Origin of the sequence: Streptomyces canus, assembly GCF_030816965.1 — a bacterium.
In the GTDB taxonomy this organism is placed as follows: Bacteria; Actinomycetota; Actinomycetes; order Streptomycetales; family Streptomycetaceae; genus Streptomyces; species Streptomyces canus_E.
In genome coordinates this window covers 7,190,738-7,246,436 of the sequence record NZ_JAUSYQ010000002.1, presented here as the reverse complement: position 1 = coordinate 7,246,436, position 55,699 = coordinate 7,190,738, and the positions used below count along the sequence as shown (strand labels likewise).

The 55,699-nt window shown below is 69.8% G+C and carries 57 protein-coding genes and 4 pseudogenes (2 of these 61 cut by a window edge); 19 read left to right on the top strand and 42 right to left on the bottom strand.

Annotated elements, in window-relative coordinates; genetic code table 11:
* The 6 genes in view from QF027_RS34460 to QF027_RS34435 are tightly spaced (at most 56 nt apart) and all read right to left on the bottom strand, a layout consistent with a single transcriptional unit that may run on beyond the window.
* Positions 1–254: the beginning of an NAD(P)/FAD-dependent oxidoreductase gene (locus QF027_RS34460; protein ID WP_307079003.1), read on the bottom strand. Its footprint begins 1,165 nt before the window's first position; only the first 254 of its 1,419 coding nucleotides appear in the window; it begins with the start codon at positions 252–254; its stop codon lies off the left edge, out of view.
* A gap of 12 nt (positions 255–266) precedes the next feature.
* Positions 267–1,070, bottom strand: a complete 804-nt coding sequence (locus QF027_RS34455; protein WP_306975775.1) for an ABC transporter permease — start codon at positions 1,068–1,070, stop codon at positions 267–269.
* Positions 1,071–2,000, bottom strand: coding sequence for an ABC transporter permease (locus QF027_RS34450; protein ID WP_306975777.1), 930 nt, complete (start codon positions 1,998–2,000; stop codon positions 1,071–1,073). It abuts the gene before it with no gap.
* Complete coding sequence (locus QF027_RS34445) at positions 2,000–3,157, bottom strand: ABC transporter ATP-binding protein (protein WP_307082602.1); 1,158 nt, start codon at positions 3,155–3,157, stop codon at positions 2,000–2,002. Before QF027_RS34445 ends, QF027_RS34450 begins: the two co-directional genes overlap by 1 nt.
* Before the next feature lie 5 nt (positions 3,158–3,162).
* On the bottom strand, positions 3,163–4,410 hold the full coding sequence (locus QF027_RS34440; protein ID WP_062045858.1) for an ABC transporter substrate-binding protein: 1,248 nt from the start codon (positions 4,408–4,410) through the stop codon (positions 3,163–3,165).
* A gap of 56 nt (positions 4,411–4,466) precedes the next feature.
* Complete coding sequence (locus QF027_RS34435) at positions 4,467–6,002, bottom strand: gamma-aminobutyraldehyde dehydrogenase (protein WP_307079000.1); 1,536 nt, start codon at positions 6,000–6,002, stop codon at positions 4,467–4,469.
* Between the two features lie 211 nt (positions 6,003–6,213).
* Between QF027_RS34435 and QF027_RS34430 the strand changes: the two genes are divergently transcribed.
* Positions 6,214–6,783 (top strand): NADAR family protein, encoded by a 570-nt coding sequence (locus QF027_RS34430; protein ID WP_307078998.1) that lies wholly within the window; start codon positions 6,214–6,216, stop codon positions 6,781–6,783.
* A 52-nt stretch (positions 6,784–6,835) separates the two neighbouring features.
* On the opposite strand, the gene QF027_RS34425 is transcribed toward QF027_RS34430, so the two are convergent.
* On the bottom strand, positions 6,836–7,525 hold the full coding sequence (locus QF027_RS34425) for a DUF4190 domain-containing protein (RefSeq protein ID WP_306975788.1): 690 nt from the start codon (positions 7,523–7,525) through the stop codon (positions 6,836–6,838).
* Positions 7,526–8,153: 628 nt separating this feature from the next.
* Here QF027_RS34425 and QF027_RS34420 point away from each other — a divergent pair.
* Together QF027_RS34420 and QF027_RS34415 are read left to right on the top strand one after the other, a co-directional pair.
* Positions 8,154–9,273, top strand: a pseudogene (locus QF027_RS34420) (adenosine deaminase).
* An 18-nt stretch (positions 9,274–9,291) separates the two neighbouring features.
* Positions 9,292–9,987, top strand: coding sequence for a glycerophosphodiester phosphodiesterase (locus tag QF027_RS34415; RefSeq protein ID WP_306975792.1), 696 nt, complete (start codon positions 9,292–9,294; stop codon positions 9,985–9,987).
* Here the strand turns inward: QF027_RS34415 and QF027_RS34410 are convergent.
* Positions 9,984–10,577: an NADPH-dependent F420 reductase gene (locus QF027_RS34410; protein ID WP_307078995.1), complete on the bottom strand. Its 594-nt coding sequence runs from the start codon at positions 10,575–10,577 to the stop codon at positions 9,984–9,986. The two genes, QF027_RS34415 and QF027_RS34410, sit on opposite strands and share 4 nt — an antisense overlap.
* An 80-nt stretch (positions 10,578–10,657) precedes the next feature.
* On the opposite strand from QF027_RS34410, the gene QF027_RS34405 reads away from it, so the two are divergent.
* Entirely contained in the window at positions 10,658–11,026 is a 369-nt protein-coding gene (locus tag QF027_RS34405; protein ID WP_306975795.1) for a winged helix-turn-helix transcriptional regulator, read from the top strand.
* On the opposite strand, the gene QF027_RS34400 is transcribed toward QF027_RS34405, so the two are convergent.
* The gene (locus QF027_RS34400; RefSeq protein WP_307078993.1) at positions 10,999–12,675 is read right to left on the bottom strand and encodes an RNA polymerase sigma factor; all 1,677 of its coding nucleotides are present in this window, start codon (positions 12,673–12,675) and stop codon (positions 10,999–11,001) included. The genes QF027_RS34405 and QF027_RS34400 overlap by 28 nt on opposite strands.
* 222 nt (positions 12,676–12,897) lie before the next feature.
* On the opposite strand from QF027_RS34400, the gene QF027_RS34395 reads away from it, so the two are divergent.
* On the top strand, positions 12,898–13,407 hold the full coding sequence (locus tag QF027_RS34395) for a serine hydrolase domain-containing protein (RefSeq protein ID WP_373432026.1): 510 nt from the start codon (positions 12,898–12,900) through the stop codon (positions 13,405–13,407).
* 481 nt (positions 13,408–13,888) lie between these two features.
* Positions 13,889–14,389, top strand: a pseudogene (locus QF027_RS34390) (serine hydrolase); the annotation flags it as partial.
* On the opposite strand, the gene QF027_RS34385 reads toward QF027_RS34390, so the two are convergent.
* Positions 14,382–14,909: a hypothetical protein gene (locus tag QF027_RS34385; RefSeq protein WP_306975798.1), complete on the bottom strand. Its 528-nt coding sequence runs from the start codon at positions 14,907–14,909 to the stop codon at positions 14,382–14,384. The pseudogene QF027_RS34390 and the gene QF027_RS34385 sit on opposite strands and share 8 nt — an antisense overlap.
* 59 nt (positions 14,910–14,968) lie before the next feature.
* Positions 14,969–15,394: an SRPBCC family protein gene (locus QF027_RS34380; protein ID WP_307078991.1), complete on the bottom strand. Its 426-nt coding sequence runs from the start codon at positions 15,392–15,394 to the stop codon at positions 14,969–14,971.
* 546 nt (positions 15,395–15,940) lie between these two features.
* On the opposite strand from QF027_RS34380, the gene QF027_RS34375 reads away from it, so the two are divergent.
* From QF027_RS34375 to QF027_RS34370, 4 genes and pseudogenes are all read left to right on the top strand, one after another.
* A complete protein-coding gene (locus tag QF027_RS34375; protein WP_306975802.1) occupies positions 15,941–16,465 on the top strand; it encodes a hypothetical protein in 525 nt (174 codons plus the stop codon).
* Between the two features lie 66 nt (positions 16,466–16,531).
* Positions 16,532–16,987, top strand: a pseudogene (locus QF027_RS49735) (hypothetical protein); the annotation flags it as partial.
* Positions 16,897–17,145: a hypothetical protein gene (locus QF027_RS49730; protein ID WP_373432448.1), complete on the top strand. Its 249-nt coding sequence runs from the start codon at positions 16,897–16,899 to the stop codon at positions 17,143–17,145. The pseudogene QF027_RS49735 and the gene QF027_RS49730, both read left to right, overlap by 91 nt.
* A 250-nt stretch (positions 17,146–17,395) precedes the next feature.
* Positions 17,396–17,710: a hypothetical protein gene (locus QF027_RS34370; protein ID WP_307078989.1), complete on the top strand. Its 315-nt coding sequence runs from the start codon at positions 17,396–17,398 to the stop codon at positions 17,708–17,710.
* An 80-nt stretch (positions 17,711–17,790) separates the two neighbouring features.
* On the opposite strand, the pseudogene QF027_RS34365 reads toward QF027_RS34370, so the two are convergent.
* Positions 17,791–18,417: pseudogene (locus QF027_RS34365) on the bottom strand (extracellular solute-binding protein); the annotation flags it as partial.
* A gap of 237 nt (positions 18,418–18,654) precedes the next feature.
* Entirely contained in the window at positions 18,655–20,094 is a 1,440-nt protein-coding gene (locus QF027_RS34360; RefSeq protein WP_306975808.1) for a gamma-aminobutyraldehyde dehydrogenase, read from the bottom strand.
* A 170-nt stretch (positions 20,095–20,264) separates the two neighbouring features.
* Between QF027_RS34360 and QF027_RS34355 the strand changes: the two genes are divergently transcribed.
* The 7 genes from QF027_RS34355 (at position 20,265) to QF027_RS34325 (ending at position 27,005) form a co-directional block, all read left to right on the top strand.
* Positions 20,265–20,795 carry an Lrp/AsnC family transcriptional regulator gene (locus QF027_RS34355; RefSeq protein ID WP_306975810.1) on the top strand — a complete coding sequence of 177 codons (531 nt, stop codon included), beginning with the start codon at positions 20,265–20,267 and terminating at the stop codon, positions 20,793–20,795.
* 19 nt (positions 20,796–20,814) lie between these two features.
* Positions 20,815–22,179, top strand: a complete 1,365-nt coding sequence (locus tag QF027_RS34350) for an aspartate aminotransferase family protein (protein WP_306975812.1) — start codon at positions 20,815–20,817, stop codon at positions 22,177–22,179.
* A 190-nt stretch (positions 22,180–22,369) separates the two neighbouring features.
* Entirely contained in the window at positions 22,370–23,110 is a 741-nt protein-coding gene (locus QF027_RS34345; RefSeq protein ID WP_307078987.1) for an ABC transporter ATP-binding protein, read from the top strand.
* Positions 23,092–24,468 carry a hypothetical protein gene (locus QF027_RS34340; RefSeq protein WP_307078985.1) on the top strand — a complete coding sequence of 459 codons (1,377 nt, stop codon included), beginning with the start codon at positions 23,092–23,094 and terminating at the stop codon, positions 24,466–24,468. Before QF027_RS34345 ends, QF027_RS34340 begins: the two co-directional genes overlap by 19 nt.
* Positions 24,469–24,587: 119 nt before the next feature.
* Positions 24,588–25,007: a VOC family protein gene (locus QF027_RS34335; RefSeq protein ID WP_307078982.1), complete on the top strand. Its 420-nt coding sequence runs from the start codon at positions 24,588–24,590 to the stop codon at positions 25,005–25,007.
* Between the two features lie 36 nt (positions 25,008–25,043).
* Positions 25,044–26,165 carry an LOG family protein gene (locus tag QF027_RS34330; RefSeq protein WP_306975820.1) on the top strand — a complete coding sequence of 374 codons (1,122 nt, stop codon included), beginning with the start codon at positions 25,044–25,046 and terminating at the stop codon, positions 26,163–26,165.
* 147 nt (positions 26,166–26,312) lie between these two features.
* Positions 26,313–27,005: an LAETG motif-containing sortase-dependent surface protein gene (locus QF027_RS34325; RefSeq protein WP_306975821.1), complete on the top strand. Its 693-nt coding sequence runs from the start codon at positions 26,313–26,315 to the stop codon at positions 27,003–27,005.
* A gap of 46 nt (positions 27,006–27,051) precedes the next feature.
* Here QF027_RS34325 and QF027_RS34320 read toward each other — a convergent pair whose 3' ends face one another.
* The 10 genes from QF027_RS34320 to rpsB all read right to left on the bottom strand — a co-directional run bounded on the left by QF027_RS34320 (position 27,052) and on the right by rpsB (position 37,739).
* Positions 27,052–27,837 (bottom strand): maleylpyruvate isomerase family mycothiol-dependent enzyme, encoded by a 786-nt coding sequence (locus QF027_RS34320; protein WP_306975824.1) that lies wholly within the window; start codon positions 27,835–27,837, stop codon positions 27,052–27,054.
* A gap of 24 nt (positions 27,838–27,861) precedes the next feature.
* Complete coding sequence (locus QF027_RS34315; RefSeq protein ID WP_307078980.1) at positions 27,862–28,884, bottom strand: ABC transporter ATP-binding protein; 1,023 nt, start codon at positions 28,882–28,884, stop codon at positions 27,862–27,864.
* Positions 28,884–30,485, bottom strand: coding sequence for an ABC transporter permease (locus tag QF027_RS34310; RefSeq protein WP_307082600.1), 1,602 nt, complete (start codon positions 30,483–30,485; stop codon positions 28,884–28,886). Before QF027_RS34310 ends, QF027_RS34315 begins: the two co-directional genes overlap by 1 nt.
* 44 nt (positions 30,486–30,529) lie before the next feature.
* A complete protein-coding gene (locus tag QF027_RS34305) occupies positions 30,530–31,600 on the bottom strand; it encodes a thiamine ABC transporter substrate-binding protein (RefSeq protein WP_307078978.1) in 1,071 nt (356 codons plus the stop codon).
* 127 nt (positions 31,601–31,727) lie between these two features.
* A complete protein-coding gene (rlmN, locus tag QF027_RS34300; RefSeq protein WP_057616579.1) occupies positions 31,728–32,834 on the bottom strand; it encodes a 23S rRNA (adenine(2503)-C(2))-methyltransferase RlmN in 1,107 nt (368 codons plus the stop codon).
* 133 nt (positions 32,835–32,967) lie between these two features.
* Positions 32,968–34,152 (bottom strand): phosphatidate cytidylyltransferase, encoded by a 1,185-nt coding sequence (locus tag QF027_RS34295; RefSeq protein WP_306975832.1) that lies wholly within the window; start codon positions 34,150–34,152, stop codon positions 32,968–32,970.
* Positions 34,152–34,709 carry a ribosome recycling factor gene (gene frr, locus QF027_RS34290; protein ID WP_057616820.1) on the bottom strand — a complete coding sequence of 186 codons (558 nt, stop codon included), beginning with the start codon at positions 34,707–34,709 and terminating at the stop codon, positions 34,152–34,154. The genes QF027_RS34295 and frr overlap by 1 nt, the downstream gene beginning before the upstream one ends.
* A 147-nt stretch (positions 34,710–34,856) precedes the next feature.
* Positions 34,857–35,615, bottom strand: a complete 759-nt coding sequence (gene pyrH / locus QF027_RS34285; RefSeq protein WP_020138770.1) for a UMP kinase — start codon at positions 35,613–35,615, stop codon at positions 34,857–34,859.
* Between the two features lie 188 nt (positions 35,616–35,803).
* The gene (gene tsf, locus QF027_RS34280) at positions 35,804–36,640 is read right to left on the bottom strand and encodes a translation elongation factor Ts (protein ID WP_307078976.1); all 837 of its coding nucleotides are present in this window, start codon (positions 36,638–36,640) and stop codon (positions 35,804–35,806) included.
* Between the two features lie 157 nt (positions 36,641–36,797).
* The gene (gene rpsB / locus QF027_RS34275) at positions 36,798–37,739 is read right to left on the bottom strand and encodes a 30S ribosomal protein S2 (RefSeq protein WP_307078973.1); all 942 of its coding nucleotides are present in this window, start codon (positions 37,737–37,739) and stop codon (positions 36,798–36,800) included.
* Positions 37,740–38,010: 271 nt separating this feature from the next.
* Between rpsB and QF027_RS34270 the strand changes: the two genes are divergently transcribed.
* Positions 38,011–38,583 carry a murein hydrolase activator EnvC family protein gene (locus QF027_RS34270; protein ID WP_307078971.1) on the top strand — a complete coding sequence of 191 codons (573 nt, stop codon included), beginning with the start codon at positions 38,011–38,013 and terminating at the stop codon, positions 38,581–38,583.
* Positions 38,584–38,672: 89 nt separating this feature from the next.
* On the opposite strand, the gene QF027_RS34265 is transcribed toward QF027_RS34270, so the two are convergent.
* The 18 genes from QF027_RS34265 to proS form a co-directional block, all read right to left on the bottom strand.
* Positions 38,673–39,230 carry a TetR/AcrR family transcriptional regulator gene (locus QF027_RS34265; protein ID WP_306986517.1) on the bottom strand — a complete coding sequence of 186 codons (558 nt, stop codon included), beginning with the start codon at positions 39,228–39,230 and terminating at the stop codon, positions 38,673–38,675.
* Positions 39,231–39,335: 105 nt separating this feature from the next.
* Positions 39,336–40,178, bottom strand: a complete 843-nt coding sequence (gene whiG, locus QF027_RS34260) for an RNA polymerase sigma factor WhiG (protein WP_306975842.1) — start codon at positions 40,176–40,178, stop codon at positions 39,336–39,338.
* Positions 40,179–40,421: 243 nt separating this feature from the next.
* The gene (gene dprA, locus QF027_RS34255) at positions 40,422–41,579 is read right to left on the bottom strand and encodes a DNA-processing protein DprA (RefSeq protein WP_307078969.1); all 1,158 of its coding nucleotides are present in this window, start codon (positions 41,577–41,579) and stop codon (positions 40,422–40,424) included.
* The gene (locus QF027_RS34250; RefSeq protein ID WP_306975847.1) at positions 41,576–43,201 is read right to left on the bottom strand and encodes a YifB family Mg chelatase-like AAA ATPase; all 1,626 of its coding nucleotides are present in this window, start codon (positions 43,199–43,201) and stop codon (positions 41,576–41,578) included. Before QF027_RS34250 ends, dprA begins: the two co-directional genes overlap by 4 nt.
* A gap of 1 nt (position 43,202) precedes the next feature.
* Complete coding sequence (locus QF027_RS34245; RefSeq protein WP_306975849.1) at positions 43,203–43,565, bottom strand: YraN family protein; 363 nt, start codon at positions 43,563–43,565, stop codon at positions 43,203–43,205.
* Positions 43,566–43,666: 101 nt separating this feature from the next.
* Positions 43,667–43,975: a DUF2469 domain-containing protein gene (locus tag QF027_RS34240; protein WP_003965949.1), complete on the bottom strand. Its 309-nt coding sequence runs from the start codon at positions 43,973–43,975 to the stop codon at positions 43,667–43,669.
* Between the two features lie 56 nt (positions 43,976–44,031).
* Positions 44,032–44,556, bottom strand: a complete 525-nt coding sequence (locus QF027_RS34235; protein ID WP_306975852.1) for an NUDIX hydrolase — start codon at positions 44,554–44,556, stop codon at positions 44,032–44,034.
* Positions 44,546–45,319, bottom strand: a complete 774-nt coding sequence (lepB, locus tag QF027_RS34230) for a signal peptidase I (RefSeq protein WP_306975854.1) — start codon at positions 45,317–45,319, stop codon at positions 44,546–44,548. Before lepB (QF027_RS34230) ends, QF027_RS34235 begins: the two co-directional genes overlap by 11 nt.
* Before the next feature lie 117 nt (positions 45,320–45,436).
* Positions 45,437–46,408 carry a signal peptidase I gene (lepB, locus tag QF027_RS34225; protein WP_307078967.1) on the bottom strand — a complete coding sequence of 324 codons (972 nt, stop codon included), beginning with the start codon at positions 46,406–46,408 and terminating at the stop codon, positions 45,437–45,439.
* Complete coding sequence (gene lepB / locus QF027_RS34220; RefSeq protein ID WP_307078965.1) at positions 46,296–47,390, bottom strand: signal peptidase I; 1,095 nt, start codon at positions 47,388–47,390, stop codon at positions 46,296–46,298. The genes lepB (QF027_RS34225) and lepB (QF027_RS34220) overlap by 113 nt, the downstream gene beginning before the upstream one ends.
* The gene (lepB, locus tag QF027_RS34215; protein ID WP_306975861.1) at positions 47,383–48,078 is read right to left on the bottom strand and encodes a signal peptidase I; all 696 of its coding nucleotides are present in this window, start codon (positions 48,076–48,078) and stop codon (positions 47,383–47,385) included. The genes lepB (QF027_RS34220) and lepB (QF027_RS34215) overlap by 8 nt, the downstream gene beginning before the upstream one ends.
* 45 nt (positions 48,079–48,123) lie before the next feature.
* Complete coding sequence (gene rplS, locus QF027_RS34210; protein WP_013000407.1) at positions 48,124–48,474, bottom strand: 50S ribosomal protein L19; 351 nt, start codon at positions 48,472–48,474, stop codon at positions 48,124–48,126.
* Positions 48,475–48,607: 133 nt separating this feature from the next.
* The gene (gene trmD / locus QF027_RS34205) at positions 48,608–49,441 is read right to left on the bottom strand and encodes a tRNA (guanosine(37)-N1)-methyltransferase TrmD (RefSeq protein ID WP_307078963.1); all 834 of its coding nucleotides are present in this window, start codon (positions 49,439–49,441) and stop codon (positions 48,608–48,610) included.
* Complete coding sequence (rimM, locus tag QF027_RS34200; protein WP_306975866.1) at positions 49,441–49,992, bottom strand: ribosome maturation factor RimM; 552 nt, start codon at positions 49,990–49,992, stop codon at positions 49,441–49,443. Before rimM ends, trmD begins: the two co-directional genes overlap by 1 nt.
* An 83-nt stretch (positions 49,993–50,075) precedes the next feature.
* Complete coding sequence (locus tag QF027_RS34195) at positions 50,076–50,315, bottom strand: RNA-binding protein (protein WP_005479813.1); 240 nt, start codon at positions 50,313–50,315, stop codon at positions 50,076–50,078.
* 2 nt (positions 50,316–50,317) lie between these two features.
* A complete protein-coding gene (rpsP, locus tag QF027_RS34190; RefSeq protein ID WP_059208521.1) occupies positions 50,318–50,737 on the bottom strand; it encodes a 30S ribosomal protein S16 in 420 nt (139 codons plus the stop codon).
* A 252-nt stretch (positions 50,738–50,989) separates the two neighbouring features.
* Entirely contained in the window at positions 50,990–51,592 is a 603-nt protein-coding gene (locus QF027_RS34185; RefSeq protein WP_266559152.1) for a hypothetical protein, read from the bottom strand.
* 260 nt (positions 51,593–51,852) lie between these two features.
* Positions 51,853–53,268 carry a proline--tRNA ligase gene (gene proS / locus QF027_RS34180; protein WP_306975870.1) on the bottom strand — a complete coding sequence of 472 codons (1,416 nt, stop codon included), beginning with the start codon at positions 53,266–53,268 and terminating at the stop codon, positions 51,853–51,855.
* A 199-nt stretch (positions 53,269–53,467) separates the two neighbouring features.
* Between proS and QF027_RS34175 the strand changes: the two genes are divergently transcribed.
* A complete protein-coding gene (locus tag QF027_RS34175) occupies positions 53,468–54,325 on the top strand; it encodes a class I SAM-dependent methyltransferase (RefSeq protein ID WP_307078961.1) in 858 nt (285 codons plus the stop codon).
* Here the strand turns inward: QF027_RS34175 and ftsH are convergent.
* Positions 54,322–55,699, bottom strand: the 3' portion of a protein-coding gene (gene ftsH / locus QF027_RS34170) for an ATP-dependent zinc metalloprotease FtsH (RefSeq protein WP_307078959.1). 560 nt of this gene lie beyond the right edge of the window; 1,378 of the gene's 1,938 nt are visible here — the last part of the coding sequence; its start codon lies off the right edge, out of view; the stop codon is at positions 54,322–54,324. The two genes, QF027_RS34175 and ftsH, sit on opposite strands and share 4 nt — an antisense overlap.

The following is a 55,699-nucleotide window of genomic DNA, read 5'->3' as shown; positions in this document are numbered from 1 at the left end:
CCGTTGCGACCGGAGGCGGCCCAGCCCACCTCACGGCCTTCCAGCAGGACCACGTCCCGCTGCGGGTCACGCTCTTTCGCGTTGAGCGCGGTCCACAGCCCGCTGTAGCCACCGCCGACGACCAGCAGGTCGCAGGTCTCGGCGCCGGTGAGGGCGGGCTCGGGACGGGGCCTGCCGGGGTCGTCCAGCCAGTACGGGACCGGCTGGGCTTCGGAAAGTGCCTTGGTCCAACGGCTCATGGCGCCTGGGGCCATGATGTCAACTCCCTACAGAGGCTTCTGCTTGTTACGGCGGTTGCTGACGACCATCGAGACCAGCACCAGAAGCACGGCGACGAGGAACATGGTCGTACCGATGACATTGATCTGAACGGGCGTTCCGCGCTGTGCCGAACCCCAGACGAACATGGGGAAGGTGACGGTCGAGCCCGCGTTGAAGTTGGTGATGATGAAATCGTCGAAGGAGAGCGCGAAGGCGAGCAGCGCGCCCGCGGCGATTCCGGGGGCGGCGATCGGCAGAGTGACCCGGACGAAGGTCTGCAGGGGCCCGGCGTAGAGGTCCTGGGCCGCCTGTTCCAGGCGCGGGTCCATCGACATCACGCGCGCCTTGACCGCCGTCACGACGAAGCTGAGGCAGAACATGATGTGGGCGATGAGGATCGTCCAGAAGCCCAGCTGTGCGCCCATGTTGAGGAACAGGGTGAGCAGCGAGGCCGCCATGACGACCTCGGGCATCGCCATCGGCAGGAAGATCAGCGAGTTCACGGCGCCGCGGGCGCGGAAGCGGTAACGGACCAGTGCGAAGGCGATCATCGTGCCGAGGGCGGTCGCGCCGATCGTCGCCCAGAACGCGATCTGAAGGCTGATGGAGAGCGAGCCGCACATGTCGGCGACCCCGCAGGGGTCCTTCCATGCGTCCAGGGAGAACTGCTGCCACTGATAGTTGAAGCGCCCCTTCGGTTTGTTGAAGGAGAACACCGTGACGACGACGTTCGGCAGCAGCAGATATCCGAGCGTGATCAGTCCGGCGATGACGACGAGGTGGCGCTTGAGCCAGTTGACGAAGGTCATTTAAACCAGATCCTCCGTGCCGGACCTACGGATGTAGAGCGTGACCATGAAGAGAATCGCGGCCATCAGGATGAAGGAGAGAGCCGCGGCCGTCGGATAGTCCAGAATCCTCAGGAACTGCGTCTGGATGACGTTTCCGACCATGCGGGTGTCCGTGGAGCCGAGCAGGTCCGCGTTGACGTAGTCACCGGCCGCCGGGATGAAGGTCAGCAGCGTCCCGGAGACCACGCCCGGCATCGACAGCGGGAAGGTGACCTTGCGGAAGGTGGTGACCGGCTTGGCGTACAGGTCGCCCGCCGCCTCGTGCAGCCGCCCGTCGATGCGTTCGAGCGAGGTGTAGAGCGGCAGGATCATGAACGGCAGGAAGTTGTACGTCAGACCGCACACCACCGCGAGCGGTGTGGCCAGTACACGGTCGCCGGCGGTCCAGCCCAGCCAGTTGGTGACGTCCAGGACGTGCAGCGTGTTGAGCGTGCTCACCACCGGGCCGCTGTCCGCGAGGATCGTCTTCCAGGCGAGGGTGCGGATCAGGAAGCTGGTGAAGAACGGCGCGATCACCAGGATCATGATCAGGTTCCGCCAGCGCCCCGCGCGGAACGCGATGAGATACGCGAGCGGATACCCCAGCACCAGGCAGAGGACCGTCGCGGCACCGGCGTACAGGAGCGAGCGAAGGAACTGCGGCCAGTACTGGGACAGTGCGTCCCAGTAGGTCGCGAAGTGCCAGGTGACCTTGTAGCCCGTCTCCAGGGAGCCCGTCTGCACGGACGTGGAGGCCTGGTAGATCATCGGCAGCGCGAAGAAGACCAGCAGCCACAGGATGCCGGGCAGCAGCAGCCAGTACGGCGTGAAGCGGCCCCTCCTGCGCGGGGGCTTCTTCTCGGGCGCGGTCGGGGAGAGAGGCGGCGGCGCCTCGGTGAGCGTCGCCATCAGACCGCCGCCTCTTCCTGGATGCCGGCGTCGATGTCCTGGTCGGCGTCCAGGCCGAAGGTGTGGGCCGGGTTCCAGTGCAGGACGACCTCGGCGCCGGGGACGAGCCGGTCGTCGCGGTCGATGTTCTGGGCGTAGACCTCGAACTCGGGGCAGACGGGGCTGTCGATGACGTACTGCGTGGAGACGCCGATGAAGGAGGAGTCGGCGATCTTCCCGGTGATCCGGTTGCGGCCCTCCGGAATCGCCCCGGCCTCGTCGGCGTGGGTGAGGGAGATCTTCTCCGGCCGGACGCCGACCAGCACCTTGCCGCCGGTCGTCGTGGGCCCGGCATAGCGCGCCTCGGGAAGCACCAGCTTGCCGCCGCCCGCCTTCAGCGCGATCTCACCACCGCTCCTGGAGTCGACCTCGGCCTCGATGAGGTTGGAGGTGCCGAGGAAGTTGGCGACGAAGGTGGTGTTGGGGTTCTCGTACAGGTCGGTCGGCGAGCCGAGCTGCTCGACGCGGCCCGCGTTCATCACGGCGACCGTGTCGGCCATGGTCATGGCCTCCTCCTGGTCGTGCGTGACGTGCACGAAGGTGATGCCGACCTCGGTCTGGATGCGCTTGAGCTCCAGCTGCATCTGGCGGCGCAGCTTGAGGTCGAGGGCGCCGAGCGGCTCGTCCAGCAGCAGCACCTTGGGCGTGTTGATCAGCGCCCGCGCCACGGCGACCCGCTGCTGCTGGCCACCGGACAGCTGGTGCGGCTTCTTGCGGGCCTGCTCGCCCAGCTGCACGAGTTCCAGCATGTCCTCGACCTGCTTCTTCACCGACTTGATGCCGCGTCGGCGCAGACCGAAGGCGACGTTCTCGAAGATGTCGAGGTGCGGGAAGAGGGCGTACGACTGGAAGACGGTGTTCACCGGCCGCTTGTAGGGCGGCAGCCGGGTGACCTCCTGGTCGCCGAGGTGCACGGTGCCCGTCGTGGGCTCCTCGAGTCCGGCGATCACGCGCAGCGTGGTCGTCTTGCCGCAGCCGGAGGCGCCGAGCAGAGCGAAGAAGGAGCCCTGGGGGACGGTCAGGTCGAGCGGCTGTACGGCGGTGAAGCCGTTGTCGTACGTCTTGCTGATGCCGGAGAGACGGACGTCGCCGCTGCTGTCGGTGTTCTTGTTCGTCATGGTGGTCACGCCCCAGTCAGCTTCGCGAACTTCTCTTCAAAGGCCGTCTCTTCCTTCGAGCTCAGGGAGCGGAAGGCGTGGGACTTCGCGGCCATGGCCTTGTCGGGGATGATCAGCGGGTTGTTCGCCGCATCCGGGTCGAGCTTCTCCAGCTCGGGCTTCACACCGTCGACGGGAGACACGTAGTTGATGTAGGCGGCGAGCTCGGCGGCCGGCTTCGGCTCGTAGTAGAAGTCGATGAGCCGCTCGGCGTTCGTCTTGTGACGCGCCTTGTTGGGGATCAGCATGTTGTCGGTCGAGGTCATGTATCCGCTGTCCGGGATGATGAAGTCGATGTCCGGGCTGTCCGCCTTCAGCTGTACGACGTCACCGGCCCAGGCGATACAGGCCGCGAAGTCGCCGCTGGTCAGGTCGGAGGTGTAGTCGTTGCCGGTGAAGCGGCGGATCTGCCCCTTGTCGACGGCCTTCTGGAGGCGTGCGATCGCCGCGTCGTAGTCGTCGGCGGTGAAGTGCGACGGGTCCTTGCCCATGTCGAGCAGGGTCATGCCGATGCTGTCGCGCATCTCGGACAGGAAGCCGACGCGCCCCTTGAGCTTGGCGTTGTCGAGCAGGTCGGAGACCGACTTGACCTCCACGCCGTCGAGGGCCTTCTTGTTGTAGGCGATGACGGTCGAGATGCCCTGCCACACATAGCTGTAGGCCCGCCCGGGATCCCAGTCCGGGTCACGGAACTGCGCGGACAGATTGGCGTACGCGTGCGGCAGGTTGGAGGCGTCCAGTTTCTGGACCCACCCGAGGCGGATGAGCCGGGCGGCAAGCCAGTCCGTGAGGACGATGATGTCCCGTCCGGTGTCCTGACCGGCGGCCAACTGCGGCTTGATCTTCCCGAAGAACTCGACGTTGTCGTTGATGTCCTCGGTGTACTTCACCGAGATGCCGGTCCGCTTCTTGAACTGGTCGAGCGTGGGGTGGTGCTTCTCGCTCTCGTCCACGTCGATGTACTCGGTCCAGTTGGAGAAGTTGACGACCTTCTCCTTGGCCGAGTGGTCCTCCGCGGAGACGCCGCCCTTGGTGTTGCCGGCCGCGGGGATGCCACAGGCGCTCAGCGCCCCGAGGCCGCCGACCGTGAGCGCGCCGCCCGCGGAGGCACGCAACAGGGACCGCCGGGTCATGGCGGCCCGGCCGCTTCGGAAGCTGCGCCGCATGGCGGCCACTTGGGCCGGGGACAGGCGGTCGGGCTCGTACTGCTCCATGCGCTGGTGCCCTTTCGGGAAAGTGGGCGGCCGCGGGTCAGGCGGCCTGAATTCGGCTAACGGTCCCCGAAGATCGTGCGGTGCCAGTCCTTCGCCGCCACCGCCGTGTTGTCGAACATGACGTGCTTGATCTGGGTGTACTCCTCGAACGAGTACGAGGACATGTCCTTGCCGAAGCCGGACGCCTTGTACCCGCCGTGGGGCATCTCGCTGAGGATCGGGATGTGGTCGTTGACCCACACGCACCCGGCCTTGATCTCACGGGTGGCCCGGTTCGCCCGGTAGACGTCCCGGCTCCAGGCGGAGGCGGCAAGCCCGTAGGGGGTGTCGTTGGCGAGCCGGATGCCTTCGTCATCACTGTCGAACGGCAGGACGACAAGGACGGGTCCGAAGATCTCGGACTGGACGATCTCGCTGTCCTGGGCGGCGTCGGTGACGAGCGTGGGCCTGTAGTACGCCCCTTTGGCGAGCTCCCCCTCGGGCACCTCGCCGCCGGTCACCACGCGCGCGTAGGCACGCGCACGGTCGACGAACCCGGCGACCCGGTCCCGCTGGACGTGCGAGATGAGCGGCCCGAGATCGGTGCCGGCGGCGAAGGGGTCCCCGAGCCGGACGGTCTCCATGAGCGCGGCGGTCTTCTCGACGAAGGCGTCGTACAGCGGCCGCTGCACGTACGCGCGCGTGGCGGCCGTGCAGTCCTGCCCGGTGTTGATGAGCGCGCCCGCGACGGCTCCGTTGACGGCGGCTTCCAGGTCGGCGTCGTCGAAGACGAGGAAGGGAGCCTTGCCGCCGAGCTCCAGGTGCAGCCGCTTGACGGTGGCGGTGGCGATCTCGGCCACGCGCTTGCCCACGGCCGTCGACCCGGTGAACGAGGTCATGGCCACGTCGGGATGTCCGACCAGACGCTCCCCGGCCTCTTTCCCGGTCCCCGTGACGATGTTGACGACACCGTCGGGAATGCCCGCCCTGGTGGCGGCCTGGGCGAAGAGCAGCGAGGTGAGCGGGGTGATCTCGGCGGGCTTGAGCACGATCGTGTTGCCCGCGGCGATGGCCGGAAGGATCTTCCAGGCGGCCATCTGGAGAGGGTAGTTCCAGGGCGCGATGGACCCCACGACACCGATGGGCTCGCGCCTGACGTACGACGTGTGGTCACCGGAGTACTCACCGGCGGACTGCCCCTGCAGATGCCGGGCGGCACCGGCGAAGAAGGCGGTGTTGTCGATCGTGCCCGGGACGTCGAACTCCCGGGTCAGCTTCAGCGGCTTCCCGCACTGGAGCGACTCCGCCCGGGCGAAGTCCTCGGCGCACTCGGCGAGCACGGCGGCGAACCGGTGCAGGGCGTCGGACCGCTCACCGGGAGTGGTGGCCGCCCAGCCCGGAAAGGCCGCGCGAGCCGCGGCGACGGCGGCATCCACGTCCTCGACGCCCGCCAGCTCGTAGGTGAAGACCTCTTCCCCACGCGCGGGATCCACGACCGCGTGCGTACGACCGGAGGTCCCCTTGGTCAGGCGCCCTCCGATGAACTGCGCACCTTCGGCGAACCGCTCCTGGGCCGCGAACCGGTCCGGGGTGGTACTGCCCGGCTTGTGCATGTCGCTCTCCTCCGCCGTCACCCAGCGGCTTCCGCGGGTGGGTGGCGTAGCTCCAGCTCGATTTGAGTGCCGATCCTGACAGAGCAATGGCACTCCTACAAGTGATTCCGTTGTTGCCTTTCGGTTACGCGACGGAATCTGTCGACCAGGTGTCGAGTCGTCCTCGAAAAGGAAGGACGGAATGTCAGTGGCAGCTGCCAGACTCGGGTGCATGGGGAAGATCACGGGGACGATCGATTCACAGGACGCCCTGGTCAAGCAGGTCCGGGCCGGAGCGAAGATCAAGTATCTGCACTTCTGGGGACACCGCCCGCGTCCGGACGGCCACGTCGGCGCGAGCTGTCTGAGCCAGTGGTGGCCGTCACCGTTCGTGGTGGACGGGCTGACCTATGCGACCGCCGAGCACTGGATGATGGCGGGCAAGGCGCGCCTTTTCGAAGATCAGGAGGCCGAGCGCCGCGTGCTGGCGGCCGGATCTCCGGCCCAGGCCAAGAGCGTGGGTCGTCTGGTCCGGGGTTTCGACGAGCGGACCTGGCGGCGCGAGCGCTTCGGGATCGTCGTCGAGGGCAGCGTCCACAAGTTCGCGGCGCACGCAGACCTGCGGGAGTTCCTCCTGAACACCGGCGACCGGGTCCTGGTGGAGGCCAGCCCGGTGGACCGGGTGTGGGGAATCGGCCTCGCGGCGGACGACGAGGCGGCGGGCGACCCGGAGCGCTGGCGAGGCCCGAATCTCCTGGGCTTCGCGCTGATGGAGGCGAGACACCGCCTCAGAAACGCGTGAAGGAGACCGCCGAATCCCGGCGATCCCCTCCCGGTTCCGTCCGAGACGCTCGCTACGCCACCGAGGCGGCGGCCGCCACGACGGCGAGGGAGCCGTCGTAGTAGTCGGAGTCGTCCTCCGAGTTGATGGCGGCGGTGATGCCGATGGCGAGCAGCACGATCACGGCGACGCCGAGGATCGTCCCGATGATCCCCATGATGAATCCGGCCTGCGCCTGGCCGTGGTTGGTGGCTTCACCCCGCTCGGCCCGCTTGCGTCCCTTGATCCCGAAGACGATGGCGAGGACCCCGAGCACCAGCGAGAGGATGCCGTACATGCAGAACAGCGCGCAGGACAGGATGCCCAGCACCATCGCGGCGACCCCCATGCCGTTCTGCGGGGGCATCGGCGGGGCGGGCCAACCGCCGTACCCCTGCTGGTAGTTGGGGTAGCCGTAGCCGACGGGGGCGCCGGGGCCTTCCGGCCCGACGGGCGGGGGCGGCACGGAGGCGGGCCCACCGGGTATGCCGGGTCCGGGACCGCCGACGGGCACGCCCTGTGCCGGGCCGGGGTAGCCGTAGCCGGGAGTGGGGGCGGGCCCCGCGGCTCCGGGAGGCGGAAAGCCGTAGCCGTCGTTCGGCACGGACGTCACGGTGGGCTGATCGTGCACGGGCGGCGACGGGCTCTTCTCCAAAGAAGGCCCACTTTCCGGCGGCGCCCACGGGTCCCGACTGTCCCCGTTCGGCTGCGTTCCGTCCGTCATGCTCACGTCCCCCTAGGTCGTTCGTGCGGCCATGTTACGGCAGGCAGTACCGGGTCTTGGTGGTGAGGCGGGCCGCGTGCGCGGGGCCTGGGCCGGGCGCCTGCGGGGATGCCGGGGCCGGTTGTCGGGCGGGTGCGGGTGAGTGGGGGCTGGTCGCGCAGTTCCCCGCGCCCCTGGGGAGTTGCAGTCACCCGCACCACGACGGACCGTTCGCCGCACCGCGCGCCACGATGGGCCGGTAGCCGCGTACGGCGCGCAGGGGACGGGGTGGGGGGCGTCCGCCCACAGCGGCCGGCGTCCGGCACCGAGCCCTGCTCAAGAAACCGAACCGCCGGACCGAGGACGACACCCCCCACCCCGGCCCCGACCCACAACACACCCGCACGCGCCACACCAGCCCCCACCGAACCGCAACAGGCCGCCGCAGGCATTCAGGGGCGCGGGGAACTGCGCAGCACGCCCGCCCCCACCGAACCCGCACACGCCACCGCAGGCATTCAAGGGCGCGGGGAACTGCGCGAAACGCCCGCCCCCACCGAACCCGCACACGCCACCGCAGGCACCCACACCCGCGCCCAACCACCGCAGGCACCCGCAGGCACCCACACGTACCCACACCCCGCCTAACATGTTCCGCATCGATCAGCCGATCACCGCGCCCGCCGCACCACCCCACCGTGCCGGGCGCCCAGCAAGGGGAGGCCCCCATGACGACGACCGACCACCTGCACGCCTTCATCGCCGACCTGCCCAAGGCCGAACTCCATGTGCACCACGTCGGATCGGCCTCCCCCCGCATCGTCTCCGAACTGGCCGCCCGCCACCCCGACTCCAAGGTCCCCACGGACCCCGAGGCGCTCGTCGACTACTTCACCTTCACGGACTTCGCCCACTTCATCGACGTGTACCTGAGCGTGGTGGACCTGATCCGCACCCCCGAGGACGTACGACTCCTGACCTATGAGGTCGCCCGGGACCTCGCCCGCCAGCAGGTCCGCTACGCCGAGCTGACGATCACCCCGTTCTCCTCGACCCGCCGCGGCATCGACGAGCGCGCGTTCATGGAGGCCATAGAGGACGCCCGCAAGGCGGCGGAGTCCGAGTTCGGCACGGTACTGCGCTGGTGCTTCGACATCCCCGGCGAGGCCGGCCTGGAGGCCGCCGAGGAGACGACCCGCCTCGCCACCGACGACCGCCTCCGCCCGGAGGGCCTCGTGAGCTTCGGCCTCGGCGGTCCCGAGATCGGCGTACCCCGCCCCCAGTTCAAGCCGTACTTCGACCGCGCGATCGCCGCGGGCCTCCACTCGGTCCCGCACGCCGGCGAGACGACCGGCCCGGAGACCGTGTGGGACGCCCTCACCCACCTCCGCGCCGAACGCATCGGCCACGGCACGAACTCCTTCCAGGACCCGGCGCTCCTCACCCACCTCGCCGAACACCGCATCCCGCTGGAGGTGTGCCCCACCTCCAACATCGCGACCCGAGCCGTCCGCACCCTCGACGAGCACCCGATCAAGGAGTTCGTGCAGGCGGGCATCGTCGTCACGATCAACTCCGACGACCCCCCGATGTTCGGCACCGACCTGAACAGCGAGTACGCGGTGGCGGCAAGGCTCCTGAACCTCGACGAACAGGGTCTCGCCGCACTGGCCAAGAACGCGGTGGACGTGTCGTTCCTCGACGAACCCGGCAAGGCGAGGATCAAGGACGAGATCGACAGCTACACCGCCACCTGGCTCGCGCCGTGACCTCGCCACAATGGGCGCATGCACAAGCTGACGGCCGTGGCACACCGCGGCGACCCCTACCACGTCCGTGAGAACACGATCGGCTCCCTGCGTGCCGCGCTCGACCGGGGCGCGGACGCGGTGGAGATCGACGTACGGCTCACCAGGGACGGCGTACCGGTGCTGCTCCACGACGAGACGCTGAAGCGGCTGTGGGAGCACGACCGTCCCCTCCTCGCCCTGTCGGCGGACGAGGTACGAGGACTGACGGACGGCAGGGTGCCGACGCTCGCGGAGGCCCTGCGGGCCATCGACGGCCACCGCCTGATGCTCGACCTGCCCGGCACGAGAGAGGTGAGAGTCGCCCGCCGCGTCGTCGACGTGGTCCGCGAGTGCGGAGCCCAGGACCGCGTCTACTACTGCGCCGACGCCACCGCCATGCTCGCCGTACGCGCGGCCGACCCGTCCGCGGAGATCGCGCTCACCTGGACGACCCTCGCGCCCCCGCGTCCCACCCTCCTGGACGCGGTGCGGCCCCGCTGGCTCAACTACCGTTTCGGTCTGATGGACCGCGGTCTCGCCGACCGTATCCACGCCGACGGCTACCTGATCTCCGTCTGGACCCCTGACACCCGCCGGTCGATGCGCCGCCTGGCCGCCGTGGGCGTCGACTCGATCACGACGAACCGGGTGGACGTGCTCTGCGCGCTGAGAGCCCACGCGAACGGGAGTTAGGTTCCCGCGTACGCCCGCGGTGGCGAGATCGCCTGTGCGTCCGCCCCCTCCCCCACCCACAGCCGGATCAGCAGCGCCGCGGTCGCCTCCACGAGCCCGGCCTGGTCCAGTCCCCCCGCGTTCAGCGGCTCGCAGCCCAGGTCGCGGACGAGTCGTCGTACGACGGTCAGGGCCCCCTCGTCGTCCCCGCACAGCGGCACCGCGAGGGGGCGGCCGTCGAAGACGGGCGGGGTCAGCCGCCAGACGTCCTCGTGGCACAGGTTGAAGGCCTTCACCACGTGCGCCGAAGGTGCGGCGGAGGCGATGCGTTCGGCGGCCGAGGGCCCACCCGAGGTGAGCAGACCGAAACCGGGCCCCACCGGATTGGTGCAGTCGATCAGCACCTTCCCCAAAAGCACCTCCCGCAGCCCACCGACGACCTCGACCACCGCCTCGTACGGCACCGCGAGCAGCACCGCGTCCGTCCCGAACTCCGCCGCCTCACGCAGCCCGCCCGAGCGACTGCCGGTGACCACCTCGTGCCCGGCCCGCCGCCACTGCGTACCCAGCGCGTCCGCCATACCGCCCCGGCCGATGATTCCCACCCGCATGACGCCTCCTCGCTCGCAGGAACTTCCGTTTCTCCTGATCTCCCACGACAGTAGGAACCCGCTCGGGCACCATTCGGTACGTGACCACCGACCTCGCCTTCCTCGCCGACTGCCGCACCCGCCTCGCCTTCGACCTGGTCTCCCACACCTGGAACCCGGTGGTGATCCGGGCCCTCAAGGACGGCCCCGGACGCCCCGGTGAACTGCGGGCGCGCATCGGCGGGATCAGCCAGAAGGTGCTGACGCAGACGCTGCGCCGACTGGAGTTCAACGGGCTCGTGGCACGTCGGGCCTACGGCGGCTCCCCGCCCCGCGTGGAGTACGAACTGACCGCCCTCGGGCGGACGTTACTCGCGCCGATCGAGGCGTTCGGTGTCTGGGCACACGATCACGGTGACGCGGTGATGGACGCCCAGGAGCGCTACGCGGCCGACACCCGGGACTCCTGAGCGACCGTCGCCGTGTCGGCGGGAGTCGAACGGGTGACGTACTGCGGCACAGGGGCGTCGTCCTTGCCGGTGTCGCGGACCAGGCCGTACCGCTTGACGCCCTGGTCAGGGCCGGTGGTGATGTCCTTCTCCGCCGCGTCCCAGCTGGACGGGAAGACGCTGAGGCCGTAGTCGGCGCCGCGTTCGTTGACCGTGAGGGTGACGCTGCCGTCGAGGTAGAAGTACTCGTTCTGCCACATCTGCTGGGTGCCGGCGGGCAGGACGGTGTAGCCGACGGTGGAGTTGCCCATGCCGGTGGCGGTGCTGTCGGTGGCGCTGACGGGGTCGTCCATACGGCGGCCGCCGCCCGAGGCGACGTGGAAGAGCTCGCCCCTCAGGCCGGTCCAGGAGGGCATGACCAGGCCGCCGGCCCGGTACTGCGGCGAGATCTGCCAGCGGACGAGGACGTAGCCCTTGCCGGTGAGCGTGACGCTGTCCCCGCGGTGGTTCATGACGGCGTGCGCGCCGCCGGTGCTGGTGACGCCGGTCTCGGGCCGGTGCGGCAGGGGGGCGGGCGGGGTGTCGGGGTCCGGGGCCCGGTCGACTGCGTCGACGACGCTGCCGTAGAGGACTGTCTTCGTGGGTGTCGCCGACGGGGAAGGGGACGGTGACGGGGAGAGCGACGGGGTGTCCACCACGGACGGCGCCCGATGCGTGCTCGCCGCCGTGGGCGAGACCGCCACCCGCGGCGGAGGGGCGTCCGGGGTCTGCGTGACGACGTACGCCCCGCCCGCGACGATCGTCGCCCCCGCGGTGGCCGCGACGACGGGCTGGGTGAGGGCGCTCATCACCTTGGCGGACCAGCTGACGGACGCGACCGCGGCGGTGGCGGCCGCGGCCGTCTTGCCGCCGAGGGCCAGCGAGAGGGTGAATCCGACCGGGACCGGCACCAGCGCGATCCCGACGAGCAGCCGCTCCGGCGGTACGACGGACTCGCGAGTGTCTCCGCAGTAGCCGCAGCCGCGGATGTGCCGGGCCAGCCGCTTGCGCCAGACCGAGTCGGGGCGGCCGTTCCAGCGGGCGGTCAGTTCGCGCAGGTCGGGGCAGGCCCCGTCGAGGGCGCGCACGATGCCCCGTGAGGTCTCCAGGCGCTCCTTCATCCGCTGGACGCGTACGGCGGCGTGCTGCCTGCTGATGCCGACGGCAGCGGCCAGTTCCCGTCGGGTGAGCTCGCCGGCGACCTCCAGCCACCACAGCGAGAGCAGTTGCCGGTCCTCGTCGTCGAGCCAGCGCACCGCCTCCGCGACCTCGCGCCGCTGTCCTTCCAACTGGAGCCGCAGGACGGTGAGTTCGGCGAAGTCGGCGGCTCCGCTCGTGGCGGACTCGTCCAGCGGGGCGGGGGTCCTGCGGCGGGCCCTGTCCCGTATCTGCCGCATGGTGATGGCGACCAGCCAGGACCGGAAGCTGTCCGGGTCGCGGAGGCTGCCGAGGTTGTCGACGGCCCGCAGCATGGTCTCCTGGACGACGTCGTCGACGTCCGCGTGGCCGTTCAGGGCGCGGCCGACGATGTTGTACACCAGCGGCAGCCAGCCTTCGACGAGCTCGTCCAGCGCCCGCCGGTCGCCGTCCTGCGCCGCCGCGATGGTGTCGCGCCACTGCCGCGTGTCCACGTCGTCCTTTCCGGCCGGTTCCCCTTCGTGCGTGGAGACGGAGTGAAGGGCTCCGCGATAACACTTTTCCGCCCCCTAGGGGGACTCCCCCGCAACCCCCCTAAAAGCGGCGGGAGTTGCTCAGGGTTCCACCAGGGGCCGGGCCCTCCTCACCGACGGTCCCGTCACCTCGACAGCACCGCAGGATGATCACACACATCCCACACCCCCAGGAGCCGACTCGTGCGTGACCTTCGTCGCAGAAGCATCCTCGCCGGCGCTCTCGCCGTGCCCCTGACCGCCGGCCTGCCGACCTCGTCGGCGACCGCGCACAGCGCCTGCGCACCGGACGGCAGGGCGCTGCGCGCGGCGCTCGCGGGGCTCCCCGACGCGGCCGCCACCGCGGCCCTGGTCCGGGTCGGCGGCACCGGCGGGGGCTGGCGCGGCAGCTCGGGCGTGCACGACCCGGAGAGCGGGCGGCCCGCCGATCCGGGCGCGCGGTTCCGGGCCGGTTCGACGACGAAGGTGGTCACTGCGGCGACCGCACTGCGCCTGGTGGCCGAGGGACGGATCGACCTGAACACGCCGGTCCAGCGCTACCTGCCCGGCCTCCTGGACACGCGGTTCCGGCCGGTCACCGTACGGCACCTGCTCAACCACACCAGCGGCATCCCGGCGGGCGACGGTCTCGGCACCACCTTCGAGGAGGTGTACGCCCACCGCTTCGACACGCTCACCGTTCCTGTGGACTGAGCGGGAGTGAGCCCGTTCAGCCGCGCGCCCCGAACGGTCTTGGGCGAGCTGGTCCCCGGCGTACTCGACCCCGGGGCGGCGACACGCATCCTGTGCGCGGTCCGAGCCCGGGAGGCCCCCGCGGCCGGAGGCCGCTGTTGGACGCCGCCCTGTGCGACCTGGCAGGTCGGTACGGCCAGAGGCGACGGGGAGGCCCTGAACCATCCTCTGGTGGAGCAGGGGCCCCGCACTCCCCCAAAGGGGGTGCCCTCAGACGCCGTACCCGGTGTTCCAGGCCGCATGGCCACGCTGGCCCAAACAGCCCAGGGCGCCGCAAGCCCGTCAGCGGACGATCACACGATCGAACTCATGCGGCCTGGTGCACACTCCCTGGTGAGCAGCACCAACCCCTCAGCGGGTCGCCGCGTCCGCGGGCGCGAAGCAGCCGGAGTTCTGCCAGGAATGTGTAGTTGATGTTGAGGTAGTGCTGCTGCTTCCCCGGGCCGCCCGGCTGGTGCTGGCGCCGGCCAGGATGCGGGGCACGTACTTCCCGGGCACCGACCCGCGCATCCTCGGCCCGCACAACCGGGGCTACCAGGCGGTGCGGAGGGCCGACGGGACGACGGAGTTCGTGGACGTCACGGAGTGGAACCAGGCGGACCGGTTCGCGGCCGGGGACATGATCTCCACGACCGCGGACCTGGAGCGGCTGCTCACCGGCCTGTTCCGGGGCCGGATCGTCGAGCGGCCGCAGCTGAAGGAGGTGTTCTCGGTCCCGTCGGGCATCACCGGCGCGAGTTACAGCGCGGGTGGCCTCCAGCGCTTCGAGTCCGACGGGAAGGTCTACTGGGTCAAGTCCGGCGGCCGGTACGGCTACAACTCGGCGATCGCCGCCACCCGCGACCTGAGCCGGACCCTCGTCTACTCGGTCAACTCCACCGACGCGAAGAGCGAGGACGCAAACCCCGTCGTCGTCCGGATCATCACGGCCGCGCTCAACTAGCGGGCACGGCGGAGGTGTTGTGCGTGGGGTGGTGCGGAGTGAGCGCCTCCAGCCGCTTGATCCTCCTCCGTACGACATACAGCGGGAGCACCCCGAACACCCCGAACGCCATGTCGATCACGCTCCACCAGAACGGGATCCCCCGGATCGGTCCGCAGATCAGGGCGAGCGGGACGATCCCGGCGCAGGCGATCATGCCGAACTCGACGACCCAGATGTTGCGGACCGGGTCGCGGTAGGGGCCGTAGAAGGCGACCGCGATGACCAGGTGGGCGAAGGCCAGCCAGTCCGTGCCGTAGAGGAGGAACGGGTAGTCGGAGTCGGCGGTGTCGAGCCCGCGCCGGACACGAGTGATCCAGTCCGTCAGGGCGTCCGGCGCGGGAAGGTGCCGCAGCACGTCCTCGGTCCAGCGCAGTTCATGGACCAGCGGGAAGGCGGTGGCACCGCTGAGCACCAGGCAGACGACGAAGAAGACCAGCCATGCGCGGATGCCCCTGAGTTGGGCGGCTCTGTCGCTCATGGCAGCAGCGTACGCCTGGAATTGAACATGTTCAAAACATCAGGGTGCGGGGATCGCCGTCAGGGCGCCGCCGCCGTCTCGGCCAGCTTCTGGAACTCGCCCAGGTCGTAGTTGGCGAGCGCCGAGTCGAGGTTGGCCAGCGCGCCGAGGTGCTCGATGAACCCGTTGGGGTCGTACTCGATCTGCAGCGTCACCCGGCTCGTGGTGTCACTGAGCCGGTGGAAGGTGACCACGCCCGCGTGGTGAACCCCCTCCACCGTGTGCCAGGCGATGCGGTCCTCGGCAATGACCTCGGTGAGCTCGGCGACGAAGTTCTTGTCGGCGCCTGGCAGTTGCAGCTGCCAGGCGAAGCGGCGCTCGTCCAGCCGCTCCACCAGGCGTACGTGGCTCAGAAAGGCCGGCCACCGGGTCACATCGCTCCACAGGGCCCATGTGACAGCGACGGGAGCCTCGACATCGACCGTTTCCACGAGGGACGCGGACATGCGGTACCTCTCTTTCGATCGGCCGGGGGCCGGCTCGACGGTTGCGGTGCGAAGCGGTTACCCCCGCCGGGGCGGCACACACGGTTCGGCCGTCACGGCCTCGTACGCCAGGTCCTCCACTGCATGCGGCGGGCGGACCGACGGGGCGAAGTCGCTTGCGGACAGGGCGGATGTGAAGGACCGGCGGCCTCCAGGTCTGCCTCCTGGATCCGATGGAGGCTGGCGTAGCCGCGATGGGTGGGGACGTACGGCACCCGGGCTCCCGCGCGGTCGCCTGACCCGACCTTCGCGCCGTAGCGCCGGGATGCAGGAGCGTCAACGTGTTCTTGGGGCTCACGTCACGAGGGGACCGTCACCCGGCCCGGCGCGCGATGCCGACAACCAAGCGCGGGCCATGACTTGCCCTCTGCCAGTCCCGTCGTATTCAAACATTCAACAAAGGAGCCTTCTCGACCGGCAAAGAGCTCTACCCGCATAGATGATCCCGATGCTGTCATGCTCACGACCGCCCGGAATCCCTGCCGGGCACCGCTCCGGGAGACCCCCATGCCCCGAATATCCCGCCCCCTGGTCACCGCCCTCTCTTCCCTCGCCCTCGCCGCCGCCGGCCTCACGGTCGCAGCCGGCACCGCGCACGCACAGAGCTGCAGCCAGGACTACCTCCCCCTCCCCGACTCCAGCTGCCAGCCCGGCGACTTCAACCCGGACGTCACCCAGTCCACCATCGACTCCACCATCTGCGTCTCCGGGTGGACAGCGACCGTCCGGCCGTCCAGCTCCTACACCACCGCGCTGAAGAAGAAGCAGATCGTCGAGTACGGCTACACGGACACCAGCACCTCGGACTACGAGGAGGACCACTTCGTCCCCCTCGAACTCGGCGGTTCCCCCAAGAGTGAGCTCAACCTCTGGCCCGAGCCGGAGTACGGCACCAAGACCGCCGCCAACAAGGACACCGTCGAGAACAAGCTCAAGAAGGCCGTCTGCGCCGGCACCGTCACCCTCACCGACGCCCAGGACGCGATCGTCACGGACTGGACGACCGCGCTGTCGAACCTCGGCCTGAGCTGATCCCGTCCGCTCGACGCAGGGGCCGGTCTCCTCCTCCGAGAAAAGCCGGCCCCTCGTGGCTCCCTCGTGGGAGGAAGGTCACGTGCCTCCGCAAGGGCGGTGTTCTTGAGGTTCGCTAGGACGAGTGGCACAAAGGAGAGGGACAAAGCTCATGCAGTTGATCACCCTGCTGGCGCCTGGAGGCACCAGCAGGTGATCAGCACGGGTCGGGAGCGGAAACCGGCTGACATCGGGCAGCCCCGCCAGCACCGGCCGGGTTGGCCCACCCGGCACTCCCGGTTCGCGGGATGCCTGGTCCACCTCCTCGACCTCGCCCAACCACCGCCGCCCGGGGCCGCAGCAAGCGACCGCTCAGCCCCCAGCGGGTCCTCCCGGTCAGCTACCGGGTTCTGGACTCGCTCGGCGTCCCCGCGATCATCCAGGAACGCCGCATGGACGTCCTGGCAGCCAACCGGCTGGGCTACGCCCTTCTTCACCGCGTTCGAAGCCCGGCCCCACCGCGAGCGCAACTTCGCCCGCTTCGTCTTCCTCGACGAGACCGCCCGCAGTCTGTACGCCGACTGGGAGAAGGCACGCCCGGAAGAGCGGCGGTGGACGAGTCCGAAAGGGCTGCTGGACCTCATCGAGACAGTCCGCACACTCCTGTTCCTCGAACACTACTGGCGGCTCACCGGCGGTGAGCAGGGTGGCCAGTGGCTGGTGGAGGATGCTCCTCGCGGCTTCCCGGGGAGTGGTGCGTGGCGGTCATCGCGGCGGCACAGGCGACGGACGGCGGCTGGACGTGGGCCCAGACCGCCGCACTGATCGTCCCCTGCATCGCTCTCTTCGGTGCCTTCCTGACGTACGCCCTCAACCAGCGGGCCCGTACGCAAGGAGCGCCGCGCCAAGACCTTCGCGGAGGCCCTGACGGCGGTCGGGGAGTATCTGGAGATGCCGTACCGCATACGACGACGCCCCAAGTCCTCCTCCGCCGTACGACAACAGCTCACCGACGAGGTCGGCGGTCTACCGGCTCGGATGGCCTTCCACCAGGCGTGGCTCCAGATCGAGGCATCGGCCGTCGCGGGCCCGTACGCGACCCTCGTGGCCACAGCGCGAGCGGAAGCAGGCGCGCAGATGCGTCTCGCCTGGCAGCAGCCACCGATCACTACCGACAGGGGCATGAACCTCGGCGTGCCGTACCCGCGGGACCGATCGAACGCTACCCGAGCTGCGTGCCTCGAGGTGATGCGCCGTCACCTCTGAGAGGCCGCACCGATCTTGGTGCCAACTACCCCTCTTTTGTGCCAACTGAAAATCCTCGTCACAACCGCACCCGACCGCGGTCACAACCCCACGATCACGTTCCACCGCTTCGCGTACTCCACCCGCTCCTTCGACGTGATAGCCCGCGCGATCACCCGACGCTCGCGCATCTGCGCGCCCGGGAAGATCAGGAGGTTCTCGGCGAGGGCGGCGGTGTCCTCGTCCTTCGACGCGGCCAGGACGTCCTGGGCGGCGGGGACGGGGCAGACGTAGTTGACCCAGGCGGCGAGTTTCGCGGCGACCTCGGGAGCGGAGTAGTAGTCGATCAGGCGCTCCGCGCTGGTCTTGTGCAGGGCGCGGTCGGGGATCATCAGGGAGTCCGACCAGAGCTCCGCGCCCTCCTCGGGGACGACGAAGCGGATGTCGGGGTTGTCGGCCTGGAGTTGGATCACGTCTCCTGAGTAGGCCTGACAGGCCAGGACGCCACCGGTGACGAGGTCCTTGGTGTAGTCGTTGCCGGTGAAGCGGCGGATCTGGCCGTTCCTGACGTACTTCTCGACCTGGTCGCAGACCTCGTCGAAGTCGTCCGCCGTCCACTGGGTGATGTCGACGCCGTTGCCCTGCATCAGCAGCGCGAAGGCCTCGTCGAGGCCGGAGAGCAGGGTGACCCGGCCCTTGAGGTCGCTCGCCCAGAGGTCCTGCACGTGGCCGCCCCGGCCCGGGGGCCGACAATCGAAGCGGCGTCGAGCGGAGCGGGGTGCGGCGGACACCCCGTCGAGCGGGCATCTGTCGAGCGGGCATCTGTCGAGCGGACGCCACCGCGACCCACCGGCGCGGGCCGCGCACGACACACCATCCCCGCGGCCGGATCGGCGCCGGGGTCACAACTCGCCTCAGGGGCGCGGAAACCGCGCGACCGCCCCGCACCCCCGCGGCCGGAGGAACTACGCGTCCAGGGACGTCATGACGTGCTTGATCCGCGTGTAGTCGTCGAAGCCGTAGCTCGAGAGGTCCTTGCCGTAACCGGACTTCTTGAAGCCGCCATGGGGCATCTCGGCGACCAGCGGAATGTGCGTGTTGATCCACACACACCCGAAGTCCAGCTTCTTGGACATCCGCATCGCGCGGCCGTGGTCCTTGGTCCACACCGAGGAGGCGAGCGCGTACTCGACCCCGTTGGCCCACGACACGGCCTGCTCCTCGTCCGTGAAGGACTGGACCGTGATGACCGGCCCGAAGACCTCCTTCTGGATGATCTCGTCGTCCTGCTTCAGTCCGGAGACGACGGTCGGCGCGTAGAAGTACCCCTTCTCACCGACCTGGTGACCGCCGGCCTCGACCTTGGCGTGTGCGGGCAGCCGCTCGATGAACCCGGAGACCTGCTTGAGCTGGTTCGGGTTGTTGAGCGGCCCGTACAGCACGTCCTCGTCGTCCGGCTGCCCGGTCTTCGTGTCGGCGGCGGCCTTCGCCAGCGCCGCGACGAACTCGTCGTGGATCGAGGACTGCACCAGCACCCGCGTGGCCGCCGTACAGTCCTGCCCGGCGTTGAAGAAGCCCGCCACCGAGATGTCCTCGACGGCCTTCGGGATGTCCGTGTCCTCGAAGACGACGACCGGGGCCTTGCCGCCCAGCTCCAGGTGCACCCGCTTCAGGTCCTTGGAAGCGGACTCGGCGACGGACATCCCCGCCCGCACCGACCCCGTGATGGACGCCATCGCCGGCGTCGGGTGCTCGACCATCAGACGCCCGGTGTCCCGGTCACCGGTGATGACGTTGAAGACGCCCTTCGGCAGGATCCCGCCGATGATCTCCGCGATCAGCACGGTCGACGCGGGCGTCGTGTCCGACGGCTTCAGCACCACGGTGTTGCCCGCCGCGATCGCCGGCGCGAACTTCCACACGGCCATCATCATCGGGTAGTTCCACGGCGCCACCTGCGCGCAGACCCCGACCGGCTCGCGCCGCACGATGGAGGTCAGACCCTCCATGTACTCACCGGCCGACCGCCCCTCCAGCATCCGCGCCGCGCCGGCGAAGAAGCGGATCTGGTCGACCATCGGCGGGATCTCCTCGGACCGCGTGAGCCCGATCGGCTTGCCGGTGTTCTCCACCTCGGCCGCGATGAGCTCCTCGGCCCGCTCCTCGAACGCGTCCGCGATCTTCAGGAGGGCCTTCTGCCGCTCGGCGGGGGTGACGTCACGCCAGCCCGGGAAGGCCGCGGCGGCGGCCGCCATCGCCGCGTCCACGTCCGCCTGCCCGGACAGCGGCGCGGTCGCGTACGCCTCACCGGTCACGGGGTTGACCACCTCGGTGGTGCGCCCGTCGGCGGCGTCCCGGAACTCACCGTCGATGTAGTTGCGCAGACGACGCAGCTCGGTGCTCACTGCCGGCCTCCTGTGTCAGGTCGAACTGTCCAATGGCTGAGACACCCACCCTAATCCGGCGGCCCACGTTTTCAACACCCCCGATCGCGCCAAGGCTGCGAAATCCGCAGGTCTCGCTCACGTAAACAACGAATTTCATCGCCCCGGCCTTGCGGAAGTGACGAGACCTCGTGCACAGTGACGTCGTGGCCAGTCGAAGCGCAGACCCCAAGGACTCCCGCGAGTCCCGGAGCGAGTCCAGGAACGGCGCCGGCCCGAACCTGGACGCCGTCTCCCTCGCCATCATCGAGCAGCTCCAGGAGGACGGCCGCCGTCCGTACGCCGCGATCGGCAAGGCCGTCGGCCTGTCGGAGGCGGCCGTGCGCCAGCGCGTCCAGAAGCTGCTCGACCAGGGCGTGATGCAGATCGTCGCCGTCACGGACCCGCTCACCGTGGGCTTCCTGCGGCAGGCGATGGTCGGCATCCATGTCGAGGGCGACGTGGAGTCCGTGGCCGACGCGCTGACCGGCATGTCCGAATGCGAGTACGTGGTGATGACCGCCGGCTCCTTCGACCTGGTGGTGGAGATCGTCTGCGAGGACGACGACCACCTCCTGGAGGTCATCAACCGCCGCATCCGGGCCATCCCCGGAGTGCGCTCCACGGAGAGCTTCGTCTATCTGAAGCTCAAGAAGCAGACCTACATGTGGGGAACCCGATAACCGTGAGGACCCGATAACCGTGAGCTCCAAGGACCTCAGCCGCACCGCGTACGACCACCTGTGGATGCACTTCACCCGCATGTCCTCGTACGAGAACTCCCCGGTCCCGACCATCGTCCGGGGCGAGGGCACCTACATCTACGACGACAAGGGCAAGCGCTACCTCGACGGTCTCGCGGGCCTGTTCGTGGTCCAGGCCGGTCACGGCCGCACGGAACTCGCCGAGGCCGCCTTCAAACAGGCGCAGGATCTGGCGTTCTTCCCCGTGTGGTCCTACGCGCACCCGAAGGCCGTCGAGCTCGCGGAGCGCCTCGCGCAGCACGCGCCCGGCGACCTGAACAAGGTCTTCTTCACCACCGGCGGCGGCGAGGCGGTCGAGACCGCCTGGAAGCTCGCCAAGCAGTACTTCAAGCTCACCGGCAAGCCCACGAAGTACAAGGTCATCTCCCGTGCGGTCGCCTACCACGGCACCCCGCAGGGCGCCCTGTCGATCACCGGCCTGCCGGCTCTGAAGGCCCCCTTCGAGCCGCTGGTCCCGGGCGCCCACAAGGTCCCGAACACCAACATCTACCGCGCCCCGCTCTTCGGCGACGACCCCGAGGCCTTCGGCCGCTGGGCCGCCGACCAGATCGAGCAGCAGATCCTCTTCGAGGGCCCGGACACGGTCGCCGCGGTCTTCCTGGAGCCCGTGCAGAACGCCGGCGGCTGCTTCCCGCCGCCGCCCGGCTACTTCCAGCGCGTCCGCGAGATCTGCGACCAGTACGACGTACTCCTCGTCTCCGACGAGGTCATCTGCGCCTTCGGCCGCCTCGGCACCATGTTCGCCTGCGACAAGTTCGACTACGTCCCGGACATGATCACCTGCGCCAAGGGCATGACCTCGGGCTACTCCCCGATCGGCGCCTGCATCATCTCCGACCGCCTGGCCGAGCCGTTCTACAAGGAGGACAACGTCTTCCTGCACGGCTACACCTTCGGCGGCCACCCGGTGTCGGCCGCGGTGGGTCTGGCCAACCTCGACCTGTTCGAGCGAGAGAACCTCAACCAGCACGTCCTCGACAACGAGAGCGCGTTCCGCTCGACCCTGGAGAAGCTCCACGATCTGCCGATCGTCGGTGACGTCCGCGGCAACGGCTTCTTCTACGGCATCGAACTGGTCAAGGACAAGGCGACGAAGGAGTCCTTCAACGACGAGGAGACCGAGCGCGTCCTGTACGGCTTCCTCTCCAAGGCCCTGTACGACAACGGCCTCTACTGCCGTGCCGACGACCGCGGCGACCCGGTCGTCCAGCTCGCCCCGCCGCTGATCTCCGACCAGGAGACCTTCGACGAGATCGAGCAGATCCTGCGCGCGACCCTCACCGAGGCCTGGACGAAGCTCTAGCCCCCGGCGCTCCAGCGGCCCGTACGGCCCGGCGTGCACCCGTCCGAGTGACAGGCGTGCACCCCGGGCCGTGTGCTGTACGGCGTCCCGCCCCCGCCTCCTTAGCGTGCCTGGTAACCGATCGGCCCTGCTTTCGTTCCCCAGCTCGGGGGCTTGCAAGGCACAACGGACCAGAACGAGGTGTACGCCCATGGAGGCCCCGCCGGACAACGATGTGCTCTGGGCACGCTCCCTGCACTTCACCCACCGCGACGGCTCGCCGGCACTGCAGGGTGTCTCCCTCGGCGTGCGCGACGGAGAGATCCTCGCCGTGAGCGGCCCACGCGGCAGCGGCAAGACCGCTCTGCTCAGATGTCTGTCGGGCCTCACCCCGGCCCAGCGCGGCGAGGTCTGGTTCAACAGCGTGCCCGTGCACACGATGGGCCCGATGACCCGCGAGCGCCTGCGCCGCGACCGATTCGGCTGGATCGACCCGGCCCCCGCGCTCGTCCCGGAGCTCAACGCCTGGGAGAACGTCGCCCTTCCCCTCATGCTGCGCGGCACCGGCCGCAGGCGCGCCAGGACGGCCGCCCAGGAGTGGCTGGAGCGCCTCGACATCGGCGACCGGACCGCCAGCCGCCCGCACGAGCTGACCCAGTCCGAACGCCAGCGCGTCTGCATCGCCCGCGCCCTGGCCCCGGCCCCGTCCGTGCTGTTCGCGGACGAACCGACGGCTCCCCTGTACCGGGCGGACCGCGCGCACGTGCTGCGGACGCTCACGACGGCCGCCCGTTCCCACGGCATCACCGTGGTCCTGGCCACGAACGACACGCACACCGCAGCCCTGGCGGACCGCACGGTCACCCTCCTGGACGGACGCCGGGTGAACACCGTGCACCTGCCCCCGATGGCCGACTCGGAAGGCCGTACCGCGTGCTCGCTCTCCGTCTGATGCGGGGCGCCCGTCCCGCCGTACAGCTGCGCCGCCTCCTGGTGGCGCTCGCCTCGGCGGGCACGGGCTTCCTGCTCCTGTGCGCCCTCGGCCATGCGATCAGTCACCCCGAGGACCCGTCCGGCGCCCTGCTGCGCCTGGCCTGGTGTCTGACGCCCCTGGCGGCGACGGTCCACTTCGCCCTGGCGGTCGCCCGCACCGACCCGGGCACCCGCCCCCGCCCCGGCCTCGCGGCCATCGGCCTGGGCCCGGCCCGTCTGATGGCCGTGTCGGCCACCACAACGGCCCTGTCCTGCACCCTCGGCTCGCTGCTGGCCCTGCTCTTCTTCCTCCACCTCCGGGGCGACCTGACGGGCATGCCCTTCGACGGAGCGGCGGCGGACTTCCTGGCAGCGGGCGCCCCGCTCCCGTTGCCGGCCGCCCTGACCCTGCTGGGCCTGGTCCCGGCGATCGCGTCGGCCACGGTGGGATGCGTCCTGCGGCCACGGGACGACAGACCGGCATCGGCGAAGGAGGAGGCGCGGTCGTACGGCCGCTTCGGCGCGTACGGCAGGACGGCAGCCAGGGAGACCTTCGGCTCGTACGGCCGTTTCAGGGCTCACCGGCCCGCGGGCGCCCGTGCCGCCGGGGCGGCTCCCGGCCCCGCGCGAGGGCGCACTCCGCAAGCGCGGGCGGGTGAAAGCACCCTGACAGCGCCCCCCGCCGAGGTCCACCAGACCGAGGACCTGGGCCGAGAAGCCCTCCCCACCCTCCGAGAAGCCCCCAAAGGCCTCCCCTGGGGCATCGCCGTGCTCGCCGCGGGCCTGACGGTGGAGGCCTACGCCAACCGGCACGGGACCGCCCCCGCCGCACCCCTCCCCGGCGGCCTGGCAGGCGCCCCTTCCGTCCTCATCGGCTGGCTCCTCACCGCCGTGGGCCTGGCACTTGCCGGCCCCGGCCTCACCCACCTCTGCGGCCGCCTCCTCCAGTCCACCCACCCCGGCGCCCTGCGCCTTCTCGCCGGAAGGGTCCTCATGTCGGAAGCCGCCCGCATCGGCCGCCCCCTGGGCATCGTCTGCGCGGTGACGTCCGGCATCTACGCCATGGCCACCCTGTACGACCCGACAGGCCCCGAAGTGGGCCCCCTGACCACCCTCGGCCTGCTCCTGGTGACGAGCTGCACGATCGCCACGCTCCTCACAGCCGCCGTGGAGGCCAAGCAGGCGAGGTCGGACACCACAGCCGCGTTGCTCCGCCTGGGCGCCCCGGCGACCATGCTCCGCAGCGCGGCGGCCCTGCGCGCCGGCGCCCTGCTGGCCCTCTTCGGTCCGCTCACCCTGGTCGTGGCCGAGCTGGCGGCCCTGCCCCTGACCTCCTGAGCCCCGTTCGAAAAGCCCGTACGAAAACTCCGTACGAAAAAAATCATGGCCGCCGATGAGTTCCGCCGTGCCCACCGGTCTACCCACCGAACAGCACGCACCCGATGGGAGAGACTCCGATGACCTCGCCGACCTACCAGCAGATGATCTTCGTGAACCTGGCCGTGAACGACCTCGACGCCTCGAAGAAGTTCTTCACCGAGCTCGGCTACTCGATCAATCCGCAGTTCAGCAACGACAACGCGGCGTCCGTCGTGATCAGCGACACCATCGTCGCGATGCTGATGACGAAGGAGTTCTACGCGACCTTCACCAAGAAGGAGATCGCGGACGCGACGAAGACCAGCGAGGTCCTGATCGCGCTGAGCGCGGAGAGCCGTGCGAAGGTCGACGAGCTGGTCGACAAGGCGATCGCGGCGGGCGGCGCCCTGTCCGGCGAGACCCAGGACCACGGCTTCATGTACGGCCGCTCCTTCGACGACCTCGACGGCCACAGCTGGGAGGTCGTCTGGATGGACCCGGCGACGATCCAGGGCTGACCCACGGGCCGCAACTCCGCGTGCGAGCATGGGCGGGTGCAGACGAGCCCCGCCCATGCGGCACACCACGACGACCGTGAGATCGAGACGCTGGAGGAGTTCGACGCGGTCGTACCGGCCCGCGGCACCCTCGCCGGGTTCCGGGTCCAGGCCGTCGACCTGACGGACCGGACAAGGGAGTTGCTGGCCACCGACACCGCGGGCGCGGTCTTCCTCGGCTGCCCGATGCGGGAGAACGCCGCGGAGAAGATCCGCGCGGACGGTGCCCTGGTCTTCCCGCCCGTCCCGAATCTGCCCTTCGACCCGTACCGCGGACTGCTCTACTCCCCCGACGAGTTGTTCGACGGGCTGGAGAAGGGATACGAGCAGACCCCCGACGCGCTCGCCTACGCCTGGTTCCAGCGCACCAAGGCCGACGGCGACATATACGCGTCGATGCTGCGCTCCGTCCACGACGACGCCGTCTCCGACGCCCTCGACGAACTCCTGCGCGGCACAAGGGTCGTGGGGGTCATGGGCGGCCACGCGATGGCCCGCGGCACACGCGAATACGCCGGCGCCGCGCGCCTCGGCCGCGAACTGGCCCGCGCCGGGCTCACCGTGGCCACCGGTGGCGGCCCGGGTGCGATGGAGGCGGCCAACCTCGGCGCCTACGCGGCCCCCTTCGAGGACGCCATGCTCGACGAGGCGTGCGACATCCTCTCCGAGGCGCCGTCCTTCACGCCGTCGATCACCGACTGGGCGCGCGCCGCCTTCGAGGTCCGCGCCCGCTGGACCCGGGGTGGTCCTTCCGTCGGCATTCCGACCTGGTTCTACGGGCACGAGCCGCCGAACGCCTTCGCCTCGCACATCGCCAAGTACTTCGCCAACGCCACCCGCGAGGACGGCCTGCTCGCCCGCTCCAACGCCGGTGTGGTCTTCCTGCCGGGTGCCGCCGGCACCGTGCAGGAGATCTTCGACAACGCGACGCCCAACTACTACGAGTCGCGCGGCGAGCCCACGCCGATGGTGCTCGTGAACCGCGTCCACTGGACGGAGAAGCTGCCCACCTGGCCACTGCTCCAGGCGCTCGCGCGGGAGCGGTCAATGGAGGCCCGAATCGCCCTTGTTGACCGGATCGAGGAGGCCGGAGAGGCGTTGAAACGTCTCACACCTTAATAAGCAGGCAAAGTCAACACTTGCAGGGTGCCTGCACGTTGACACTTCTTATGCTGCGCTTATAGACCTGTGAGACTCCTGGGGACGGTGATGTCACATCACCATCCCCTCAGCCCCCCGCATTTGAGCATCCTGTGAAGGACGAACGTGGCATTTACGCCCATATCCCGCCGCACCGCCCGCGTCTCGCGCTTCCTCGGCGTCGCCGCCGCATCGACCGCGATCGTGCTCGGTGCCTCCGGCAACGCGCTTGCCTGCAACATCAATGAGTTCTCCGCCGAAGCCAAGTGCGACGGCACCCAGGGCGTCATCACCGTCACCGACGTGGACAAGAGCGGCGTCGAGGCGACGGTCTCCGTGTACCTGCAGAGCAACGGCGCCGACGCGAAGAAGGTCGGCGAGCAGAAGGTGAAGGGCTCCAAGGAGGGCACCACCATCACCTTCGAGGAGGACTGGGCGCCCAACGCGGAGTACCGCATCCACGTCGAGGCCCTGCCCTACATCAAGGGCGAGGACATCAAGACGAACCTGATCACCCCGGCGACCGCCTGCAAGACCGAGGACACGCCGACCCCGACGCCCACGCCCACCCCGTCGGACTCCGCCAGCACTCCGGCCGAGGAGTCCCCGACCCCGACCCCGTCGGCCTCGGAGGGCACCACCGCTCCGGCCACCGTGGAGAGCAACGCCCCGTCGCCCGCGGCCGGTGACTCCAACCTCGCCGAGACCGGTGCGAACTCCAACACCGGCCTGATCGCCGGCATCGCGATCGCCCTGGTCGCCATCGGCGGCGGCGCCGTGTTCTTCGGCCTGCGCCGTCGTGGGGCCAGCACCCGCTGACGACCGGTCGTGGCCCGTCCCGGCTTCGGGGCGGGCCACACCCATGTCATCCGAAGGTGGCCCGCTGCAGCCAGAACTCCAGCAGCTCCCGCTCCCCCAGGACTTCCAACTCCGGGCTGTCCAGGGGCAGTCGACGGTAGAAGGCGAGCATGACGGCGGTCAGCGGGCCCCGCAGGGCGACGGTCGCCTTCTCGTGTCCGCGCCGCCACACGATGACGTCCTCGGTGAGCTCGATCATCCACTCCCACCCTTCGGACGTCCCGTCGGTGGCGTGCAGATGGATGCTGCGCCCCGGCCCCCGCAGCTGTGTCGCCTCGTCGTGCGGCCTGGTCCGCATCACGAACTCCACGATCTGCAGCCACTCGTCGACCGCGTCGGCGGCCACGTCCGCGTCGACCGAGTAGGGCTGTCCGGCGGCGAGCGTGGCGTCGGCGCGGTGGATCGTGAGCTCGTGGGTCATCCGGCGGGCCCAGAATCCGGCGGTGGGAACGCCGGCCCAGGACCATACGCGGGCATCCGGACCGGCCTCCCGAAGCGCGGCGACGAGCATCTCCCCCGTCTCCGCAAGCCAGGCGTCCAGCGCCCCGGCGTCCTCGGGCCCCTCCCCCAACGGCACCCGGTCCTCGGGCAGTTCCTCCTGGGCCCGGGTCCGCACCATCAGCTCCACCCAGCGCAGGGCGCCCCCGGTGTGCCGCACCAGCTGCTCCAGTGACCACTCCGGGCAGGTCGGCACGGTCACGGACAGGTCGGCCCCGGACGTCAGTACGTCCCTCAGCAGGCCGACTTGGTGAGCGATCTCGTCGCAGTACCGGTCATGTGCGAGCTGGGTCATGCCCCGAACCCTATGTCCGGCCGGTCAGTCCAGCACGACGATTTCGGCCGGGTCGAACTCCACCCCGACCGTGTCCCCGACCTCCGGCGCCGCACGGAGCGCGCACGCGGCCTCCAACCGCGGCCCGCCTTCCCGAGGGTGCAGATGGACGGCCACGTGGGTGCCCTTGAAGGTCCGCGCGGCCACCGTGCAACGCAGACCCTCGTCGGCCGCCATGAGCCGCACTCCCGCCGGCCGCACCAGCACGCTCCTGACCCCCTGGGCAGCTCCCGAGGGCACCGGAACCTTCCCCCAGGCCGTGTCCGCGACCTCACCCGCCACCGTGCCCTCGACGACGTTCTCGAAGCCGAGGAAGCGGGCCACGAACTCGTCCGCCGGCCGCTGCCACACCTCAAGTGGTGTACCGGACTGGGCGATCCGCCCGTCCCGCATCACCACGACCCGGTCGGCCAGCGCGAAGGCCTCACCCTGGTCGTGGGTGACCGCGAGCACCGTGGTGCCCAACCGCCCGAACAGTTCCCGCAGTTCGACGACCAGTCGCTCGCGCAGCGAGCGGTCCAGCTGTCCGAGCGGCTCGTCGAGCATCAGCAGCCGGGGCCGGGGCGCGAGCGCGCGGGCCAGCGCGACCCGCTGCTGCTCACCGCCGGAGAGCGCGCCGACAGCCCGACGGGCGGCACCCGGAAGCCCGACGAGATCGAGCAACTCCCGTACCCGCTCGTCCCGTTGTGCCCTCGCGGCCCCGTGCATCCGCAGCCCGAAGGCCACATTGGCGCCCACGTCCCGCTGCGGGAAGAGCTGATGGTCCTGGAACATCAGCCCGACCCCGCGCTTGTGCGCGGGCACCCCGTCCTGGTCACGCCCGTCGAGCAGGACCCGGCCCCGGTCGAGCGGTTGAAGGCCGGCCACCACCCTCAGCAGCGTCGACTTGCCGCTGCCGCTGGGCCCGAGCACACACACGATCTCGTGCTCGGCGACATCGAGACCGACCTCGTCGAGCACGGCCCGCCCGCCGAACCGTACCGTCGCGTCCTCAAGGCTCAGCAGCATCAGAACTCCCCGGTCCGGTCGGTCCGCAGCCGTTCAAGGACCAGCAGCGCCACCGCGCACACCACCATCAGGATCGTCGAAAGGGCCATCGCCTGGCCGTAGTTGAGATCACCGGCCCGACCGAGCAGCCGTGCCACGGCGACCGGCAGTGTCGGGTTGTCGGGCCGTGCGATGAACACCGTCGCCCCGAACTCGCCCAGCGACACGGCGAAGGCGAAGCCCGCCGCGATCAGCAACGCCCGCCGCACCATGGGCAGATCGACCTCCCGCCACACCCGCCACGGCGAGGCCCCGAGCACGGCCGCGGCCTCCCGCAGCCGGTGATCCACGGCCCGCAGCACCGGCAGCATGGTCCGCACCACGAAGGGCACCCCGACCAGCGCCTGCGCGAGCGGCACCAGGATCCAGGACTGCCTGAGGTCCAGCGGCGGCTCGTCGAGCGAGATCAGGAACCCGAAGCCGACGGTCACCGCGGACACCCCGAGGGGCAGCATCAGCAGCGCGTCGAAGCCCCGTACGAACCGGCCCGCGTCCCGCCGCGTCAGCGCGGCCGCCGCGAGGCCCCCGATCACCACCGCGATGGCGGTGGCGGCGAGGGCGTACTCGAGTGAGTTCCCGACCGCCTCGATCGGCGCGACGAGGAAGACCCCGCCGTCGCTGTGGGTCAGCGCCCGGTAGTAGCCGAAGCCCGAAGCGTCGAGCGACCGCTGCACCAGCACCGCGAGCGGCAGCACAAGGAGGACGGCGACGCTGCCCACGACCCCGGCCAGCAGCCCCCACTCCCCCGCCCCTCGCGGCCGCCGGGCGGTGACGGACTCGTCCACGAGCCGCAGCGCGGTCTCCCGGCGCCGTACGCTCCACGCGTGCAGGGCGAGAACAGCGCCCACCGCGACGAACTGGATCAGCGTCAGCACGGCGGCCGTGGACAGGTCGAAGATCTCGGAGGTCTGCCGGTAGATCTCCACTTCGAGGGTCGAGAAGGTCGGCCCGCCGAGGATCTGCACCACACCGAAGGAGGTGAAGGTGAAGAGGAAGACCATGAGGGCGGCGGCTGCCACGGCGGGCGCGAGTGCGGGGAGCGTAACCGTCCGCCAGGCCCTGAGCCGGGACGCGCCCAGCATCCGCGCGGCCTCCTCCTGACGCGGATCCAGCTGGGCCCACAGTCCGCCGACGGTCCGTACGACGACCGCGTAGTTGAAGAAGACGTGCGCGAGCAGGATCGCCCACACCGTGGTGTCCAGGCGTACGCCCCACAGCTCGTCCAGCAACCCGCCACGGCCGACGAGCGCCAGGAAGGCCGTACCGACGACGACGGTCGGCAGCACGAAGGGGACGGTGACCACGGCCCGCAGGATCTGCTTGCCGGGGAAGTCGAAGCGCGCGAAGACATACGCGCCGGGGAGCGCGACCAGGAGCGTGAGCGCGGTGGAGGCGAGCGCCTGCCAGGTGGTGAACCACAGCACGTGCCGGATGTCCGGCTGGGTGAGGACGTCGGTGATCCTGCCGAACTGCCAGGTCCCGTCGGTCTCGAGTCCGCGCGCGACGATCGCGGCGACGGGATAGGCGAAGAAGACGGCGAAGAACGCGATGGGCACGGCCATCAGCCCGAGCCGGGCCGCCGCGTTCTTGACGCCCTTGCGGGCCCTTACTTCAGTACGAGCGAGGTCCACGACTTGACCCAGTCGTCACGGTTGTCGGCGATCTTCGCCGGGTCCATGGTCTCGGGGTCCTTGGCCTGCGGACCGTACTGCGTGAACTCGGCAGGCACCTGGGCGCCGTTCACCACCGGGTAGACGAACATGTTGAGCGGCATGTCCTGCTGGAACTCCTTGGTGAGCAGGAAGTCCAGGAGCGCCTTGCCGCCCTTGGCGTTCGCGGCGTTGCTCAGCAGTCCGGCGTACTCGATCTGCCGGAAGCAGGTGCCCTGCGCCACGCCGGTGGGGGCGGTCGTCGGCTTCGGGTCGGCGTAGATCACCTCGGCGGGCGGCGAGGAGGCGTACGACACGACGAGCGGCCGGTCGGCCTTCGCCTTCTTGCCCCCGGCGGAACCGGAGAACTCCTCGTTGTAGGCCTGCTCCCAGCCGTCGACGACCTTGACGCCGTTGGCCTTGAGCTTCTTCCAGTAGCCCTGCCAGCTGTCGTCGCCGTACTTCGCGGCGCTCCCGAGGAGGAAGCCGAGCCCCGGCGAGGAGGTGGAGGCGTTCTCGGTGACGAGGAGGTTCTTGTAGGCGGGCTTGATCAGATCGTCGTACGACGTCGGCGGCTGGAGCTTGTGCTCGGTGAAGTAGGCCTTGTCGTAGTTGACGCAGATGTCGCCGGTGTCGATGGGCGTGACCTTGTCCCCGTCGACCCGGTACCCGGCCTTGATCCGATCGGCGCCCTTGGCCTCGTACGACTGGAAGAGCCCGTTGTCGAGCGCGCGGGAGAGCAGGGTGTTGTCGACGCCGAAGAAGACGTCGCCCTGCGGGTTGTCCTTGGTGAGGATGGCCTTGTTGACGGCCTGTCCGGCGTCGCCGTCCTCCAGGACCTTGACCTTGTAGCCGGACTTCTTCTCGAAGTCGGCGAGGACGTTCTTGGAGACGGCCCACGAGTCGTGGCTGACGAGGGTGACGGTCTTGGAGCCGGAGCTTTCGGAGTCGTCGGACGACGAGCCGCATGCGGACAGCGTGACCAGGCCGAGGCCGACGACGGCAGCAAGGAACTTCTTGTTGTTCACGGTGATGACCGAACTTCCTACCCAGAATGACCTGGGCGAGGTTCAGAGGGTCTGCGGCCCGATGGCCGCACTCTCAGCGCTGTGGCGCTCCCCTGTCGGATATGAAGATGTACGTACGTCCGTCAGACTACCGCTCGGTGGCCGCGAGCTGACCACAGGCCCCGTCGATCTCCTGTCCACGGGTGTCCCGGACCGTCACCGGCACACCATGGGCGGCGATGGCCTCGACGAAGGCCTTCTCGTCCTCGGGCCGGGAGGCGGTCCACTTGGACCCGGGCGTCGGGTTCAGCGGGATCAGGTTGACGTGCACCGGCTTGCCCTTGAGCAGGCGGCCGAGCCGGTCACCGCGCCAGGCCTGGTCGTTGATGTCCCGGATCAGCGCGTACTCGATGGACAGGCGCCGCCCCGACTTCTCGACGTACTCGAACCCGGCGTCGAGCACCTCGCGCACCTTCCACCGCGTGTTCACGGGGACGAGGGTGTCGCGCAGCTCGTCGTCGGGCGCGTGCAGGGAGATCGCGAGCCGGCACTTGAAGCCCTCGTCGGAGAACCGGTGAATGGCGGGCACGAGCCCCACGGTCGACACGGTGATGCCGCGCTGGGAGAGACCGAGCCCGTCGGGCGCGGGATCGGTGAGCGCGCGAATGGAGCCGACGACCCGCTTGTAGTTGGCGAGCGGTTCACCCATCCCCATGAAGACGATGTTGGAGAGCCGCGCGGGCCCGCCCGGCACCTCTCCGTCCCGGAGCGCCCGCATCCCGTCCACGATCTGATGCACGATCTCGGCTGTGGACAGATTGCGGTCCAGTCCCGCCTGCCCGGTGGCGCAGAAGGGGCAGTTCATGCCACAGCCCGCCTGCGAGCTGATGCACATGGTCACCCGGTCCGGATACCGCATCAGCACCGACTCCACGAGCGTCCCGTCGAACAGCCGCCACAGCGTCTTGCGCGTGGTCCCCTGGTCGGTCGACAGATGCCGTACGACGGTCATGAGCTCGGGAAGCAGCGCCTCCTGGAGCTTGCCGCGCGCACCGGCCGGGATGTCGGTCCACTCCGCCGGGTCGTGCGCGTACCGCGCGAAGTAGTGCTGCGAGAGCTGCTTGGCGCGAAACGGCTTCTCCCCGATCCCCGCCACGACCTCCTTGCGCTCGGCGGGCGTGAGATCGGCAAGGTGCCGCGGCGGCTTCTTGGCTCCGCGGGGGGCGACGAAAGTGAGTTCTCCGGGTGCAGGCATAACCCTTCCAGTGTCGCAGATCATTCAGCGGCCGCGTTCAGAAGATCCACACCCCGAAGGCTGCGGGACTCTGACAACGCGGCCCCCGTCCTGTACAGGACGGGGGCCGGGAAAGCCGTGCACGCGAAGTACGTCAGCCGGAGCCCACGAACAGCACCAGCAGCAGCCACACCACCGGAGCCGTCGGCAGGAGGGAGTCCAGGCGGTCCATGATGCCGCCGTGGCCCGGCAGCAGTGTGCCCATGTCCTTGATGCCGAGGTCCCGCTTGATCATCGACTCGCCGAGGTCACCCAGCGTCGCGCTGGCCGCGACCGCGAGGCCGAGGAGCAGGCCCTGCCACCAGGTGCCGTCGTCGATCAGGAACTGCATGCACAGCGCGCCCGCCACCATCGCGAACAGCACCGCCCCGACCAGGCCCTCACGGGTCTTGCCGGGGCTGATGCGCGGCGCGAGCTTGTGGGTGCCGAAGCGCCAGCCGACGGCGTACGCGCCGGTGTCGCTGACGACGGTCAGGAGGAGGAACATCAGCACCCGGGCCGCCCCGTCCTCGGCCGTCAGCATCATCGCGACGAACGTGGCCAGGAACGGGACGTAGAACGCCGCGAAGACGCCCGCCGTGACGTCCTTGAGGTAGCCCTCCGGCGGTTCCGTCATCCGCCAGACGAGGACGGCGAGTGCCGTGAGTGCCATGGCGACCCAGGCTCCCTCGGCGCCCCTGACGTACCCCGCGACGACCATCGCGGCCCCGCCGAGCGCCAGCGGCACGAGCGGCACCTTGATGCCCTTGCGCTCCTGAAGCCTGCTGGTCAGCTCCCACAGACCCACGACGACGGCGACGGCTATCACGCCGACGAACGCGGCCTTGACGAAGAACAGCGACGCGATGATCACCGCACCGAGTCCGACCCCGACCCCTATGGCGGCACCCAGATCCCGCCCCGCGCTCTTCTTCTGCGGCGCGGAAGCCGGCTGCGAGGAGTCGGGCATGGGCTCCGGATTCTGCTTCTGCGGCGCCGCCGCGTAGGGCTGCGCCGACGTGGTCTCGTCGCGGAACCTCTCGTTCCGGAACGCCTCGTCCCGGAACTGGTCGTTCCGGAACAAGGGACCGCTCAGCCGAGCGGCCCCCCGGTCGTCATCCTGGTCGCCGCCGTATCGAGGTACAGCGGGTCCGTCGGGCACGATGGGCATGGGCCGTGTGTGTTGCGCGTCATGCGCATCGTACGCGGGACCCGCCGGGTCAGCCCCCTGGGCGGGCCCCTGGTCGGACGGCCCCCAGTACCCGGCGTGGGGCGGCATCCCCCAGGAAGAGTCGTTCATCAGACCTCGAGAAGCTCCGCTTCCTTGTGCTTGAGGAGCTCGTCCACCTGGGCGACGTACTTGTGCGTCGCGTCGTCGAGCTCCTTCTCCGCACGGCGGCCCTCGTCCTCGCCGACCTCGCCGTCCTTGACGAGCTTGTCGATCGCGTCCTTGGCCTTGCGGCGGACCGAGCGGATGGACACGCGCGAGTCCTCGGCCTTGGCCTTGGCGACCTTGATGTAGTCGCGGCGGCGCTCCTCGGTGAGCTCGGGGAACACCACCCGGATGATGTTGCCGTCGTTGCTCGGGTTGACGCCCAGGTCGGAGTCGCGGATCGCCTGTTCGATGTTGCGCAGGGCGGTCTTGTCGAACGGGGTCACCACGGCCATGCGCGGCTCCGGCACGGAGAACGAAGCCAGCTGGTTGATCGGCGTCGGCGCGCCGTAGTAGTCGGCCACGATCTTGTTGAACATCGCCGGGTGCGCACGCCCGGTGCGGATCGCGGCGAAGTCCTCCTTGGCGACCACGACGGCCTTCTCCATCTTCTCCTCGGCCTCGAGGAGGGTCTCTTCGATCACCACTTGCTCCTGCGTGTCTTGAGTAGGCCCGGCTGCTGTTCCGTATGCGTGGGGGCGGCGGCCGGCTGCGTCGCGTCTTCTTCCTGCACGGTTCCCGACCGGCAGGACATTGTCCATCCCCCGGTCAGGGACCGGGTGTATCCCGGGTCAGTCCCGGCTGTCCTGGTCACCCACAAGCGTGCCGATCTTCTCACCCTTGACGGCGCGCGCGATATTGCCCTCCGCCAGGAGCTCGAACACCAGGATCGGAAGCTTGTTGTCGCGGCACAGCGTGACGGCGGTGGCATCGGCGACCTTGAGGTCACGGGTGATGACCTCGCCGTATCCGAGGGCGTCGAACTTGACCGCATCGGGGTTGGTCTTCGGGTCGGAGTCGTAGACCCCGTCCACGCCGTTCTTGCCCATGAGCAGCGCCTCGGCGTCGATCTCCAGGGCGCGCTGCGCGGCGGTGGTGTCGGTGGAGAAGTACGGCATGCCCATACCGGCGCCGAAGATGACCACGCGGCCCTTCTCCAGGTGGCGCACGGCACGCAGCGGGATGTACGGCTCGGCGACCTGGCCCATGGTGATGGCGGTCTGTACCCGGCTGTCGATGCCCTCCTTCTCCAGGAAGTCCTGGAGGGCGAGGCAGTTCATCACGGTGCCGAGCATTCCCATGTAGTCCGAGCGGGCGCGGTCCATGCCGCGCTGCTGGAGTTCGGCACCCCGGAAGAAGTTGCCGCCACCGATGACGACGGCGATCTCGGCACCGTCCCGGACGACGGCGGCGATCTCACGGGCGATCTTGTGCACCACGTCGGGGTCCACACCCAGGCCCCCGCCACCGGCGAACGCCTCTCCGGACAGCTTCAGCAGAAACCGGCCGCGCACTTTGCCGTCGTCGCTCTTCTGGGCCTTGGTGGTCATGGGGATCCCGCCTCTTTCACCTGTTGCACATACGAAGAAGGCCATTGCCGGTGGGAACTGGTTCGCATCCCATGCGCGGCAATGGCCTCCTCGTCAGATCTGCTGTCGTCCGCCACGCGCGTGCGTGGCGGCGTACCGGACGACTGCTGACGACCCTATAGGGCCCGCGTGTCGCTCGCGGTACGGACTCAGATGCCGACCTTGATGCGCGTGAAGCGCTTCAGGGTGACACCGGCCTCGTCCAGAACCTTCTGGACCGACTTCTTGTTGTCGAGCGCGTACGGCTGACCGAGCAGCGTGGCGTCCTTGAAGAAGCCGTTGAGGCGACCCTCGACGATCTTCGGCAGGGCGGCCTCGGGCTTGCCCTCGGCGCGGGTGGTCTCCTCGGCGACGCGACGCTCGGACTCGACGACCTCGGCCGGCACGTCCTCCTTGGAGAGGTACTTCGGCGCGAAGGCGGCGATGTGCTGGGCGACACCGCGAGCGACCTCGGCGTTGGGCTTGTCCAGCTCGACGAGGACACCGATCTGCGGGGGCAGGTCGGGCATCGTGCGGTGCATGTACGCGGTCACGAAGCCGTCGGCGAACTGCGCGAAGCGGTCCAGGACGATCTTCTCGCCGAGGTTGGCGTTGGCCTCGTCCACGAACGCCTGGACGGTCTTGCCGGCCTCGATCTCGGAGGCGAGCAGGGACTCCAGGTCGGCCGGGGAGGTCGCGGCGACGTGCTGCGCGATCTTGTCGGCGACGGCCTGGAACTTCTCGCCCTTGGCGACGAAGTCCGTCTCGCACTTGAGCTCGACGAGGACGCCGGAGGAGTTGTCGTCGGCGATGATCGAGACCACGGCGCCGTTCTCGGCGGAGCGGCCCTCGCGCTTGGCGACGCCCTTCTGGCCCTTGATCCGGAGCGCCTCGACAGCCTTCTCGACGTCGCCCGCGGCCTCGTCCAGCGCCTTCTTGCAGTCCATCATGCCGGCGCCCGTGAGCTCACGGAGCTTCTTGACGTCGGCGGCGGTGTAGTTCGCCATGAGTCTGTGAATCTTTCTCGAAGTCTGGAAGATCGAAGATCTACGGGGTCTACGGCCCCTATGTAGCCGGGGCCGCCGACTCTCCGCTGACCTACGGGTGAACGGCGGGAGCGGAGTTCATGCCCCCGCTCCCGCCGTCACCCCTGACGCTGACGGATCAGGCCTGCTCGGCGTCCGCGGCCGGAGCGGCCTCGGCGGCGGGAGCCTCGGCGGCGGGCGCCTCGGCCGGGGCCTCGGCCTCGGCAGCGGGAGCCTCGGCAGCAGGAGCCTCGGTGGCCTCCGCGGCCGGAGCGGCCTCGGCGGCGGGCGCCTCCTCGGCCTTCTTCTCGCCGCCCTCGAGCAGGTCGCGCTCCCACTCGGCGAGCGGCTCGCCCGCGGCCTTCTCGCCCTTGTCACCGGTGGCGACGCGCGAGCGGGAGATGAGCCCCTCGGCGACGGCGTCGGCGATCACACGGGTGAGCAGGGTGACGGAGCGGATCGCGTCGTCGTTGCCCGGGATCTTGTAGTCGACCTCGTCGGGGTCGCAGTTGGTGTCGAGGATGGCGACGACCGGGATGTTGAGCTTCCGGGCCTCGCCGACCGCGATGTGCTCCTTCTTGGTGTCCACGATCCAGACGGCGCTGGGCACCTTGGACATCTCGCGGATACCACCGAGGGTCTTCTCCAGCTTGGCCTTCTCGCGCGAGAGCACGAGAAGCTCCTTCTTGGTCAGACCCGACGCGGCGACGTCCTCGAAGTCGATCTGCTCGAGCTCCTTGAGGCGCTGCAGACGCTTGTAGACGGTCGAGAAGTTGGTGAGCATGCCGCCCAGCCAGCGCTGGTTGACGTAGGGCATGCCGACGCGGGTGGCCTGCTCGGCGATGGCTTCCTGCGCCTGCTTCTTCGTGCCGACGAACATGACCGTGCCGCCGTGGGCGACGGTCTCCTTGACGAACTCGTAGGCGCGGTCGATGTACGACAGCGACTGGAGCAGGTCGATGATGTAGATGCCGTTGCGCTCCGTGAAGATGAACCGCTTCATCTTCGGGTTCCAACGACGGGTCTGGTGACCGAAGTGGACGCCGCTTTCCAGCAGCTCCCGCATCGTGACGACGGCCATGGCCGTTCTCCTTGGTGTTCTCGGTTGTGCCGCGCGCGCCGGATGGCACTCGCGCCTGACGCCCGCGATGCGCCTTGCCACTAGGGACCGAGAGGCGCTGACACCGGCTGTTTGAGGGCCTGATGTCGGGGCGTGCGAAGTCGACCCGGTGACCCGGATCGCCAGAAGAAGTGTACGGGACCCGCGAGGTACCGGGTGACGCCGCTGTCCACAACCCGGGAGTAGTCCACAGGCCCCGGCATGACCGGGGCGGGTGCGGGACGGTCTCCGCATGCGAGCGAAGCGATACGGGCGATGCGGTACGTGGCTGGTGCTGGGCTTTCTGCTGCTGTTGACGGCGCCGACGCCCACACCCCGGCCGCCCTTTCTCACCCCTGTGGCCACGGACACCCCGGTCCCGGCGATCGGCCACGCCTGGCCCGTGGGCGCCCGTCCGACGGTTCTGCGCGGCTGGGAGCCCCCGGCGACGGTGTACGGCCGCGGCCACCGGGGCGTGGACCTGGCGGCCCCTCCCGGAAGCCCGGTACGAGCGGTGGCGCCGGGCCGGGTGTCCTTCGCGGGGCGGGTGGCGGGCAGGGGTGTGGTCTCGGTGGAACTGGCAGGGACGGATCTTCGAACGACCTACGAGCCGGTGACAGCGTCGGTGGACAAGGGCGCCGAGGTGGCGGCGGGCGAGGTGGTGGGCACGGTCGAACCGACGGGCTCCCACTGCGCGACCGCATGCGTGCACTGGGGCTTGCGGAGGGGCGAGACCTACCTGGATCCGCTGTCCCTGCTCCCGCCATGGCTGCTGCGCAGGGGGCCCTCGAGACTGCTCCCGGTACTGGACGTCCCTCTGCCCTGACTGCGGGAAGCAGCCGCTCGGGTCGGCTCCCGGCCCACAGGGGCGGCGCCCCGCAAGCGCGGACAGGCGAAACCCACGCCCATCCGGCTTCAGCCCCGCACACCCCGCAGTGCCATGGAAACCGCGGCCTCGGTAATCACGGACGGCTCCTCCGCGGCCCCCAGCTCGATCCTCCGTACAGCCGCGTCCACCACCCCCTGCACCAGCATCGCCGCCAGCCGGGGCTGCTCATGCCCCATCTCGCCGAGGGCCTCGACGATCATCGCGACCAGCCCCCCGTGTGCCGCCCGGATCTTCTCCCGGGCCCCCGCGTCCAGCTCACTCGCGGAGATGGCCACGACGGCCCGGTGCCGCCGGTCCCCGACCAGCGCCAGCTGCTGTCGTACATACGCCTCGACCCTGGCCTCGGGATCCTTCGCCGCGGCCATCGCCGCCGAGACCTCCGCGGCCCAGACGGGGAAGTCGACCGCGCACAGTTCCTCGACCACGGCGGCCCGCGACCGGAAGTACTCGTACACGGACGATCGCGCGAGCCCCGTCCGCTCGGCGAGAGCCGGGAAGGTCAGCGCCTCCGTCCCGCCCTCGGACAGCAAAGACCGAGCCGCGTCCAGCAGGGCGGCTCGCTGCATCGACCGGTGCTCGGCCACGGAGGCCGCTCGAATCCTTGGCACGTCAACCACTGTACGGACGCACCACTGCGGACGGGAGTCACTCCACCCGACCAGCCGTGGCCGAGAGGACGTCCGGCCAGGTCAGCGACCGAAACTGGCCAGCTTCGCCCGCAGTTGCAGCACGGACTTGGTGTGGATCTGGCTGACCCGGCTCTCGGTCACCCCCAGCACGTTCCCGATCTCCGCGAGGGTGAGCCCCTCGTAGTAGTACAAGGTGACGACGGTCTTCTCGCGCTCGGGCAGTGTGTTGATGGCCCGCGCCAGGAACCGTCTGAGCTCCCGGTCCTCGGCGACCTCCACGGGGTTGTCCGCGGCGGTGTCCTCCAGGGTGTCCATGAGGCTCAGCCGGTCGCCCCCCTCGCCCCCGACATGCAGCAGCTCCTCCAACGCCACCACGTTGGCCAGCGACAACTGGCTGAAGACCGCGTGGAGATCGTCCACCGCGATCCCCAGCTCGCCGGCGACCTCCCCCTCTGTGGGCGTGCGCCTGAGCCGCGCCTCCAGCGTCGCGTACGCCCGCTCGACGTTGCGCGCCTTCTGCCGTACGGACCGCGGGATCCAGTCCAGCGCCCGCAGTTCGTCGATCATCGCGCCCCGGATCCGGGTGATCGCGTACGTCTCGAACTTGATCTCCCGGTCGATGTCGAACTTCTCGATCGCGTCGATGAGCCCGAAGACCCCCGAGGACACGAAGTCCGCCTGCTCGACATTGGGCGGCAGCCCGACGCTCACGCGCCCGGCCACGTACTTCACGAGCGGTGAGTAGTGCAGGATCAGCTGCTCACGCAGCCGCTCGTCTCCCGTCGCCTTGTATGACCGCCACAGCTCGTCGAGCGTCGAGGGAGCGGGCGGCCGCACGCTGCCACCGCCACGGGCGGCTGGGGGGATCGCCGCCCGGTCGGACCCGGAAGTGTGCTGGGGCATTCGTCGCCTTGTGCCGTTCTGCCGTGAAGTACGCGATGTACGTGAAGTGCGTCGGAATCTCCGTGAGCGTAGCGTGACTGAAGAGTCGCAGTGTGCAAACAACGTGGCCGAGTGCATGCGCAGATGCGTTCCGTCGGCCGCTCCCCCGGGGCACAGGCATCACCCTGTGTGATCACCGGAACACTCCAACTGCGGGAAACCACAAGGGCTTCGGGCTTCGCCCGGACGGCCGAACACGCTCGGTCAACGCGGGCCGCGACCACCCCGGACGGAGATCATCGCCTGGCGTGTCAACTTCCAGCTGTCGCCGTGTCGTTCGACGTAACCGAGTGCACGGAGTTCGTACAGTCTCGCGATGGCGTCGTCCCGTGTCGTCTGCGCACCGCGCGCGATCTCCTCCACACCGGCCTCCCCTCGACCGGGCAGCGCGGACAGCACCGTCCGTGCCGCCGGGGCCAGCAGATCGCGCGGCAGCACGGGCCCGCGCCGGTCCGGGGCCATCTCCCCCATGTCCCCGACCAGCTCCACGACTTCCGCCGCGTCCGTGACCAGCGTGGCGTCCCCGCGCAGCAGCTCGTGCACTCCGGCCGACAGGCTGCTGGTGGCCGGCCCGGGCACTCCTATCGTGTGACGGCCCAACCGCTGTGCCGCACGGGCGGTGACCAGCGAGCCGCTGCGGTGGGCGGCCTCGACGACCACGGTGCCCCGGGTGAGGGCGGCGATCACCCTGTTGCGCAGCACGAATCTGCTGGGCGTCGGATGATCGCCGGGCGGCAACTCCCCGATCACCAGACCCTGTTCCGCGATCCTGGTGATCAACTGGGCGTGTCCGCGTGGGTAGGGCCGGTCGACCCCGCAGGCCAGGACGGCCACGGTGGCGCCGCCTGCGCCGAGAGCACCGCGGTGGGCGGCGCCGTCGACCCCGTACGCCCCGCCGGACACGACGACCCAGCCGCGCTCGGCGAGCCCGGTGCCGAGGCCGGCCGCCATGTGAGCCCCGTACTCGGTACAGGCGCGGGCCCCCACGAGGGCGACGGACCTCAACGCCCACATCCGCAGGCTGGGCAGCCCCCGAACCCACAGTCCGATCGGCCGCGCGTCTCCGAGATCGTCGAGCTGCCCCGGCCACTCGGCGCCCCCGGGAACGACGAAGCGCGCACCGGCCTCGTACGCGACGGCGATATCCCGGCGGGGCTCGGCCACCCGGGCCCGGGCCCGCAACCCACTCCACCGTTTCTCACTCACCCCGGGCAACGGCTCCCCGGACCCCCGCAACCGAGAGGCCACCTCCCGCACACCCCACTCGCGGATCCAGCGCCCGCCGACCTCGTCCCCGGGCTCGACGACCCGAGCGAGGAAGACGCGGTCGAGCAGCTCGCCCTCGGGTTCGTCGCCGGTCATGTCAGCGCCCCGATGGCCATGGGCACTCCCCGGGGCACTCCGGTGCGCAGTTGCAGCGCCAGGGCGACGTCCGTCGCGTCCGGACGGTCGTGTCCGGCGAGGTCCGCGACCGTCCAGGCGACACGCAGGACGCGGTCGAGCCCTCGGGCGGTCAGGACGCCCCGCTCCAGATTGCGCTCGGCCTCGTCCATCGCCCCGGACACGGCGTGCCATCGGCTTCGCAGCTCGCGTCCGGGCACGTCGCTGTTGGTCCGCCACGGCGAGCCGGCGAAGCGCAACGCCGCCCGTTCCCTGGCGGCCCGCACCCGGTCGGCGACCATGGCGGTCGACTCGCCGCGGGCGCCGCGTCCGGCAAGCTGGTCACGTGTGACACGGTCCACCTGCACCCGCAGGTCGACCCGGTCGAGCAGCGGACCGGAGAGCCGGGCCTGGTAGCGCCGGATCGCCGAGGGCGGACACTCGCAGAAGTCGTCGGTCTGCGTGAAGCGGCCGCAGGGGCACGGATTCGCCGCGAGGACCATCAGGAACCTCGCCGGAAACCGCACCACGCCCGCGCTGCGCGCGATCACCACGTGCCCCGCCTCCAGCGGCTGCCGCAGCGCGTCGAGGGCCTGGGTGTTGAACTCGGGTGTCTCGTCCAGAAAGAGGACGCCTCGATGAGACAGCGACACCGCCCCGGGGCGGGCGATACCGGGTCCGCCACCGACGAGGGCCTGCATGGTGGCCGAGTGGTGGGGAGCGCAGTAGGGGGCTACATCGATCAGGGGCTTGCCCGGCGGCAGCAGACCCGCGACCGAGTGCACCGCCGTCACCTCGAGCGACTCGTCCCGGGCCAGCCGGGGCAGGATCGCGGGCAGCCGCTCCGCCAGCATCGTCTTGCCCGCGCCGGGCGGGCCCTCCAGGAACAGGTGATGGCCACCGGCCGCCGCCACCTCCACCGCGGTCCGCGCCGAGATCTGACCGACGACGTCGGCCAGGTCGTGGCCGTGGTCCTGCTGCGCGGCTCCGGAGCTGTGCATGCCGGTGGCGGCTCCCGTCCCCGGCACGCGCAGGCCGGCCAGCAGCGGATCGGGGCGGCCCGGCTCGTCGGGTTCCTCGTCGGGCACCGGCTCGTCCGCGAGGACCGCGATCAGCTGCCGCAGGGTGCGCACGCCGAGAACGGAGACTCCGGGCACCAGTGAAGCCTCGGCGGCGGCGCACTCCGGCACCACGACCTGCTCATAGCCGGCGTCCGCGGCGGCCAGTACCGCAGGCAGAATGCCCCGGACAGGCCGCACCCGGCCGTCCAGCCCCAGCTCTCCGATCATCACGATGTCAGCGAGCACGCGCGGGTCGATCCGCTCGGAGGCACCCAGCACGGCACACGCAACGGCAAGGTCGAATCCCGAACCCGCCTTCGGCACCGATGCCGGACTGAGCCCCACCGTGAGCTTCTTCTGCGGCCATTCACCGCCCGAGTTCACGACGGCCGCCCGAACCCGGTCCCGGCTCTCCGTCAAGCTCTTGTCCGGCAACCCCACCAGTGTGAACGCCGCCACCCCGGGCTCCAGGTCCGCCTGGACCTCGACCACGACTCCCTCGACGCCCACCAGCGCCACCGAGCACGTACGAGCGAAACCCATCTCAGGCCACCCCCCGCGCATGCTCGACCACGGGCGCGCCGCGCTGCGGCAGGACCACACCCACCAGGTCGATGCGGACGCCTCCCGGTGGTGCGCCTCCGTGGGCGTGGATCCAGCAGGCGGCGAGGCCCCGCAGGCGCTCCGCCTTCTCGGGGGTCACCGCGGCCATGGGGTGCTCGAAGGCGCCCGCCCGCCGTGTCTTGACCTCGCACACGACCAGGACCTCGCCGTCCCGCGCCACGATGTCGATCTCGCCCGTCCTGCCACAGCGCCAGTTGCGCTCCAGGACCGTCATCCCGGTCTCGGTCAGCCGCCTCGCGGCCAGACTCTCGCCGTACTTGCCGAGTGCACTGCGTGCGTTCATGTCGGCACCACCTCCGGCGCCAACGATCACGCAGCCCCGTCCACCGAGTTGATCTTGGTGGACTACTCACCGGTTGTGGAAAACCGGGTCACCCGCAAGGGTCACCCACCGGGCAACTCCAGGTCACTCTTGTTCAACTCCTCGATGTTCACGTCCTTGAACGTCAACACCCGGACTTGTTTCACGAAGCGAGCCGGCCGATACATGTCCCACACCCACGCATCCGCCATGGACACCTCGAAGAACACTTCGCCCTGGACCGAGTGCACCTGCATCTCGTAGTCATTGGTCAGGTAGAAGCGCCGCTCGGTCTCGATCACGTATTTGAACAGACCGACGACATCGCGGTACTCCCGGTAGAGCTTGAGCTCCATCTCGGTCTCGTACTTCTCGAGGTCCTCGGCGCTCATGGCATGTTCCCCTTCAGCCGTGCGATCCCACCATTGTGCGCCAGTCCCGTCAGCACCTAGACGATTTCGGTGTCGAGGGTCACGGGCCCGGCCGGGGGACCTTCGTCGAGCAGCCTGCGCAGCAGCTCGGCGAGTCTGGTCGGATACACCGTCTCATGTGCCTGGCTCAGTTCCTGACACGTCCACCAGCGCGCTCCGGCGACACTGCGCCGCTCCAGCTCGGTCAGAGCCGTGGCCCGGGTGGCCGTCACCGTCGTACGGGCCAGGTAATACCACTCGTCCTGGTCCCAGCGACGACCCGCGAACGGGAACGAGCATGTCCGCCGCCAGAGCACCGGCCCGAGTTCCACCTCGGTGATGCCGGTCTCCTCGGCGAGTTCCCTCAGCGCGGCCTCTTCACGGGTCTCCTCGCCCTCCAGTCCGCCACCAGGCGTGAACCACCAGTCGTCGGCCGGATCGTCCGGCTCGTGACCGTGCAGCAGCAGGATGCGGTCCTCGGGATCGAGCAGGACCACCCGGGCCACCTTGCGCAGTCCGCCTTCGGGCGAGTCGTCGTGCCCGGCCGACACCTCAGCGGGCACCGGCGGGCTCCGTCCGGACGCGGGAGCGCCCGCCGAAGAGCTTGGCGACGGGCCCGTACGCCCCACCGCCCAGTACAAGCACCGCGCCGACGATGATCAGGATGAAGATCGTACGCAGCGGTCCGGGCGAGGAGAGCGCGCCGAGCGGCTCGAAGCCGGTGGGGCGCTCCAGCATGCCCTTCATGGGCCAGACGACGGCGTCCACCCGAGCGGTCACGGCCGAGCGTGCGACGGTGCCCTGGGCGGCGTCGGTGAGGTGGGCTGAGGAGTCCAGCGAGCCCTGGCGCTCGTCGCCGAGCAGGAACAGGCGGCCTTGGGGCACCTTCACGTTCGGGATGGACTTGTCCTCGACCACGCTGCCCTTGAGATAGGTCTCGTCGATCTTCTTACCGTTGACGGTCAGCTTCCCGTCGGTGCAGCAGGCGACGGTGTCCCCGCCGACCGCGACGACCCGCTTGACCACCGAGGCGCCGGTCACCCAGCTCTTGTCGGTGAAGACGACGACATCGCCCCGGCGTATCTCGTCGCCGTCGACGCGCTGCGCCAGCACCCGGTCGCCCGCGTCGATCGTGGGCGTCATCGAGCCGGTGGGCACGGTGTACGGCAGGTACAGCACCGCTCCCCAGGCGAATCCCCCGAGAAACAGCACCAGGCCCAGCGCGACGGCCAGTCCGGACAGTCGCTGTCCGGTCCGGCCGCCCACCGGGCCCGTGCTGGTGCCGCCGCTCCGCGGGGCCGTACGTGTAGTGCTCTCGCCACCCATGGACCCGCACCCTACCCGGCGGTACCGGGCCGGGGCAGCCCCTCCTCCCCGGCCGGGGTCACCCGCTCCGCAAAGCTTTCGCCAGGTAGCGCGGCACCCCCGGTGACCGGGTTCTGATCAGCGGGTCCGCTCCACGGTGATCTTCCTGCGCCGCCACAATGCCACCGGCACCACACCGACGAGGGCGATCCCCTGCGGCGCGACCGTCAGGGCGGCGGAGGCCGACGACCCGTTGTTGATGCCGGCCTGGTCGAAGGTGTCGGGCTTGGGCAGCGTGCCCCAGCGGTTGAGCGGCCAGGCCTTCACGACGGCGCGTCCGACGACGTCGTCGACCGGGACCATGCCGTGGTGCTTGTCCGACTGGTTGTAGCGCGAGTCACGGGAGTTCTGCCGGTGGTCGCCCATCACCCAGATGTAACCCTTGGGGACCTTCACCGTGAACGTGCCGCCCTGGTCGTCCTGGCTGCACGGCGTGTTGCCGGGGTAGACGTAGGACGCCTCGCTCAGCGCCTTGCCGTTGACCTTCAGCGGACCGGTGCCCTCACAGGAGACCGTGTCACCACCGACGCCGACGACGCGCTTGATGAGGTCCTTCTCCTCGGCGGACGGCATCAGGCCGATCCAGGAGAGGAACGTCTGTACGGCGTTCGGGTCCGCCGTCGGCTCGCCCGCCAGCCAGTTGTCGGGGTCGTGGAAGACGACGACCTCGCCGCGCTCGGGCTCGGAGCCGAACCACGGGGTGAGCTTGTCGACCAGGACGCGGTCGCCCTCCTGGAGGGTGTTCTGCATCGAGTCGGAGGGGATCGAGAAGGCCTGCACCAGAAACGTCTTGATCAGCAGCGCCAGCACGAGCGCGATGCCGACCAGGATGGGCAGCTCCTTCCAGAAGGAGCGCGGCTTCTTCGCCCTGGGAGCCGAGTCGCCCGGCCCCCCTCCCTTGACCTCCGTCGCCATGCCGTCCTCAGTCGCCCGGGAGTCACTCCCGGAGGTCACGGCGCTGTCCGCGGCCGGGTCGGCTGCTTCCACGGGACGTCCGCGGTGCTCCTCGCCGTCGTGCCCGGATCGTGCGCCAACCGCCACATCCCCCACGCCAACTCCTTACTCTGTGCCGCCGCCTGCCCCAGATTCGGCGCAGGCCCACCACTCCCATAACGAGCGGGAGTTCCGCAGGGCTCGGGAGTTGGATCGCTTCGTTCGGATCCTCGGGAGCAACCCTAAGCGACGCCTGGGAGCCTGAGGTCGTCCCTGATGCCGAGTCGGCCACGGAAGAGTAAGTTTTCGGTTCTTTCAGGGTGGTCCAGTGCCCAAAGGGCCACGCGATGACCATGGCCCGTCCGACCACCGAGTCCAGGGAGACGGTGCCGCCGTAGTCGGTGTCCTGGTGCGAGCGGGAGTCCGCAGAGTTGGCCCGGTGGTCCCCCATCACCCACAGCCGCCCCTGCGGGACGGTGATGTCGAACTGCTGGGTGGAGGGGGCGTTTCCGGGATAGAGGTAGTCGGTCTCGCTCAGGGGGACGCCGTTGACGGTGACCCGCCCCTGGGTGTCGCAGCACTTGACGCGGTCGCCACCGACCCCGACGACCCGCTTGATGAGGTCCTTCTCGTTGTCGGACGGCAGCAGGCCGATGAAGGTCAGGCCCTCCTTGACCTGCTTGACGACGACGGGGTCGTCCTTCTTCGTCGTGGTCTGCTCGTCCTGGAGCCAGCCGCCGGGGTCCTTGAAGACGACGACGTCCCCGCGCTGCGGCTCGGAGCCGAACCACGGGGTGAACTTGTCGACCAGGACGCGGTCGCCGATCCGGATCGTCTGTTCCATCGAGCCGGACGGGATCACGAACGCCTGCACGAGGAAGGTCTTCAGGACCAGGGCTATGAGGACGGCCACGCCGACGAGGAGGGGAATCTCCTTGACCGCGCCGCGCCTCCTGCGCCGCTTGACCTTGCGCTGGAGCTTGCGCCGCTCCGCGCGCGAACGGCCGCCCGTGGGGCCGACGGAACGCCGGACGCCGGTGGGCAGCAGATTGTCGGCGGCGGAGCTCGACACACCGCGCGGTTTGCCGCGGTTACCCATGCGCGCCCTCCGCTGCGGGCACGCGCGCGTAGGCGGCCGAACGGTGCAGACGGGTGGCGTGGCCGGCGGGCCAGAGGATCCAGTCGGCCCGTCCGAGAACGTCGCCGACGGGGATCATGCCGCCGCCCGGTGAGCCCAGATGGTCCCGGGAGTCGCTGGAGACGCTGCGATGGTCGCCGAGGACGAACAGCGCGCCGTCGGGCACCTCGACGTCGAAGGACACCGAGGACGGGCTGTCGCCCGGGTACAGGAAGCCCGATTCGTCGACCGACCGGCCGTTCACCTCGATCCTCCCCACCTTGTCGCAGCAGACCACGTGGTCTCCCCCCACACCCACAACGCGTTTGATGTAGTCCCCGTCCCCGAAATACCCGGTTCCGTCGAACACGACCACATCTCCCCGCCGCGGCTCGGCACCGAAACGGTACGCCAACCTATTTACGAGAACGCGGTCCCCGATCCTCAATCCGTTTTCCATGGATCCGCTGGGAATCTGGAATGGTCTGACCACGAACGTACTGATCAGCAGAAGAAAGACCAGGCAGAGCAGCAGGGCCAGGGAGATCCGGCCCCCCGGCAGCCCCTCGGTGATCCGCGACACCAACGCGAAACGCGACCGTCCCTCCGCGGCCCCTGGTGCGGGGCGGGAGGAGCGGTCGCGCTCCGTCGGCTGTGCTTCGGTGTCCATCGGAGCCAGATGCTATCCGGCCCCGCTGTGACCTCCGAAAAGCGCTCAGTTGTCGCGCTTCTCCTTGATCTTCGCGGCCTTGCCGCGGAGCTCGCGCAGGTAGTACAGCTTCGCGCGGCGCACGTCACCGCGGGTGACGAGCTCGATCTTCTCGACGATCGGGGTGTGCACCGGGAAGGTGCGCTCGACGCCGACGGAGAACGAGACCTTGCGGACCGTGAAGGTCTCGCGGACACCGGCGCCCTGGCGACGGATCACCACGCCCTTGAACTGCTGCACACGGGAGCGGTTGCCCTCGATGACGCGGACGTGGACGTTGACGGTGTCACCCGGGCGGAAGGCCGGGATGTCGCTGCGCAGCGACGCGGAGTCGACGGAGTCGAGCAGGTGAGACATTTCGTCTGCTTTCTTCGCCCATGCCACAGGTCATCGGCGGTAGCTAGTGTTTCGTGAGGAGGCTGTCCGTGCCGGGGCGGGCGTCGTGTCCCCCTGTGGCAGGGGCGCACGCCGGACGACGCACAACAGCGGCCTATTGTTCCACGGCTTCCGGCCTGCGCCAAAATCGGCCGTACGGCTCCCCCGCCGGGTCCGGCGCCCAGCCCAGGATGGAGAGCATCTCGCGGTCCTTCTTGTCGAAGGCCCCCGGGTCACAGCGCTCGATGAGGTCGGGCCGGTTGGCCGCCGTACGCCGGAGTGCCTCGTCGCGGCGCCAGCGGGCGATCTTGCCGTGGTGCCCGCTGAGCAGCACGTCCGGGATGCCGCGGCCGCGCCACTCGGGCGGCTTGGTGTAGACGGGTCCTTCGAGCAGGTTCGCCATGGCTCCGGGCGCGAAGGAGTCGTCCCGGTGCGACTCGGCGTTGCCCAGAACACCGGGCAGCAGACGGGCCACGGCCTCGGTGACCACCAGCACGGCCGCTTCGCCGCCGGCGAGGACGTAGTCGCCGATGGACACCTCGTGGACGGGCATCCGGGTTGCGTACTCGTCGATCACTCGGCGGTCGATGCCCTCGTAGCGCGCCGGAGTGAAGATCAGCCAGGGGCACTCGGACAGCTCCACGGCGAGTTCCTGGGTGAAGGGGCGGCCGCTGGGGGTGGGGACGATGAGCGCGGGCGCGTGGGAGCCCGTCTCGTAGCCGTCCGCGAGCACGCAGTCCAGCGCGTCCCCCCAGGGGTCGGTCTTCATGACCATTCCCGGGCCGCCGCCGTACGGGGTGTCGTCGACGGTGTTGTGCCGGTCGTACGTCCACTCGCGCAGATCGTGGACGTGCACGTCCAGCTGTCCACGCGCGCGTGCCTTGCCGACCAGGGAGACGTTCAGGGGTTCGAGGTACTCGGGGAAGATCGTGACGACGTCGAGCCGCATCAGGACTCGTCCTCGGAGTCCCGGGAGGACGCGATCTCGGCGCGGTCGTCGATCAGCCCGGGCGGTGGTGTGATGACCGCCTTCTGCTCCGCCAGGTCGATCTCGGCGACGATCTCCTCGACGAACGGGATCATCACCTCACTGCCGTCGGGCCGCTCGACGATGAAGAGGTCCTGGGAGGGCAGGTGCGAGATCTCGGTGATCCGGCCGACCTCGACGCCGTCCGCGGTGACCACGTCGAGGTCCATCAGCTGGTGGTCGTAGTACTCGTCCTCCTCCTCCGGCAGCTCCTCCGGATCGACCTCGGCGATCAGGAGGGTGTTGCGGAGGGCCTCGGCGGCGGTGCGGTCCTTCACGCCCTCGAAGCGCAGGAGAAGACGACCGCTGTGGACGCGGCCGGCCTCGATGGTGAGCGGCCCCGTGGAGGGCGGGTCGGTGGCCAGGACGGCGCCGGGGGCGAGCCTGAGTTCGGGCTCGTCGGTTCGTACCTCGACGGTGACGTCGCCCTTGATGCCGTGGGCGCGGCCGATCCGTGCGACTACCAGCTGCACTGTGCTTGCTCTCCTGTCATACGACTACGGGCCGGGGACGGCCCGATGGCCCTCCCCGGCCCGAGCCGGTGCTGCGTTTGACGTCAGCGGACGTGGTCGACGTCGACGAGGTCGACGCGGACACCGCGGCCGCCGATGGCGCCCACGACGGTGCGCAGGGCACGCGCGGTGCGGCCGTTGCGGCCGATCACCTTGCCGAGGTCGTCGGGGTGTACCCGGACCTCGAGAACGCGCCCGCGGCGCAGGTCGCGCGAGGCGACCTGCACATCGTCAGGGTTGTCGACGATGCCCTTCACGAGGTGCTCGAGAGCCTCCTCGAGCATGCTCAGGCCTCGGTCGACCCGGACTCGGCCGCGGCCTCGTCCTTCTTCTCAGCCTTCTTCTTCTGGGTGATGGCCTCACCCTTGCCCTCGTCGTCGCCACCAAGGGCCTCGAACGAGGGACGCGCGGCCTTCTCGGCCGGCTGGAGCAGCGGAGCCGGGGCGGGCTCGCCCTTGAACTTCTGCCAGTCGCCGGTCTTCTTCAGGATGGCGAGCACGGGCTCGGTCGGCTGCGCGCCGACACCGAGCCAGTACGCCACACGGTCGGCGTCGACCTCGATGCGCGAGGGGTTCTGCACCGGGTGGTACAGGCCGATCTCCTCGATCGCACGGCCGTCACGGCGGGTGCGGGAGTCGGCGACGACGATGCGGTAGTGAGGCGAACGGATCTTGCCCAGACGCTTCAGCTTGATCTTGACTGCCACGGGAGTGGGTTCTCCTGGAATTGACGTGGTTGGGCACGGCGAGATTGCCGCGTGGGGTTGCGGTACCCGAGTGCCCGATGGACGCGTCAGCCGGAGGCGAGAGGGTTCCTGTGCGGCTGTCGAGTACAGCTAGCCATTGTGCCACACCCCGCGGCTCACGTCGGACCGAGGCCGCGCACGTGCATGCCCGAGGGGCACCCGGCGTTCCAGGTGCCCTCGGGCAGACCGCGACTGCCACGAGCAGCCGCGATCTCAGCTTGCCGCCGCGCCCACGATCTCGGGGATGCGGAACGGCTTGCCGCAGCCCCCGCAGACGATCGGCGCCTGGGCCAGGACGGAGGGGACGACCCTCACATTGCGGCCGCAGTCGCAGACCGCCTTGACCCGGACCCCGCCTCCGGAGGAGCCGTGACGGGCCGCCGGTCCCCGGAAGGAGCGAGCGGTGTCGGCGGAGGTCGCCGCCGTGTGGGCCTTGAGGGCGCGTTGGAGCTGATCGATGGTCGGGCGATACCGACGCTTCGCCTCGGGGGTGAGCGTGACCAGTGAGAAGCCGCTGCTCGGGTGCGGCTCCTCGGGGTGGTCCAGGCCCATCTCCTCGGCGATCGCGAGGAATCTGCGGTTGTGGTAGCGGCCGGCGCGGGAGGTGTCGCGGATGCCTCGCGCGGCGGCGATGCCGTGGACTGCCTCGTGAAGCAGTCGCTCGAAGGAGAGCTCGTGACCGCACGCGGACGACGACTCCCCGATCAGGGACTCTGGCGCGGCAAGGTCCGGCAGCTCGGGGTGGTACCGCTGAATGTCGGCCCACGCCTCTGCCAGCTCTGCGGCGAGTACAGGTGGTGTCTGTGTCGTGCTCACGTAATGACAACGAGCCGGAGTGCCCCTGTGTTCCTATTCCGGGGCATCCCAAATATTTTGCACGTACCCGTCAGTTGCCGCTGATGCGTGGAGACGAGGGCGGGTGCGCTGATCTGCGGAGAAGCCTCGCAGCTCATACCAAGCTGGTGCGTAGTGTGAGGTACGCCCCGGCGCGTAGATCGTGTCCACGCGCCGGTGCGATTGTGATCCGCAGGTGCGCAAGAGGCGTTTCGGCCGCTCTCGCACCGGAAGGTGCTGCCTCAGTAAGCGCGCGCGACGACCGCGACGTTACCGGGCGCGTCGTCGGCGCTCGGCACCGACCCGTCCTCCGCGACCAGACACCGTACGGTCACCGCGTGCTCGGCCAGCCTGGCCTCGCCTTCTTCACCGAGGGTGGCCCACGGGATCCGCGCCCAACCGCCGGCGACAGCGGCCTCGACGGCTTCGTCGAACGTCGACACCTCGGTCGTCCGGGACGCGCGGCGCTCGCGGGACTGGGCCAGCAGCAGCGCCTGGTCCTCCTCGAGAACGGCCGGGAGCAGTCGTACGAGATCCTCGACGGCGATCGCCTCCTTCCCTCCCGGGATCCGCCGCGCCACCATCGCGGTGCCGTTCGCCAGGTCACGGGGCCCGATCTCGACGCGGACCGGTACGCCCTTGAGCTCCCAGTCGACCGCGCGGCGGCCGAAGGGGGTGTCGGTGCGGTCGTCGACGTGGACGCGGATGCCCGCCGTCTTCAACCGGTCGCCGATCTCGCGGACCTTGGCCAGAACCGGCTCGTCGCCCTTGATCGCGAGGACGACGACCTGGATCTGCGCGAGCCGCGGCGGCACGCGGAGGCCGTTGTCGTCACCGTGCATCATCACCAGGGCGCCGATCATGCGGGTGGTCGAGCCCCAGGAGGTCTGCCAGACGAGTTCCTGGGTGCCGTCCTTGGACAGGTACGAGGTGTTGAAGGCCTTGGCGAAGTTCTGGCCCAACTCGTGGCTGGTGGCCATCTGGAGGGCCTTGCCGTCGCCCATCATGCCTTCGAGCGTGAGGGTGTTGATGGCGCCGGCGAAGCGCTCCTTGACGGTCTTGCGGCCGGGGACGACGTCCATGGCGAGGACGTCGGTCATGAAGTCCTCGTAGACCTGCCGGTGGATGTGCGAGGCGAACGCACGCGCGTCCTCCTCGGTCGCGTGCGCGGTGTGGCCCTCCTGCCACAGGAACTCCGTCGTCCGCAGGAAGAGCCGGGGCCTGAGTTCCCAACGCACCACGTTCGCCCACTGGTTGATCAGCAGCGGCAGGTCGCGGTAGCTCTGCACCCACTTCGAGAAGTAGTCGTTGATGATCATTTCGGAGGTGGGGCGGACGACCGCGGGTTCCTCGAGTTCCTTGCCGCCGCCGTGGGTGACCACCGCGAGTTCGGGCGCGAACCCCTCGACATGGTCGGCCTCGCGGGTGAGGTACGACTGCGGGATCAACAGCGGGAAGTACGCGTTCTGGGTGCCCGTCTCCTTGATGCGGGCGTCCATCTCGGCCTGCATCCGCTCCCACAGTCCGTACCCGTACGGTCGGATGACCATGGTGCCGCGCACCGGACCGTTGTCGGCCAGTTCGGCCTTGGTGATCAGATCCTGGTACCAGCGCGGGAAGTCGTCCGCCCGGGGTGTGAGAACAGGTGCCTTTGCCATGGCGCGATGTTACGGGCGCACATTGCCGGGATGTGAATTCTTTTCCCCGGCACATGCCAACCCGCAACAGGGCCCTTCTGCCTCTGGACGAGCGGTCGAGTGCGGAGTTACCTGGCATACGGGGGGAGTGCGAGCGCACGTCACGGGGGCTACGGAATCGGGCACAGAGGCAACTCTCGGCGGATTGGGGCGCTTATCCATGACACCTACGCTCGTGCGGCAGCACCTGTCTCATACGGGAGAGGGATCCCGTACGGACCCCGGTGCACGCGCGCGTGACTGGTCCGAGATCCAGGAGCGGATGCTGGTTCCACTGTACGAGGCCGTCTACGAGCGACTGGAAGTGGGCTCCGCGACGCGGGTGTTGGGCCTCGGCTGCGGCAGCGGGCTCGCCCTGCTGATGGCGGCCTCCAGAGGCGCCGCGGTCGCCGGTGTCGAGCCCTCCTGCCCCGAACGGCTGGCGCTGGCGCGGCAGCGGCTGCTGGCGGAGACGTCGGGCACACGCGCGCGTGCCGGCACCCGGCTCGTCGAGGGAGCCCCCGGGAACGCCGCCGACGCCGGCACTCCCCCGTACACCCTCGTGACCGCCTTCGAGCCGATCGGGTGTCTGGCGGGCGACTCGGAGGGGCTCGGTGAACTTCTCGCCTCGGCGACACCGCTCGCCGAGCGGGGAGCGCCCGTGGCGCTCGCCGGCTGGGGTCCGCCGGAGCGGTGCGCCACGTCGTCCGTGCTGCGGGTGGCCACCAAGCTGGCGGATCCGCTGCGCAGCACGGGCAGTTGGCGCCCGGCCCTGCGCGACGACCTGGAGGAGGTCGCCCAGCGGGCGGGCCTGAGGCCTGACGGCTCGGGGCGGGTGGCCTGCCCCTTCGGGTACGCCGACCTCGACAGCGCGCTCAAGGGGCTGCTGTCGACCGGGCTCTTCGACGCGGCCATCGAGGCGACCGACCGGGCGCAGGTGGACAAGGAGGTGACGGAAGCCCTGCATCCGTATCAGCGCCGGGACGGCACGGTGTGGATGCCGAACGTCTTCCGGTACCTGATCGCGAGGGTCCCCTAGACCTCCGCATCCTTCTTCATCCGCGTGATCCCGGCGATCCGGTACGCGTCCGTCTCCTCCAGCGTCTCGCTCGCCAGCAGGGCCTCGGCCAGCGCGTCCAGTTGCCCCCGGTGCTCGGCGAGCTTGCGGAGGGCCTCGTCGTAGCACTCGTCGACGATCCGCCGCATCTCGCCGTCGATCACATCGAGGGTCTGGGGTGCGGCGGCGAGGCCGTATGCCTGCTGGGCGTCGCTGGGGAGCGCGGACAGGCGTCCCACCCGCTCGCTCATCCCCCACCGCGCGACCATCCCGCGCGCGATGTTCGTGACCTGTTCGAGGTCGTTCTCGGCACCGGTCGTGATGACGCCGTACACGACCTGTTCCGCGGCCATGCCGCCGAGCGCGCCGATGATCCGTCCGCGCAGGTACCCCTCGGAGAGCGCGTACCGCTCCACCTCGGGCGTCGACATGGTCACCCCGAGCGCCCGGCCGCGCGGCACGATGGTCACCTTGCGGACCGGGTCGGCGCCGGGCTGCAGCATGCCGAGGAGGGCGTGCCCGCTCTCGTGGTACGCGGTACGGCGCCGGTCCTCCTCCGGCATCACCAGCGTGCGCTCGGCCCCGAGCTGCACCTTCTCCAGGGCCTCCGACAGGTCGTACTGCGTCACCCGCTCCTGCTTGCGCTTCACGGCGAGCAGCGCGGCCTCGTTGGCGAGATTGGCCAGATCCGCTCCTGTCATGCCCGGGGTCGTGCGGGCCACCCGGGCCAGGTCCACCTCGGGCGCGAGCGGGATCTCGCGGGTGTGGATGGCGAGGATCGCCTCGCGTCCGGCGCGGTCCGGCGGGGAGACGTTGACGACCCGGTCGAAGCGGCCGGGCCTGGTCAGCGCCGGGTCCAGGATGTCGGCGCGGTTGGTCGCCGCGATGACGACGACGCCCTCGGACCCCGAGAAGCCGTCCATCTCGGTGAGGATCTGGTTCAGCGTCTGTTCGCGCTCGTCGTGACCGCCCACCGAGGCGCCGCCGCTGCGGACCCGCCCGATGGTGTCGATCTCGTCGATGAAGATGATCGACGGCGCCACCTTGCGGGCCTCGGCGAACAGCTCACGGACCCGGGACGCGCCGACACCGACGATCATCTCGATGAACTCGGAGGCCGAGGCGGAGAAGAACGGCACGCCCGCCTCGCCCGCCACGGCGCGCGCCAGCAGGGTCTTGCCGGTGCCGGGCGAACCGGCGAGCAGCACACCGCGGGGCATCTTCGCGCCCATCCTGCGGTAGACGTCGGGGTGCTCCAGGAAGTCGACGACGTCGTCCAGCTCGCCCTTGACCTCGTCGATGCCGGCCACATCGGCGAAGGTGGTGCGCTGGGTGCCGGGCCGAAGGCCCACCGGC

What these genes read in the sequence shown, in the direction of transcription:
- QF027_RS34455 (WP_306975775.1), bottom strand. Translation starts at nt 1,070, where the DNA reads ATGACCTTCGTCAACTGGCTCAAGCGCCACCTCGTCGTCATCGCCGGA.
- QF027_RS34450 (WP_306975777.1), bottom strand. Translation starts at nt 2,000, where the DNA reads ATGGCGACGCTCACCGAGGCGCCGCCGCCTCTCTCCCCGACCGCGCCC.
- QF027_RS34445 (WP_307082602.1), bottom strand. Translation starts at nt 3,157, where the DNA reads ATGACGAACAAGAACACCGACAGCAGCGGCGACGTCCGTCTCTCCGGC.
- QF027_RS34440 (WP_062045858.1), bottom strand. Translation starts at nt 4,410, where the DNA reads ATGGAGCAGTACGAGCCCGACCGCCTGTCCCCGGCCCAAGTGGCCGCC.
- QF027_RS34435 (WP_307079000.1), bottom strand. Translation starts at nt 6,002, where the DNA reads ATGCACAAGCCGGGCAGTACCACCCCGGACCGGTTCGCGGCCCAGGAG.
- QF027_RS34430 (WP_307078998.1), top strand. Translation starts at nt 6,214, where the DNA reads ATGGGGAAGATCACGGGGACGATCGATTCACAGGACGCCCTGGTCAAG.
- QF027_RS34425 (WP_306975788.1), bottom strand. Translation starts at nt 7,525, where the DNA reads ATGACGGACGGAACGCAGCCGAACGGGGACAGTCGGGACCCGTGGGCG.
- QF027_RS34415 (WP_306975792.1), top strand. Translation starts at nt 9,292, where the DNA reads ATGCACAAGCTGACGGCCGTGGCACACCGCGGCGACCCCTACCACGTC.
- QF027_RS34410 (WP_307078995.1), bottom strand. Translation starts at nt 10,577, where the DNA reads ATGCGGGTGGGAATCATCGGCCGGGGCGGTATGGCGGACGCGCTGGGT.
- QF027_RS34385 (WP_306975798.1), bottom strand. Translation starts at nt 14,909, where the DNA reads ATGAGCGACAGAGCCGCCCAACTCAGGGGCATCCGCGCATGGCTGGTC.
- QF027_RS34380 (WP_307078991.1), bottom strand. Translation starts at nt 15,394, where the DNA reads ATGTCCGCGTCCCTCGTGGAAACGGTCGATGTCGAGGCTCCCGTCGCT.
- QF027_RS34375 (WP_306975802.1), top strand. Translation starts at nt 15,941, where the DNA reads ATGCCCCGAATATCCCGCCCCCTGGTCACCGCCCTCTCTTCCCTCGCC.
- QF027_RS49730 (WP_373432448.1), top strand. Translation starts at nt 16,897, where the DNA reads ATGGACGTCCTGGCAGCCAACCGGCTGGGCTACGCCCTTCTTCACCGC.
- QF027_RS34370 (WP_307078989.1), top strand. Translation starts at nt 17,396, where the DNA reads ATGCCGTACCGCATACGACGACGCCCCAAGTCCTCCTCCGCCGTACGA.
- QF027_RS34345 (WP_307078987.1), top strand. Translation starts at nt 22,370, where the DNA reads ATGGAGGCCCCGCCGGACAACGATGTGCTCTGGGCACGCTCCCTGCAC.
- QF027_RS34335 (WP_307078982.1), top strand. Translation starts at nt 24,588, where the DNA reads ATGACCTCGCCGACCTACCAGCAGATGATCTTCGTGAACCTGGCCGTG.
- QF027_RS34320 (WP_306975824.1), bottom strand. Translation starts at nt 27,837, where the DNA reads ATGACCCAGCTCGCACATGACCGGTACTGCGACGAGATCGCTCACCAA.
- QF027_RS34315 (WP_307078980.1), bottom strand. Translation starts at nt 28,884, where the DNA reads ATGCTGCTGAGCCTTGAGGACGCGACGGTACGGTTCGGCGGGCGGGCC.
- QF027_RS34310 (WP_307082600.1), bottom strand. Translation starts at nt 30,485, where the DNA reads ATGGCCGTGCCCATCGCGTTCTTCGCCGTCTTCTTCGCCTATCCCGTC.
- rlmN (WP_057616579.1), bottom strand. Translation starts at nt 32,834, where the DNA reads ATGCCTGCACCCGGAGAACTCACTTTCGTCGCCCCCCGCGGAGCCAAG.
- QF027_RS34295 (WP_306975832.1), bottom strand. Translation starts at nt 34,152, where the DNA reads ATGAACGACTCTTCCTGGGGGATGCCGCCCCACGCCGGGTACTGGGGG.
- pyrH (WP_020138770.1), bottom strand. Translation starts at nt 35,615, where the DNA reads ATGACCACCAAGGCCCAGAAGAGCGACGACGGCAAAGTGCGCGGCCGG.
- tsf (WP_307078976.1), bottom strand. Translation starts at nt 36,640, where the DNA reads ATGGCGAACTACACCGCCGCCGACGTCAAGAAGCTCCGTGAGCTCACG.
- rpsB (WP_307078973.1), bottom strand. Translation starts at nt 37,739, where the DNA reads ATGGCCGTCGTCACGATGCGGGAGCTGCTGGAAAGCGGCGTCCACTTC.
- QF027_RS34270 (WP_307078971.1), top strand. Translation starts at nt 38,011, where the DNA reads ATGCGAGCGAAGCGATACGGGCGATGCGGTACGTGGCTGGTGCTGGGC.
- whiG (WP_306975842.1), bottom strand. Translation starts at nt 40,178, where the DNA reads ATGCCCCAGCACACTTCCGGGTCCGACCGGGCGGCGATCCCCCCAGCC.
- dprA (WP_307078969.1), bottom strand. Translation starts at nt 41,579, where the DNA reads ATGACCGGCGACGAACCCGAGGGCGAGCTGCTCGACCGCGTCTTCCTC.
- QF027_RS34250 (WP_306975847.1), bottom strand. Translation starts at nt 43,201, where the DNA reads ATGGGTTTCGCTCGTACGTGCTCGGTGGCGCTGGTGGGCGTCGAGGGA.
- QF027_RS34245 (WP_306975849.1), bottom strand. Translation starts at nt 43,565, where the DNA reads ATGAACGCACGCAGTGCACTCGGCAAGTACGGCGAGAGTCTGGCCGCG.
- QF027_RS34240 (WP_003965949.1), bottom strand. Translation starts at nt 43,975, where the DNA reads ATGAGCGCCGAGGACCTCGAGAAGTACGAGACCGAGATGGAGCTCAAG.
- lepB (WP_306975854.1), bottom strand. Translation starts at nt 45,319, where the DNA reads ATGGGTGGCGAGAGCACTACACGTACGGCCCCGCGGAGCGGCGGCACC.
- lepB (WP_307078965.1), bottom strand. Translation starts at nt 47,390, where the DNA reads ATGGGTAACCGCGGCAAACCGCGCGGTGTGTCGAGCTCCGCCGCCGAC.
- lepB (WP_306975861.1), bottom strand. Translation starts at nt 48,078, where the DNA reads ATGGACACCGAAGCACAGCCGACGGAGCGCGACCGCTCCTCCCGCCCC.
- rplS (WP_013000407.1), bottom strand. Translation starts at nt 48,474, where the DNA reads ATGTCTCACCTGCTCGACTCCGTCGACTCCGCGTCGCTGCGCAGCGAC.
- trmD (WP_307078963.1), bottom strand. Translation starts at nt 49,441, where the DNA reads ATGCGGCTCGACGTCGTCACGATCTTCCCCGAGTACCTCGAACCCCTG.
- QF027_RS34195 (WP_005479813.1), bottom strand. Translation starts at nt 50,315, where the DNA reads ATGCTCGAGGAGGCTCTCGAGCACCTCGTGAAGGGCATCGTCGACAAC.
- proS (WP_306975870.1), bottom strand. Translation starts at nt 53,268, where the DNA reads ATGGCAAAGGCACCTGTTCTCACACCCCGGGCGGACGACTTCCCGCGC.
- QF027_RS34175 (WP_307078961.1), top strand. Translation starts at nt 53,468, where the DNA reads ATGACACCTACGCTCGTGCGGCAGCACCTGTCTCATACGGGAGAGGGA.